Annotated in this window: 54 protein-coding genes (2 of these 54 running past the window's edge); 1 reads left to right on the top strand and 53 read right to left on the bottom strand. The window is 42.4% G+C overall.

Annotated features, from left to right (window positions below):
* The 3 genes from ACSQ8O_RS18710 to ACSQ8O_RS18700 form a co-directional block, all read right to left on the bottom strand.
* A protein-coding gene (locus ACSQ8O_RS18710) for a thiamine pyrophosphate-dependent enzyme (RefSeq protein ID WP_056625163.1) crosses the window boundary here: on the bottom strand, nucleotides 1-2,183 show its 5' portion. It extends 121 nt beyond the left edge of the window; only the first 2,183 of its 2,304 coding nucleotides appear in the window; it begins with the start codon at nucleotides 2,181-2,183; its stop codon lies off the left edge, out of view.
* Nucleotides 2,184-2,217: 34 nt separating this feature from the next.
* On the bottom strand, nucleotides 2,218-3,228 hold the full coding sequence (locus ACSQ8O_RS18705) for a 2-oxoacid:acceptor oxidoreductase family protein (protein WP_436242838.1): 1,011 nt from the start codon (nucleotides 3,226-3,228) through the stop codon (nucleotides 2,218-2,220).
* 113 nt (nucleotides 3,229-3,341) lie between these two features.
* Nucleotides 3,342-3,509: a hypothetical protein gene (locus tag ACSQ8O_RS18700; protein ID WP_436242837.1), complete on the bottom strand. Its 168-nt coding sequence runs from the start codon at nucleotides 3,507-3,509 to the stop codon at nucleotides 3,342-3,344.
* Between the two features lie 554 nt (nucleotides 3,510-4,063).
* Here ACSQ8O_RS18700 and ACSQ8O_RS18695 point away from each other — a divergent pair.
* Nucleotides 4,064-4,969, top strand: a complete 906-nt coding sequence (locus ACSQ8O_RS18695; protein ID WP_436242836.1) for an ATP-binding protein — start codon at nucleotides 4,064-4,066, stop codon at nucleotides 4,967-4,969.
* Between the two features lie 71 nt (nucleotides 4,970-5,040).
* On the opposite strand, the gene ACSQ8O_RS18690 is transcribed toward ACSQ8O_RS18695, so the two are convergent.
* From ACSQ8O_RS18690 to ACSQ8O_RS18445, 50 genes are all read right to left on the bottom strand, one after another.
* Nucleotides 5,041-5,529 carry a low molecular weight protein-tyrosine-phosphatase gene (locus ACSQ8O_RS18690; protein WP_436242835.1) on the bottom strand — a complete coding sequence of 163 codons (489 nt, stop codon included), beginning with the start codon at nucleotides 5,527-5,529 and terminating at the stop codon, nucleotides 5,041-5,043.
* A complete protein-coding gene (locus tag ACSQ8O_RS18685; RefSeq protein WP_056625152.1) occupies nucleotides 5,526-6,260 on the bottom strand; it encodes a phosphonate ABC transporter ATP-binding protein in 735 nt (244 codons plus the stop codon). The genes ACSQ8O_RS18690 and ACSQ8O_RS18685 overlap by 4 nt, the downstream gene beginning before the upstream one ends.
* 117 nt (nucleotides 6,261-6,377) lie before the next feature.
* Nucleotides 6,378-6,842, bottom strand: a complete 465-nt coding sequence (locus ACSQ8O_RS18680) for a RicAFT regulatory complex protein RicA family protein (protein ID WP_056625149.1) — start codon at nucleotides 6,840-6,842, stop codon at nucleotides 6,378-6,380.
* 35 nt (nucleotides 6,843-6,877) lie between these two features.
* Nucleotides 6,878-8,464, bottom strand: coding sequence for a tRNA (N6-isopentenyl adenosine(37)-C2)-methylthiotransferase MiaB (gene miaB, locus ACSQ8O_RS18675; protein ID WP_436242834.1), 1,587 nt, complete (start codon nucleotides 8,462-8,464; stop codon nucleotides 6,878-6,880).
* A gap of 154 nt (nucleotides 8,465-8,618) precedes the next feature.
* A complete protein-coding gene (locus tag ACSQ8O_RS18670) occupies nucleotides 8,619-11,051 on the bottom strand; it encodes an EAL domain-containing protein (protein ID WP_436242833.1) in 2,433 nt (810 codons plus the stop codon).
* Between the two features lie 287 nt (nucleotides 11,052-11,338).
* Nucleotides 11,339-11,908 (bottom strand): phosphate propanoyltransferase, encoded by a 570-nt coding sequence (locus ACSQ8O_RS18665; protein ID WP_436242832.1) that lies wholly within the window; start codon nucleotides 11,906-11,908, stop codon nucleotides 11,339-11,341.
* A 98-nt stretch (nucleotides 11,909-12,006) separates the two neighbouring features.
* A complete protein-coding gene (locus tag ACSQ8O_RS18660; RefSeq protein WP_056625142.1) occupies nucleotides 12,007-12,873 on the bottom strand; it encodes a 2-oxoacid:ferredoxin oxidoreductase subunit beta in 867 nt (288 codons plus the stop codon).
* Entirely contained in the window at nucleotides 12,861-14,609 is a 1,749-nt protein-coding gene (locus ACSQ8O_RS18655) for a 2-oxoacid:acceptor oxidoreductase subunit alpha (RefSeq protein WP_056625139.1), read from the bottom strand. The genes ACSQ8O_RS18660 and ACSQ8O_RS18655 overlap by 13 nt, the downstream gene beginning before the upstream one ends.
* A 209-nt stretch (nucleotides 14,610-14,818) precedes the next feature.
* The gene (locus ACSQ8O_RS18650) at nucleotides 14,819-15,760 is read right to left on the bottom strand and encodes a dipeptidase (RefSeq protein ID WP_436242831.1); all 942 of its coding nucleotides are present in this window, start codon (nucleotides 15,758-15,760) and stop codon (nucleotides 14,819-14,821) included.
* A gap of 142 nt (nucleotides 15,761-15,902) precedes the next feature.
* On the bottom strand, nucleotides 15,903-16,163 hold the full coding sequence (locus tag ACSQ8O_RS18645; protein WP_028558349.1) for a stage V sporulation protein S: 261 nt from the start codon (nucleotides 16,161-16,163) through the stop codon (nucleotides 15,903-15,905).
* 113 nt (nucleotides 16,164-16,276) lie between these two features.
* The gene (locus ACSQ8O_RS18640; RefSeq protein ID WP_436242830.1) at nucleotides 16,277-17,071 is read right to left on the bottom strand and encodes a TIGR00282 family metallophosphoesterase; all 795 of its coding nucleotides are present in this window, start codon (nucleotides 17,069-17,071) and stop codon (nucleotides 16,277-16,279) included.
* A 92-nt stretch (nucleotides 17,072-17,163) separates the two neighbouring features.
* Nucleotides 17,164-18,705 (bottom strand): ribonuclease Y, encoded by a 1,542-nt coding sequence (rny, locus tag ACSQ8O_RS18635; RefSeq protein ID WP_056625130.1) that lies wholly within the window; start codon nucleotides 18,703-18,705, stop codon nucleotides 17,164-17,166.
* Nucleotides 18,706-19,085: 380 nt separating this feature from the next.
* Nucleotides 19,086-19,778, bottom strand: coding sequence for a regulatory protein RecX (locus tag ACSQ8O_RS18630; RefSeq protein WP_436242829.1), 693 nt, complete (start codon nucleotides 19,776-19,778; stop codon nucleotides 19,086-19,088).
* A gap of 75 nt (nucleotides 19,779-19,853) precedes the next feature.
* Complete coding sequence (gene recA / locus ACSQ8O_RS18625; protein ID WP_436236116.1) at nucleotides 19,854-20,897, bottom strand: recombinase RecA; 1,044 nt, start codon at nucleotides 20,895-20,897, stop codon at nucleotides 19,854-19,856.
* A 170-nt stretch (nucleotides 20,898-21,067) separates the two neighbouring features.
* The gene (locus ACSQ8O_RS18620; protein ID WP_436242828.1) at nucleotides 21,068-22,318 is read right to left on the bottom strand and encodes a competence/damage-inducible protein A; all 1,251 of its coding nucleotides are present in this window, start codon (nucleotides 22,316-22,318) and stop codon (nucleotides 21,068-21,070) included.
* An 84-nt stretch (nucleotides 22,319-22,402) separates the two neighbouring features.
* The gene (gene pgsA / locus ACSQ8O_RS18615) at nucleotides 22,403-22,987 is read right to left on the bottom strand and encodes a CDP-diacylglycerol--glycerol-3-phosphate 3-phosphatidyltransferase (protein WP_056625118.1); all 585 of its coding nucleotides are present in this window, start codon (nucleotides 22,985-22,987) and stop codon (nucleotides 22,403-22,405) included.
* Entirely contained in the window at nucleotides 22,984-24,312 is a 1,329-nt protein-coding gene (gene rimO / locus ACSQ8O_RS18610) for a 30S ribosomal protein S12 methylthiotransferase RimO (RefSeq protein WP_056625115.1), read from the bottom strand. The genes pgsA and rimO overlap by 4 nt, the downstream gene beginning before the upstream one ends.
* A gap of 128 nt (nucleotides 24,313-24,440) precedes the next feature.
* Nucleotides 24,441-24,932, bottom strand: coding sequence for a YajQ family cyclic di-GMP-binding protein (locus ACSQ8O_RS18605; protein ID WP_056625112.1), 492 nt, complete (start codon nucleotides 24,930-24,932; stop codon nucleotides 24,441-24,443).
* A 145-nt stretch (nucleotides 24,933-25,077) separates the two neighbouring features.
* Entirely contained in the window at nucleotides 25,078-25,953 is an 876-nt protein-coding gene (locus ACSQ8O_RS18600) for a RodZ domain-containing protein (RefSeq protein ID WP_436242827.1), read from the bottom strand.
* A 51-nt stretch (nucleotides 25,954-26,004) separates the two neighbouring features.
* Nucleotides 26,005-26,802: a DUF3388 domain-containing protein gene (locus tag ACSQ8O_RS18595; protein ID WP_420851876.1), complete on the bottom strand. Its 798-nt coding sequence runs from the start codon at nucleotides 26,800-26,802 to the stop codon at nucleotides 26,005-26,007.
* A gap of 90 nt (nucleotides 26,803-26,892) precedes the next feature.
* Nucleotides 26,893-27,777 (bottom strand): hypothetical protein, encoded by an 885-nt coding sequence (locus ACSQ8O_RS18590; protein WP_436242826.1) that lies wholly within the window; start codon nucleotides 27,775-27,777, stop codon nucleotides 26,893-26,895.
* Nucleotides 27,778-27,837: 60 nt separating this feature from the next.
* Nucleotides 27,838-28,089: a DUF3243 domain-containing protein gene (locus ACSQ8O_RS18585; RefSeq protein WP_028558337.1), complete on the bottom strand. Its 252-nt coding sequence runs from the start codon at nucleotides 28,087-28,089 to the stop codon at nucleotides 27,838-27,840.
* 104 nt (nucleotides 28,090-28,193) lie between these two features.
* Nucleotides 28,194-28,949 carry an elongation factor P 5-aminopentanone reductase gene (ymfI, locus tag ACSQ8O_RS18580; protein WP_436242825.1) on the bottom strand — a complete coding sequence of 252 codons (756 nt, stop codon included), beginning with the start codon at nucleotides 28,947-28,949 and terminating at the stop codon, nucleotides 28,194-28,196.
* Complete coding sequence (gene yfmH, locus ACSQ8O_RS18575; RefSeq protein WP_436242824.1) at nucleotides 28,946-30,235, bottom strand: EF-P 5-aminopentanol modification-associated protein YfmH; 1,290 nt, start codon at nucleotides 30,233-30,235, stop codon at nucleotides 28,946-28,948. Before yfmH ends, ymfI begins: the two co-directional genes overlap by 4 nt.
* A gap of 3 nt (nucleotides 30,236-30,238) precedes the next feature.
* Entirely contained in the window at nucleotides 30,239-31,519 is a 1,281-nt protein-coding gene (gene yfmF / locus ACSQ8O_RS18570; protein ID WP_436242823.1) for an EF-P 5-aminopentanol modification-associated protein YfmF, read from the bottom strand.
* A gap of 95 nt (nucleotides 31,520-31,614) precedes the next feature.
* On the bottom strand, nucleotides 31,615-32,406 hold the full coding sequence (gene sleB, locus ACSQ8O_RS18565) for a spore cortex-lytic enzyme (RefSeq protein ID WP_436242822.1): 792 nt from the start codon (nucleotides 32,404-32,406) through the stop codon (nucleotides 31,615-31,617).
* A 116-nt stretch (nucleotides 32,407-32,522) separates the two neighbouring features.
* On the bottom strand, nucleotides 32,523-35,075 hold the full coding sequence (locus ACSQ8O_RS18560; RefSeq protein WP_436242821.1) for a DNA translocase FtsK: 2,553 nt from the start codon (nucleotides 35,073-35,075) through the stop codon (nucleotides 32,523-32,525).
* Nucleotides 35,076-35,138: 63 nt separating this feature from the next.
* The gene (locus ACSQ8O_RS18555; RefSeq protein WP_436242819.1) at nucleotides 35,139-35,378 is read right to left on the bottom strand and encodes a YlzJ-like family protein; all 240 of its coding nucleotides are present in this window, start codon (nucleotides 35,376-35,378) and stop codon (nucleotides 35,139-35,141) included.
* The gene (locus tag ACSQ8O_RS18550) at nucleotides 35,375-36,115 is read right to left on the bottom strand and encodes a ClpP family protease (RefSeq protein ID WP_436242817.1); all 741 of its coding nucleotides are present in this window, start codon (nucleotides 36,113-36,115) and stop codon (nucleotides 35,375-35,377) included. Before ACSQ8O_RS18550 ends, ACSQ8O_RS18555 begins: the two co-directional genes overlap by 4 nt.
* 173 nt (nucleotides 36,116-36,288) lie before the next feature.
* Entirely contained in the window at nucleotides 36,289-37,965 is a 1,677-nt protein-coding gene (locus tag ACSQ8O_RS18545; protein ID WP_056625086.1) for a ribonuclease J, read from the bottom strand.
* A 171-nt stretch (nucleotides 37,966-38,136) separates the two neighbouring features.
* Nucleotides 38,137-39,000, bottom strand: coding sequence for a 4-hydroxy-tetrahydrodipicolinate synthase (gene dapA, locus ACSQ8O_RS18540; RefSeq protein ID WP_436242816.1), 864 nt, complete (start codon nucleotides 38,998-39,000; stop codon nucleotides 38,137-38,139).
* A 26-nt stretch (nucleotides 39,001-39,026) separates the two neighbouring features.
* The gene (dapG, locus tag ACSQ8O_RS18535) at nucleotides 39,027-40,244 is read right to left on the bottom strand and encodes an aspartate kinase (RefSeq protein WP_436242815.1); all 1,218 of its coding nucleotides are present in this window, start codon (nucleotides 40,242-40,244) and stop codon (nucleotides 39,027-39,029) included.
* A 41-nt stretch (nucleotides 40,245-40,285) separates the two neighbouring features.
* Nucleotides 40,286-41,326, bottom strand: coding sequence for an aspartate-semialdehyde dehydrogenase (locus tag ACSQ8O_RS18530; protein ID WP_436242814.1), 1,041 nt, complete (start codon nucleotides 41,324-41,326; stop codon nucleotides 40,286-40,288).
* A 36-nt stretch (nucleotides 41,327-41,362) separates the two neighbouring features.
* Nucleotides 41,363-41,956 carry a dipicolinate synthase subunit B gene (locus ACSQ8O_RS18525; RefSeq protein WP_056625070.1) on the bottom strand — a complete coding sequence of 198 codons (594 nt, stop codon included), beginning with the start codon at nucleotides 41,954-41,956 and terminating at the stop codon, nucleotides 41,363-41,365.
* The gene (dpsA, locus tag ACSQ8O_RS18520; protein WP_056625067.1) at nucleotides 41,953-42,852 is read right to left on the bottom strand and encodes a dipicolinate synthase subunit DpsA; all 900 of its coding nucleotides are present in this window, start codon (nucleotides 42,850-42,852) and stop codon (nucleotides 41,953-41,955) included. Before dpsA ends, ACSQ8O_RS18525 begins: the two co-directional genes overlap by 4 nt.
* A gap of 153 nt (nucleotides 42,853-43,005) precedes the next feature.
* Entirely contained in the window at nucleotides 43,006-43,434 is a 429-nt protein-coding gene (gene dut, locus ACSQ8O_RS18515; protein ID WP_436242813.1) for a dUTP diphosphatase, read from the bottom strand.
* Between the two features lie 13 nt (nucleotides 43,435-43,447).
* On the bottom strand, nucleotides 43,448-44,704 hold the full coding sequence (locus tag ACSQ8O_RS18510; RefSeq protein ID WP_436242812.1) for a M16 family metallopeptidase: 1,257 nt from the start codon (nucleotides 44,702-44,704) through the stop codon (nucleotides 43,448-43,450).
* A gap of 108 nt (nucleotides 44,705-44,812) precedes the next feature.
* Nucleotides 44,813-45,832 (bottom strand): polysaccharide deacetylase family protein, encoded by a 1,020-nt coding sequence (locus ACSQ8O_RS18505; RefSeq protein WP_436242811.1) that lies wholly within the window; start codon nucleotides 45,830-45,832, stop codon nucleotides 44,813-44,815.
* Nucleotides 45,833-45,989: 157 nt separating this feature from the next.
* On the bottom strand, nucleotides 45,990-48,092 hold the full coding sequence (pnp, locus tag ACSQ8O_RS18500) for a polyribonucleotide nucleotidyltransferase (protein ID WP_056625055.1): 2,103 nt from the start codon (nucleotides 48,090-48,092) through the stop codon (nucleotides 45,990-45,992).
* Nucleotides 48,093-48,359: 267 nt separating this feature from the next.
* Nucleotides 48,360-48,629 carry a 30S ribosomal protein S15 gene (gene rpsO, locus ACSQ8O_RS18495; protein WP_028558319.1) on the bottom strand — a complete coding sequence of 90 codons (270 nt, stop codon included), beginning with the start codon at nucleotides 48,627-48,629 and terminating at the stop codon, nucleotides 48,360-48,362.
* A 154-nt stretch (nucleotides 48,630-48,783) separates the two neighbouring features.
* A complete protein-coding gene (locus tag ACSQ8O_RS18490) occupies nucleotides 48,784-49,731 on the bottom strand; it encodes a bifunctional riboflavin kinase/FAD synthetase (RefSeq protein ID WP_436242810.1) in 948 nt (315 codons plus the stop codon).
* Between the two features lie 47 nt (nucleotides 49,732-49,778).
* Entirely contained in the window at nucleotides 49,779-50,693 is a 915-nt protein-coding gene (gene truB, locus ACSQ8O_RS18485; protein ID WP_436242809.1) for a tRNA pseudouridine(55) synthase TruB, read from the bottom strand.
* On the bottom strand, nucleotides 50,690-51,691 hold the full coding sequence (locus ACSQ8O_RS18480) for a DHH family phosphoesterase (RefSeq protein ID WP_436242808.1): 1,002 nt from the start codon (nucleotides 51,689-51,691) through the stop codon (nucleotides 50,690-50,692). Before ACSQ8O_RS18480 ends, truB begins: the two co-directional genes overlap by 4 nt.
* Nucleotides 51,688-52,047, bottom strand: coding sequence for a 30S ribosome-binding factor RbfA (gene rbfA, locus ACSQ8O_RS18475; protein WP_056625044.1), 360 nt, complete (start codon nucleotides 52,045-52,047; stop codon nucleotides 51,688-51,690). The genes ACSQ8O_RS18480 and rbfA overlap by 4 nt, the downstream gene beginning before the upstream one ends.
* A 6-nt stretch (nucleotides 52,048-52,053) precedes the next feature.
* Entirely contained in the window at nucleotides 52,054-54,978 is a 2,925-nt protein-coding gene (gene infB, locus ACSQ8O_RS18470) for a translation initiation factor IF-2 (protein ID WP_436242807.1), read from the bottom strand.
* Nucleotides 54,968-55,297, bottom strand: coding sequence for a L7Ae/L30e/S12e/Gadd45 family ribosomal protein (locus ACSQ8O_RS18465; RefSeq protein WP_235550652.1), 330 nt, complete (start codon nucleotides 55,295-55,297; stop codon nucleotides 54,968-54,970). The genes infB and ACSQ8O_RS18465 overlap by 11 nt, the downstream gene beginning before the upstream one ends.
* The gene (gene rnpM / locus ACSQ8O_RS18460; protein WP_056625035.1) at nucleotides 55,287-55,604 is read right to left on the bottom strand and encodes an RNase P modulator RnpM; all 318 of its coding nucleotides are present in this window, start codon (nucleotides 55,602-55,604) and stop codon (nucleotides 55,287-55,289) included. Before rnpM ends, ACSQ8O_RS18465 begins: the two co-directional genes overlap by 11 nt.
* Nucleotides 55,605-55,633: 29 nt before the next feature.
* Nucleotides 55,634-56,731, bottom strand: coding sequence for a transcription termination factor NusA (nusA, locus tag ACSQ8O_RS18455; protein WP_028558311.1), 1,098 nt, complete (start codon nucleotides 56,729-56,731; stop codon nucleotides 55,634-55,636).
* Nucleotides 56,732-56,767: 36 nt separating this feature from the next.
* Nucleotides 56,768-57,232, bottom strand: a complete 465-nt coding sequence (gene rimP / locus ACSQ8O_RS18450; RefSeq protein ID WP_268796259.1) for a ribosome maturation factor RimP — start codon at nucleotides 57,230-57,232, stop codon at nucleotides 56,768-56,770.
* Nucleotides 57,233-57,426: 194 nt separating this feature from the next.
* Nucleotides 57,427-57,671, bottom strand: partial view of a PolC-type DNA polymerase III gene (locus tag ACSQ8O_RS18445; protein WP_436242806.1) — the final stretch only. 4,066 nt of this gene lie beyond the right edge of the window; 245 of the gene's 4,311 nt are visible here — the last part of the coding sequence; its start codon lies beyond the right edge, outside the window — the gene reads right to left on this strand; its stop codon occupies nucleotides 57,427-57,429.

The following is a 57,671-nucleotide window of genomic DNA, read 5'->3' as shown; positions in this document are numbered from 1 at the left end:
GTTTTCAACCAATCGGATAACGGAATCTTCTTACTCTTATCCTCCGGATTGTAAGTGATCGAAGTCACTCCATGTTCCACCTCATAAAGTGGGAAGAAACAGGAATCCACCGCAGCACCAACGATATTGGAGCCCTCTTGGTCATCCGACAGCCAGTTCAATGGGCAAGCAATGAGAATTTTGCCATATACCAACCCCTCGTGCTGCGCATACCATTGCGCCTTCGCCGCTTTCTTGACCAGATCTTGCGGATACGCTTCGGAACCGGTAAATACATATGGAATATGAGTTGCAGCCATAATTTGCGCCGTATCCTTATGATGGAAAACCTTACCACCTTGATGCTTTCCGACATTGGAAGTCGAAGTCCGATGACCCATCGGCGTTGAATACGATAACTGTGCACCTGTGTTCATGTATCCTTCATTATCGTACTCAAGAATAATCATTTTATGATTCCGTAAAGCTGCCCCAATAGCAGGCCCCATTCCGATATCCATACCGCCATCGCCCGTAATCATGACGAAAGTGAAATCGTCCTTTAACCCTAGATGATCAAGTTCTCCGCGACGCTTCCGCTCCCAGAACATCTCTACAACACCTGACAGCGTTGCTGCGCCATTCTGGAACAGATTGTGGATATAAGTAGCTTTATGCGCCGAGTAGGGATAACCGGTGGTTACAACCATTGCACATCCTGTATGGAAAATGGAGACAATATCGCCTTCTATTCCTTTGAAGAACAGTTCGAGTCCTGAGAAAATACCGCAGCCCGGACAAGCGCCATGACCTGGTGCAATCCGCTTTGGCTTTTTGGTCAAGGAACGAAGAGGCGGAATGCGTACATTCAGTTTCCCCGTATTCTCATCTGGAGAAACGGTGATGAGACCCGTCTTCAGATCTTCATACTTCATTGGCGTCAATACTCGCTTCGGTGCTTTCGAAGGATCCCCCGGCGTATGGCCGTAGTAATCGAAAGGCACATCTACCTTGCCGCTTTCCATCGCATCAATGGCGAATTGGAACAGATTATGCCCATCCTCGGCATAAAAGTCTTTGCCACCTAAGCCATAGATTCGGCTTATGACAAGCGTGTCTCTGTTCCCATTGGTGAACAGCGCCGCCTTAATTTCATTGACCATGTTGCCGCCATGTCCGCCATAGGAATCCGCGCGATCGCCTACGGTGATCGCTTTCACATTCGCAAGCGCCTCGGCGATCTGCTTCGCTGGGAAAGGTCGGATCAGGTTCGGAGCGATCGAACCTGCTTTAATGCCCTTCTCGCGGAGCTGGTCGACGACATCCTTGATGATTTCGGAAGCCGAATTCATCAGGAATACCGCGACTTCCGCGTCCTCCATCCGATATAGCTCTAGAATCGGATAGTCACGACCCGTTAATTCGGCATACTCCTGCCGAATGCGGTCATATACACCTTCGGCATTATACATCGCCATCGACTGTTGATAACAATTATTAATGTAATCCGGCTCATTCATATAAGGTCCGACGGTGATCGGATTATTACGATCTAAGGTATCTGGGAAGCCCTGTGGCTTCTCACCTACGAATGCCTGCACATCAGCCCGATGTGCGAAGGTTTGCACTCTGCGCTTTTGGTGAGAGGTGAAATAACCATCGGACGCGACCATAACCGGCAAACGCACCTCAGGATCCTCTGCTAATTTCAGCGCCATAATATTCATATCATACACGGCTTGCGGATCTCGACACATGACAATCGGCCAACCCGTATTCAAAGCATAGTAAAGATCAGAATGATCCCCATGAATATTCAGTGGTCCCGAAACAGATCGGCAAACCAAGTTCATAACCATCGGAAACCGGGTTCCGGATTGTACCGGCATTTGTTCCAACATGTACAAATAACCGTTGGCGCTTGTCGCGTTAAATACGCGGCCGCCAGCAGTTGATGCGCCATAACATATACCTGCTGAACCATGTTCACCGTCGGCAGGAATTAATACAATGTCATGCTGTCCATTGGACTTCATGAGATCTAGAAACTGAGCTACTTCCGTGGATGGTGAAATCGGAAAGTATCCCATGACATGATAATTAATTTGATGTGCGGCATAGGCAGCCATCTCATTCCCTGATTCATACACGATGCGCTGTTCAACTTTGGCTACCCCAAATTCCTGCTTGATATCAATGGCCATGCGTGTAGTTCCACCCTTCTCCCATAAATACTCTCTAAGAGTTTATAGCTAGATTGAATCGATGCGGCATGCGATTTAGATCAGCATAACCATCTTCTTCACGCTCACTAGAGAGCGCATCGGTTGGACAAGCTTGTACACATTTAAGGCAACCTTTACAATATTGATAGTCTATGCCTTGCAGGAACATTTGGGGACGCCCTTTTTTGTCAGGGAGCTCATCCCATACAAAACAAAAGTCAGGACACACATTATCGCATGAAGCGCAGTGAATACAGGAATCTTCATGAAAATGCGGCATCATCCCAGCACGGGAAATACTTAAATCTTTGAGTATACTATTACCTGGGTTCGTAACGACTCCCCCGATAGGCTGTGTAGCAAAGCCTAGAACTGGTGTATCATACCGTACAAAATCTGGCATGGATTCCCCATCTGGAAGCGCATATGTTTGGAAAACGACCTCGTTGTATCCACGATCGAATGTACGTAATGCTGGTGCAACTGCAAGTGGGTATTTCTTTTCTAATGACTTTCTAATAACACCTCGCATGACATCTGGATCCAGAAAATCACACAATCGGAACATGGCACCCAACATGGCCATATTTACACGATTCTTTTCCTCAAGCGAAATACCAATTGCGTCAATGACAGCAATCGTGCCTCCCCTGAGCTTCATCTTCTCTTTTAATTCATCAGGCGTTTTCGTTGAATTTACTAATACGGTACTATCCTCATAGATGCCACTGATAACGTTTACAGTTTTAGAAAGTGACTCATGAAAAACACCTACAACATGCGGTCGTTCAACGGGCGATGTATCCCGAATCTTCGTATCCATGTCACAAAATCGAATATGTGCTTTTACTGCTGATCCTTTCTTCTCAGACCCATAGGATGAGAAACTGACACCGTTCAAACCAACGCCAACGACTCCTGCTTCAGCCAGCATTTTACCTGCCAGATTCGCTCCTAGACCGCCGATGGATTCCAGTCTTATCTCGAAAAATCCGAGATCGTTCAATTTAGGTAAAGTTACCATGCTTGGTCTCCTTTCAAAAATGAACTGCATATAGAGTGAATAGTGTGAATAATAAATCTACTATTATTGTAACAAGAAATGGCTGGTAATCAACCTTTTTTTAAACCAGCCATTTAGAGCAGATAATCTATGATCAAACCGCACTTTCCCAAATAAAAACTTAACGATTCCCGGTCCACTTCGATGTCATTCTCCCATGCCTCGCAATCTTCACAAACGTCTACATAATCGTCTTCAATCGGATTAAACACAACACCGCACACCTGTGAGCACAACCGCATTCACATCTCTCCTCGGCTTCAAATCCCTCAAAATTGTAAACGTTTGCAATCTATGTTTTCTTTATTATACAGCGGTTTATACAGCATTGACTATAAGTCTTTATGAAATCTTTAGCATTCCAAATAGAGTATTTCTCTTGATTCAAACCGCATTTATGAGATAATGTAGAAATAATTCCCAGATTGTCGAAATATGGAAAGGATGCATAGGATTGCTTCATTTCATTATTGCCAATGAATTACAAAACCTTTTCTACATCATGAGCGCTGCTCTGCTCCACCTTATTCTCGCTCCTCTTTTCATACATAAAGAAAAGCATTTGAATCTCTTATTCTCTTTAATTCTAGGAAGCTTCATCCTTCTTTATTGGAACTTTGCGGATATTGACCCCTTAATCTACTCCTTACAATTAGTTCCTGTCTGCTTGCTTTTTGTGACATTAGGCGTTGGCATAGCTCCTTCAATTATGACATGGATCATATTTAATATCGGTTGTATGTTCGTCTTAAACTATTATTGGGAGCCAGCGCTACTAAGCAGTACATTCTTACTGATGCTTGGAATTTTAGTCCGAAATCGCGTAGCTAATGCCGATTTGATAGTGAAACTCATGTATGCAACCGGAATCCTCATCATATATGAACTACTATATGCACCACTTGCTCCTTATGTCTTAGCTCCATTTTCCTTATACACTGGCTTTGTTTTAGCCCTCGCATTTATCTCACTATGGATTATGATTTCATTACTTTTTTATATTAACAAATATGAAATACAGAGAAGGCATATCACTCATCTTGAAAAAAATCGCATGCTTGCCGAGTTATCGGCTACAGTTTCACATGAAATCAGAAATCCTCTAACATCAACACGTGGATTTCTGCAATTATTAGCACGATCGGATATTACTCCTCTGGATCGTAGGCGTTATGTTGACCATGCTTTATCAGGAGTAGACCAAGCCATCACTTTATTGACAGATTTCCTTAACTATGCGAAGCCCTCCGTTGACATGAAAGAACAGCTTGATATTAAAGAAGAACTGGAACATACCATACGATTTATTACCCCCTATGCGCTTGATTTTCAAATTACAATTGATATTTCACATGAATGTGAAACACCTCTTTATATTCTTGGAGAGTCTCAAAAGCTTCGCCAATGTTTACTTAATCTTATTAAGAATGCCATTGAATCCATGCCAAATGGCGGAAAGCTGTCGTTACGTACTTGCAAACATCCTAGTGCTGTTCAGATCACGATCACAGACACGGGTGTTGGTATGTCCAGCAAGCAGTTGAACTCCTTGGGCAAGCCTTTCTACACGACCAAACAACACGGTACTGGACTTGGGCTTGTCGTAGTCATGAGTCTAATCAAGAAAATGAATGGCAAAATTTCATTCACTAGCAGCCTCAATTGCGGAACACAATGTTCTATTATTTTTCAACAATACTGAACAAAACCAAAAAGCAAGCTAGACAAGAGGCTCACTCTTATCTAGCTTGCTTTTATTGTGTTGTATGGTACTTACTTAATCAATCCATGTTGAGCCACGATATGTGCAAGCAACCGACTACAACTTTCCTCAACCATTTCGTATACTTCTTGAAATTTCCCCGTATAGTAGGGATCAGGCACTTCAGTAATTGTTTGATTACTTGCGAAGTCCAATAATTTATGTATGGAGGCACGCTTCTCATCCCCCGCATATTCTGGAGCAAATGCAGCTAAGTTCACGACATTACTGTCATCCATAGCGATAATATACGTAAATTGATAGAAATCATCTGGGCGGACCTGCCTAGCTTTTAAGCCCTCATATGCAATCTGATACTGGTCAAGAATATCACGTGTTCCTTGATGTGGAGGATGACCGATATGCCAATCCCCAGTACCAGCTGAATCAATTGAAATGACATCCTCAAGGCCAGCTTGCTTCACTTGGTGACGAAACACCGCTTCCGCCATAGGTGATCGGCAAATATTGCCCAAACAAACGAATAGGACCTTAATCATATTTGACCAAAAACAAGCATTTTTTCATTCAACGTGAGTGGTCTAGCTGGAATGTCCAAAACGATCCGACCTTCCGATACTCCCCAAATACGTGTGGCGAACCGCTCGGCGAGTTCGACCTTATGAAGCGTGGCGATCACGCTCATGTTCCGTTCTTTGCATAACGATTTCAAATCCTGTAGGATGTATTCCGTTGATTTAGGATCAAGACCAGATACAGGTTCATCGGCTACAAGAACTTTAGGCCCAAGAATCAAGGCTTTCGCAATGGCGACACGTTGCTGCTCTCCACCGCTAAGCTGACCAACTTTCTTTTCTCCTTTATCCAGCAGACCAACTTTCTCCAAGAAGTCCATGCTATCGATTTTCTCATTTCTCGACGATAAGCCTGTAACCATCCGAAGTGGAGCCTGATATACCCTACCCATCAACACATTTTTGACAGCGCTTTTATTCCGATTTAGAAAAGGCTTCTCCTCCAAGTAAGCGAAATCCTTACCCAATTTGAATCGATCCCACGGACCTGGCTTCGTTATATCAATTGAGTTATATATGAGCTGACCGCTTGTCCATTTCTCTTGATGACTTATACAACGAAGCAGCGTTGTTTTCCCACTACCACTGCTGCCGATTACCGCGATAAACTCTCCGGCATCGACTTGAAAGCTAATTTGCGATAGGACTTGATTATCCGGAGGGAATACTTTACTCAAATTTCGAACTGTCAGCATGACAACTCTCCTTCACGTAAGCCTAGTAGTCATTGATAAGAAATAATAAATCGCCACTCAACTCAGGCCATTGAACTGCTCGTTGAGGGCGATTCCTTTCTCATTTACATGTCAAAATTAATCACATGAAGTCGGTGCTTCTGCCGCGCCTGCTTCAACATTAATTTTATCCGAAATCGTGTCTCTAACTACGGACATAACAAGTTGAAGCAAATAGTTGATATCTTCTTGTGTTTGCTTGAACTCATTAACGATAGGAATGCCATCTAATTCATCTTGCAGAACTTCGATTTCATTCTCGATTTTTTCCACCATTTTCTTATTTTGGAACGTTTCAAAAGCAACAATCTCTTTTTGCTTCTTCTTAATCGCACTAATCAAACCTTGAATATCAGGATTCGTTGCAATTTGCTTTTCAGCTTTTTGATAGAACTGAACTTCATTGGAAGTAGTAAGCAACGCAGCTAGTTCCTTCGCTTTCGCCAGAATATCTTCGCGGACGATCATTTCTGTATTCGTAAATTCCTCTACTTGAAATGCATGAGGCTGGTTATCATCATGTGCATGATCACATTGGGACATTTCTTAACACGCTCCTATTTATCCTGTTCGTAATTTTATACAGACATCTGAAGAGACTTATGTACAATTTCGCCCTTCAAAATCCAAGTTTGTGCATGAGTAACTTTGACATGAACCATTTGACCGATCAAGGATGGGTTTCCTGTGAAGTGGATTAGTTTATTTGTCCGCGTGCGGCCAGCGAGCACATCTGTATTGTTCTTGCTCTCGCCTTCTACTAAGACTTCGACAGTTTGATCTAGCAAACGTTCATTGCTGTCTTTACTCAACTTATTCACTAGCTCATTCAGCCTATATAAACGCTGTTTCTTCACTTCCATTGGAACATTATCTTCCATCTCAGCTGCAGGCGTACCTACTCTCGGTGAATAGATGAACGTAAATGCAAAATCAAAGCCTACTTCCTCGTACAGCGTCATCGTATCCTCGAATTGCTCATCCGTCTCGCCGGGAAAACCAACGATGATATCTGTCGTTAATACGACATCAGGCATGGTAGCCTTGATTTTACCTGCAAGCTGCAAATAATGATCTCTCGAGTACTTTCGACTCATTCGTTTTAGGACATCTGTATTACCAGCTTGCACAGGTAAGTGGATGTGCTCAACGAGATTGCCACGCTTCCCTAATACCTCAATCAAACGATCATCGAAATCTCGCGGATGTGAGGTTGTAAAACGAATACGAGGAACATCAATCTTACGAATATCGTCCATCAGATCAGCGAAAGTGTACGTTATATCTTCAAAGTCTTTGCCATAGGCATTGACATTCTGTCCAAGTAGCGTAATTTCCTGAAAGCCTTGACGAGCCAAATCTCTGACTTCTGCCAGGACATCCTGCGGTCTACGGCTTCGTTCTTTACCACGTGTATATGGAACAATACAATAAGTACAGAACTTATCACAGCCGTACATAATATTAACCCAAGCACGGATACCTTCCCGTTTTTTGGGGAGATTTTCTACGATATCGCCTTCCTTTGACCATACCTCCACAACCATTTCTTTGTTGAAAAAGGCATCTTTCAATAGGCTTGGCAAGCGATGAATATTATGTGTGCCGAAAATCATATCGACAAAGGCATGTTTCTGCATAATGCGATGAACCACGGACTCCTCTTGCGACATACAACCACATACTCCAAGAATAAGCCCTGGCTTCTGCGCTTTCAACGTCTTCAAATGACCAAGTTCACCGAACACTTTGTCTTCAGCATTCTCACGAATCGCACACGTATTTAAGAGAATTACATCTGCGATCTGCTTGTCATCCGTAGCTGTATAACCCATCTGCTCGAAAAGACCTCTCATGACTTCGGTATCATGTTCATTCATCTGACATCCATAGGTCGTGATTAAATAATATTTGTCCTTACCAAACTCCTGCATATCTTCTGGAATCGCAAAATCGTAGTGAACCTGAATGTCTTCTTTACCACGTTGCTTCTCATCCTTGTAGTTCGGCGCAGAATTAATTTGGATGTTTCTACCTTTAATTCGATACGTCGTTTTGCCCTCTTCTTGGCTTAACACTTTCGCATCCGAGAAGTCAAAGTATTTGGAGTAGTCCTTAACCTTGTCGGATTTTAAGTCCGATGTATTTTGGTTCTCCTTTGACATGGTGAATTCACTTCCCTTTATCTATAAATATAGCTCTAACTTGTATTAACCCAATATCAAATTATAGCACAAAAGATACCTGTATATCCATATTGGCTTCCGTTTCAGATTCATGAGAAAAACCTTCTCCAAAGAGAAGGCACTTAAATCACATTTAACCAAATGTATATTGCTGCTTAATGATACCAGTCATCTCCTGAGCAGGTAATGGGCGGCTAAATAAGTACCCTTGCGCTTCATTGCATTCTTTTAGTAGTAAAAATTGAAGCTGTTCCTTCGTTTCTACCCCTTCTGCGATTACCTTTAGATCCAAATTATGTGCCATTGAAATGATCGTATGTACGAGTGCAGCATCTTTCGCATCCTCAAACATATTTCGAGTAAACGATTGGTCAATCTTCAAACTATCAATAGGGAACAACTTTAAATAATTCAAAGATGAATATCCCGTTCCAAAATCGTCAATCGATAAAAAGATACCCATAGCCTTTAATTTATGCATAGTCTCAATGGCGTACTTGGAATCTTGGATAATACTTTCCGTTAGCTCCAGTTCTAGATACTGGTGATCTAGTCCGGACTCATCTAAAGCCTTACTTACCATATCGATTAGATTACTTTGTTTAAATTGCCTAGAAGATATATTTACAGCTATACGAAATGGTGCATAGCCTTGCATCTGCCATTCTTTATTTTGGCGACAAGCCTCATTTAGCACCCATTCGCCAATTGGAATGATTAATCCGGTTTCTTCTGCTAGTGGTATGAAATCCGCAGGTGATATCGGCCCCCAATCCGGGTGGTGCCAACGAATCAATGCCTCTGCACCAGTAATTTTCCCCGTATTCACATCAATCTGCGGTTGATAAAAAACCTTAAATTCATTTCGCTCTAAGGCTTTGCGCAGCCCAATTTCCATTTGCATTTTTTTGGTGACCGCTTCATTCATCTCTGGTGTATAAAATTGAAAATTATTTTTACCTTGTTCTTTCACACGATACATCGCGGTATCTGCATTTTTAATTAACGTCTCAATATCCCCTCCATCAGATGGATAGAGACTAATACCAATGGAAGGTGTAACGAATAACTCGTGTTCAAGGATGGTAAAGGATTGTGAGAAAATACGAACAATTTTATTCGCATTTTTGATCATCTCATCAGCAGTTGTATGTGCCCAAAGAATAATAAATTCATCGCCACCTTGCCGAGAAACCGTATCTCCTTTACCGATGCAAGCTTCGAATCGCTTCGCAACCTCAATCAATAATTTATCTCCCATTGCATGGCCAAGTGTGTCATTAATAAATTTAAATCGATCCAAATCAATAAACATGATCCCCATGCTTTGTTGATTTTCATACGCTTGGTCTAAAGCTAGATCGAGACGATCATTTAATAAAAGCCGATTCGGCAGACCCGTTAAAGGATCACGATACACCATCTGATTAATCTTTTCTTCTGCTCTTTTTCTTTCAGAGATATCTCGAATTATGCAGCTAAAGTATGTATTGCCTTCTTCTTTCCACACTGCAAGTGAAAGTTCAATTGGAAACTCCGTTTGATCTTTTCGTAACCCTATTAATTCGTAAGTCAATCCAAGCTCATCCACTTCACCAGTGGCAGTCGCAAGGAATCTCTCCAATCGCTCTTTATGCGATGCAAAGAACCGTTCTGGGAAAATACGATGTAACCTTTCTCCAATAAGCTCTTGTTCTTCATAGCCAAAAATGAGCTGTGCACCCTTATTCCAAGAGATAATTGTCCGATTATGATCAGCCAAGATAATCGCATCATGGGCTGATTCTACAACGGAACGGAATCTTTTCTCCGACATCATAATCTGTGATTCAAATCGTCTATCGATGAATGTACTGATGAACGCTAGTCCTAGAATGAATAAAATGCCAAAACCTATTAAATAAGCCAGCAATTTCGTATCGAACGTAAGGTCTGAAGCGATGTGTGAATGATCATGCTTGAAGGTTGCTGCTGCCATTCCTGTATAGTGCATACCACTAATTGCTATGCCCATGACCAACGAACTAACTAACTTTCGCAACATAATACGTGGTGAGCTCGCATTCTGTTTTACAGAGAATAACAACAGAAGTGCTACTAATGAGACAACATAAGCAATGATAGCAGAAAGAGCCCATAAAAAGGGATTATATTCAATCGTTGCTCCCATCACCATGGCTTCCATGCCAATGTAGTGCATGGATACGACTCCTGTCGCAATAAAAGTAGCACCAATAAACACATGTGGTTTACGCATCACGGGTCTACTGATGATATATAAGGCTAACCATGATGCAAGCAACGCTGGAACGATTGAATAAATCACAGTAGATAATTGGTATGTGACAGATATAGATAAATGGAAAGCTAGCATCGCAACGAAATGCATCGACCAAATACCCATTCCCATTGCAAAAGCACCGCCTGCCAACCAGGCTTGCCTCGCTGAACTTTTGGCCTTATGAATTCGAATTCCCAGGTCCAATGCAGCAAATGATGCAATGATCGCAATGAGAATTGAAAAAATGACAAAGGGGATGTGATACGTACTTGAGATAGTTTCCAATGTGATGTCTCCTAACTTAAGGCAATGATAATGATATCTACAGGAGCCATTGAATCAAATCGATACGGCTAAGCAAATATATGTACTATGAATCTATTAAAAACCATTTTACCATGATTTACTTAGTGCCTCTATACGTTTACGTCGAAAATACTCAGAAAATGTAAAACTTACATCTCAACGTAATTTTCATGCAAAAAAAGCGCAAAAAGCATCCCTTACACGTCTTAGAAAGGATGCTTTTTGAATTTATTAACCTCATTAAGGATTAATGCTATTAATCATTATTATAATAAGAGCTCTGCTTTGTCACCCGTTTTCACGCCTGCTGCATTTCCTTCGTCTGTATCAATATGCATATCCAACGCAAATTGGTCTGACACTCGGGCAATCACATCTTCCAATATTAATGGCCTTTCTCCCCGCAGATGAACGCGTAGAAGTTGTTTATCTTGAATTCCCCATTGAGTGGCATCAGAAGTATGGAAGTGAATATGTCTTGCCGCTACAATGACGCCCTGCTCCAATGTAACTTCTCCTTTAGGGCCTATGACACGCACTCCAGGTGTTCCTTCAATATGTCCTGATTCGCGTACTGGCGGATGGATGCCAAGTGTGAAAGCATCTGTACGTGATACCTCGATTTGCGTTTGTGGTCGAATTGGACCGAGAATTCGGACTTTATCGAATTGTCCTTTCGGCCCTATTATAGCAACCGTTTCTTGTGCTGCGAATTGGCCTGGCTGCGATAAATCCTTGAAACTCGACAACTCATATCCCTCTCCGAAAAGTGCAACTAAATCGGTTTGTGAAAGATGTATATGTCTTGCTGAAACACCAATTGGAATCATGGGCATGGTAGGTACTCATCCTCTCTTTTGGATCATAATTGTCAGTATTACCGCTCAGCAAAAAAGGCATACGGAATATCACCGTATGCCTTCTTAGGAAATTGTTATTTAAACTCTGTAAGCAATTTGCTGAAGTCAGCCTCGGAAAGCTTAAGATCTTGTTTAGCAAGACCTTCTTTAGCAAAGCTTGGAATGGAATCTTCATAGCTCTTTTTATCTTTGTTTTGGTAGATGATACCTGTCAACATGGAGTTTGTTTCCATGATTTTGGTCATCGCCATCACACGGTTTGTGTAATCATAGTCTGGGATCTCATCCAAATCAACGATATTCTCTTTGAACCAGTCATATGTGTTTACTTTATTGAAAGTAACACAAGGGCTGAATACGTTGATCAAGGAGAAACCTTTGTGATTCAAACCAGCTTCAATAACAGCTGTTAACTGTTTCAAGTTGCTGGAGAATGACTGTGCTACGAAAGAAGCACCTGCAGCCATTGCAATTTCAAGTGGTGAAATTGCGGACTCAATTGTACCGGATGGTACACTTTTCGTTTTGAAACCTTCCGCACTACGTGGTGAAGCTTGACCTTTTGTCAAACCGTAGATTTGGTTGTCCATTACGATGTAAGTAACATCAATGTTACGACGAATAGCATGAACAGTGTGCCCCATACCAATTGCAAAGCCGTCTCCATCTCCACCAGAAGCAATAACTGTCAAATCACGGTTAGCCATTTTCACACCTTGTGCGATAGGCAGGGATCTTCCGTGAATACCGTGGAATCCGTATGCATTGATGTAACCCGAAATACGTCCGGAACATCCGATACCTGAAACGATTGCTAAGTTTTCTGGCTCCAAACCAACGTTAGCTGAAGCACGCTGAATAGCCGCTTGTACGGAGAAATCTCCGCATCCAGGACACCAGTTAGGCTTTACATTGTTACGAAAGTCTTTTAATGTTGCCATGCTAAAGTCAACTCCTTACATTTTTGTTCGATTTCTGCTGGCAAGAACGGGTTACCGTTGTATTTAAGTACGTTTTTGATTTTATCTGCATGGCCAACATGCAATTTAATTTGATCAGCTAATTGACCTGTAGCGTTGTTTTCAACAACGATAACTTGTTTCGCTTTTTCAACAAGCGGGCGAAGTTGGTCAGCTGGGAACGGATGAATCAAACGTACTGTTGCGTGGTTAGTTTTGATACCTTCCAATTCAACACGACTTCTTGCTTCATCAATTGTTCCACCAGTGGAACCCATTCCGATAATAAGAAGGTCTGGATTCTCGTGAGGAGCATCAAATTTGATAGCATCTGTCACTTGAATATGTTTCAACTTCTCAAGACGCTTATCCATCATACGTTGACGATTTTCTGTGCTTTCGGAAGGACGACCTGTTTGGTCATGCTCTACTCCTGTAACATGGTGAATACCATGCTTCACACCAGGGATTACACGAGGAGAAACACCTTTCTCCGTGAACTCATAACGTTTGAACAACTGATTAGGCTCTTGTTCAGGTGCTTCAGTTACTAGTGCGCCGCGGTCAATAACAATGCGGTTGTAATCAAGCATTTCTGCGGATTGTTTACCTAAGGAAAGTTGAAGATCCGTCATAAGAATAACAGGCACTTGATACTGCTCGGCAAGGTTGAAAGCTTCAATTGTATCGTAGAAGCACTCTTCAATCGTACTTGGAGAAAGAACGATTTTTGGAATTTCACCGTGCGTTCCGTAAACCATTGCGTTTAAATCAGATTGCTCTTGTTTAGTAGGAAGTCCTGTACTTGGACCACCACGTTGCGTATCAACGATTACTACTGGAGTTTCTGTCATACCTGCAAGACCAATTGCTTCCATCATTAGGGACAAACCAGGACCTGCTGAAGCTGTAAGCGCACGAGCACCTGCGTAGTTAGCGCCGATAGCCATTGTACATGCTGCAATTTCATCTTCCGTTTGAATAACTGTCCCACCTAATTTAGGTAGTACTTTTTGCAAATACTCCATAACTTCGGATGCTGGCGTAATTGGATAAGCCGGCATGAAGCGGCAACCTGCAGCAACTGCTCCAAGAGCGATTGCATCATTACCGATCATGAACAATTTTTGTTGTCCGTCAGCAGGCTCAAGTTGGAAGTCAGCGATAGGTCCGCCAGCTAGTTCAAGTACAGATTCTGCACCTTTGCGAACAGCTTCAATATTCTTCTCAACGACAGCCGCACCTTTACGGCCAAATTCTTCTTCAACAGCTTTATTAAACACGTCAATCGGCAAGCCAAGTAGAGCCCATGAAGCGCCTGACGCGGCCATGTTCTTAAATAGGGAAGTTCCTAATTCCTCTGCAATTGCAGTAATCGGTACTGGGAACAATCTAGCTTTAATTCCTTCAGGTAAAACAGGGTTAAATTTAGCGTCCGCAACGATTACTCCATTGTCACGAAGTTCGTGTGCGTTGAAATCGATACTTTCTTGGTCGAAAGCAACAAGAATATCCAAATCGTCTGAAATTGCGCGAATCGGTTTGGTGCTGATGCGAATCTTGTTATTTGTATGTCCCCCCTTAATCCGTGAAGAGAAATGACGATACCCATACAAATAGTAACCGAGACGGTTCAATGCAGTAGAGAAAATGCGGTCTGTACTTTCGACCCCTTCACCCTGCTGACCTCCGATTTTCCAAGATAACTGACTAATCACCGTACGTCCACTCCTTTTGATTGTAGCTGCGTGAAGAAAATTTGATAAGCTGATTGTTTAGTAATTTAAGATGGTGCAATAAAAAATTTCTTTCACTTGTCATCCAAATTCTATGCCTTTACAGAGTAAATTGCAAGAGGTTTCACCGTTTCTAACAGATAGAGTTTTTAGATTGTATCCATATCAATATTAGATTGATTTCCACTTATTCATTGCGGAAGGTTCCGCAACATGAAATTTCGCCAGTTCCCGTACAAAAACGCCTCCACTTGCGACTCCGTATAGTTTTTACACAAAGCTTCTATAATATTTCCGTAATGACCAACATGTCTTAAATCTTTTACCCATTGTTCAATCCCATCAAAATCCGAACCAAAACCTATTTGGGACTCTCCGCCTAATGCACAGATATGATCAATATGTTTCAGAATCGCTGAAATCTCTACTGGCGTTTTCAAGTTCTCCAGAAAGTAAGGAACAAAGGTAATCCCCATTATACCTTTACATTGTATGATAGCTTTAATTTGATCGTCTGATAAATTTCTTGGATGAGGACATAACTGATAAGCGTTTGAGTGTGAGGCGATAAACGGTTTTTGGTAAACCTCCACAAGCTCCCAGAAGCCCGCAACGGAAAGATGGGACACATCGACTATTATACCCATAGTTTCTATTTCTTTTAACATGAGCTTCCCTTTTTTTGTAAATCCGCCTTTTCTCTGTTCCATGACGCCATCCGCCGCCCAATTTGCGTAATTCCACGTGAGTCCTGCACAACGAACACCTAAGTAATCGAGAATTCGCAAGTTGATTAGATTACCAGCAAGCGCATCCATACCTTCTAATGTCAAAATAGCACCAATCTCCTGTGTTTGCTCCACGTCTAACCAATCCGAAGCAGTACGAATAAATTTCATTTGCGGATGGCTAATAATCTTTCGATGAAAAATATCAACCATTTGCAAAACATACTCAAAGCTAGGGTTAGGGATGGATTCCGGAAGATAGATCGCAAAACATTGTACTTTAACACCTGCCTGCTGCAGCTTTGGAATGCTTACATCCAATTCTAATACATCTTGGTTAAATTCCAGTTTACCGTTCTGATATAGCTTCGTTAATGCGTCACAATGTCCATCTACAATTTTCATTATAACCCGCCTCCTGACATCGCACTTTATGCCCAAACAGCACAAAAACCTCTATACAGAGGTTTCATAGGTACTGTGATAACATTTCGATTTAACTGGCTGTCAGTCATGAAAGTCAACACTTATGCAGTTGCCTTACCGTCTACCGAGGCTCGACAATCAATTTAATAGCTGTCCGGTCCTCCCCATCAATAACGATATCCGTGAAGGCTGGTACACATATTAAGTCGACTCCACTAGGCGCCACAAACCCTCTTGCGATAGCTACTGCTTTGATGGCTTGGTTCAATGCGCCTGCACCTATCGCTTGAAGCTCAGCGGCTCCACGCTCACGCAATACGCCTGCCAATGCACCTGCTACGGAGTTTGGATTGGATTTTGCTGAAACTTTTAACACATCCATGAATAGTACCTCCTCGGAAATGATGGATAGCTTCCAATACCCATCATATTCACGAGGTACACGAAACATGCTACCTCATCCCATTTATACGGTTACCACTAATATTTTCACTACTAATCCATAAATACTTGATCTTCATCATATCTAATCAAGTTAATCCCTTTAGATAAACCTGTTTGATCGTTTAATTCAATAACAACGGCATGGAAATGCCATTTACCTTCATCTGTAATGAAACGAACGGGAAGCTGCGTCTTAAACTTCTGAAGCACTGCGTTACGTTCTACCCCTAGAATGCCATCACGAGGCCCTACCATCCCTACATCCGTCACATATGCGGTACCTTGAGGCAATACTCGATTATCATTTGTTTGAACGTGTGTATGGGTTCCTACGACCGCAGACACCTTACCGTCCAAATGCCAACCCATTGCAATTTTCTCCGAAGTCGCTTCCGCGTGGAAATCGACAAAAACAAATTTGTGCTTTTTATTATCGGTTTCCAATATTTCATCCACTTTACGGAATGGACAATCAATTGGTGGCAAGAATGTTCGTCCTTGTAGATTAATAATAAGAAGTTCTTGGTCCTTTACTTTGATGACTGTATGACCTTTACCAGGTGTACCTGGCGGGAAGTTTGCCGGACGAACCATTTTATCGTCACGATCAATAAAGTCAAAGATTTCTTTCTGATCCCACGTGTGGTTTCCCATTGTAATGGCTTGAATACCCATTTCATATATTTCTTTGGCAATTGCTTGCGTAATTCCTTTACCCGCGGCCGCATTCTCTCCGTTGGCAATGAAGACTGCATGTGGATGCAATTGTTTAAGTCTTGGCATGATATTTTTCAATGCTTTTCTTCCTACAGAACCTACGATGTCACCAATAAACACAATTTTCATAACGTAAAACGAGCTCCTTTATATGACCCAATTCCATTCGGCCTTGAAAATAAGGAAAAGTGGCTATAATAGCCACTTTTCGCATTTGATTCTTATTTAGCGTATTCAACTGCTCTAGTTTCACGAATGACCGTAACCTTAATATGTCCTGGATAATCGAGTTCACCCTCGATTTTCTTCGTAATATCACGGGCTAAACGGAACGCTTCAGTGTCATCCACTTTCTCTGGCTGCACCATGACACGTACTTCACGACCCGCTTGAATGGCGTATGATTTCTCAACACCTTCAAATGATTCTGAAATCTCTTCCAGCTTCTCAAGACGTTTAATATACGTTTCTAGCGTTTCTCTTCGAGCACCTGGTCTCGCCGCTGACAATGCGTCCGCAGCACCGACTAACATGGCAATTACTGAAGTTGCTTCCACATCACCGTGATGTGAAGCAATACTATTAATTACAATTGGATGCTCTTTGTATTTCTTGCCTATCTCAACACCGATTTCGACGTGAGACCCTTCCACTTCATGGTCTAACGCTTTACCAATGTCATGAAGCAGCCCGGCACGTTTCGCCAAAGTTACGTCTACCCCGAGCTCTCCGGCCATTAAACCAGCCAGATACGCTACTTCCATGGAATGTTTCAACACGTTTTGTCCGTAACTTGTTCTGAACTTTAGGCGCCCCAAAATTTTGATCAAGTCAGGATGCAAACCATGTACCCCAACTTCAAACGTCGCTTGCTCCCCATATTCGCGGATACGTTCGTCCACTTCTTTGCGAGACTTCTCAACCATCTCTTCGATACGTGCGGGATGAATACGTCCATCCGCCACAAGTTTCTCAAGTGATGTGCGAGCAATTTCACGACGGATTGGGTCAAAACCAGATAAGATTACTGCTTCAGGCGTATCATCAATAATAAGGTCAATTCCGGTCAAAGTTTCCAAAGCTCGGATATTTCTACCTTCACGACCGATAATGCGACCCTTCATTTCTTCATTAGGCAACGAGACAACGGATACCGTGGTTTCCGCTACGTGATCTGCCGCACAACGCTGAATAGCAAGTGTGATGATCTCACGTGCTTTCTTATCGCCTTCTTCTTTGGCTTGTTGTTCAATCTCTTTGATTAGCTGAGCAGTTTCATGGCGAACTTCTTGCTCTACATTAGTAAGAATGATGCTCTTAGCTTCTTCCATTGTAAGACCAGAAATTCGTTCCAATTCGGAAACTTGGCTTTTATAGAGCTGATCAATTTGTGTTTGTGTATCCTCGATTCGCTTCTCTTTGTTGGCAACTAGCTCTTCTTTACGCTCGAGAGACTCTAATTTTTTATCCAGCGATTCCTCTTTTTGCAACAGTCGTCTTTCTTGTCGTTGAATTTCATTCCGACGTTCACGAATGTCTTTTTCAGCTTCGGATCGTAGTTTGTGAACTTCGTCCTTTGCTTCCAGAACCGTTTCTTTTTTCAGTGCTTCTGCTTCCTTTTTGGCAGATTCTTTTATCTGCTCAGCGGCTGTTTCAGCACTGGAAATTTTCGCTTCTGCAAGAGATTTACGGATAAAATAACCAATCCCTAAGCATGCAGCTCCAACAACGAGAATGATCGCGATCCAGATGGCAGTCATCATCTTGTTCACCTCCTCGTTGGTTTCTCCAAGGTGTTAGCCTGGGGTACCTTCGGTTTTTTAATCCGATTCAATTGTTTGACTAGTCATACATACCCTTAAAATGTAAGAGTATGGCTTTTAAATGAATGCGCACAGTGCGTTAGGGCACTATAGTGCTAATAATCCATAATCAACAGTGTAAAAATTGGCGGTTTTTACATCTGTCTTCTCAAAATCAATGAAATTAGTATGATTTTGAATACATTATGAAAATATACACTGTTATTTTATCTTTTGTCGAAGAAGCTTGTCAAGCGAATGTCCAAGAGTTGATTATTTAGACCCAAAACTCAAATGCAAATAGTTAATGCCATTAAGTTTATTGCAATTAATTAATGTAGTTAATTATCTTCGAATCCATCCTCCATAAATTCCAATTCTTCCTCATCCGTTTCATTGCTTATGAGCCCCAATACCTTAGTAACAATAGCACCCGTGTAACCTCTTCGCATTAGAAATGCCGCAGTTTTACGCTTTCTATCCATTAGTTTTCCTGAGGTTTGCTTCCATTTCGTTCTCGCTATTTTCAGTGCCCCGACGTACTCATCTTCTGGATTAATTGACTCCATGGTACTTTTAACCACATCTTGATGAATCCCTTTTTGTTGGAGTTCTTGTCGAATCAGATTACGTCCCTTGCGTTGAGAAATCACCCGGTTGTCCGTCCACATTTTAGCGAATTCTTCATCATTGATGTATTTATTTTCAATAAGCTTGTCACTCGCCCAATCAATAATAGGCGCTTCAAAACCTTTTTCTTTCAATTTACGCTTCACCTCTGAGAGCGAATGCGGACGTCTTCCTACCATATGGAGCGCCTTTACATAGGCCATATTTCGCTCTTCATCTAAAATGATAGCTTCAATCGCTTGCTGATAAAGGGATTCTCCTTTGTTTAAACGGTGCTTGATCAGAATATCTTCATGCACAGAAAAAGCGTATTCCTCATTCAGATAAATGTTATAGCGATGTCTTCCTTGTTTTTGTTTTTCCACTTTGGTTATTACTTGTAATTCTTCCTCTTCGTGATTCATCTCAATAATCCCCCAAATGAAGAAAAAACACCCCAACACAAGGTTAAGGTGCTTCATCCATCCTATTTTTCAAACCTATTCAAAAGCTGTTTCCAGCTCGTCTTCTTCTTCATCCGTGTTCGGACCAACAACTTTAATCAAGTTACTATTCTCTCTAATTCTTAGCTCAATCGTTTCTGAGATCGCTTTATTATCTTTCAAGAATTGCTTCGCATTCTCACGTCCTTGGCCAAGACGCTCACCTTCATACGAATACCACGCACCGCTTTTATTCACGATATCCAGCTCAGTTCCGATATCAATAATGCTACCTTCGCGTGAGATACCTTCACCGTACATAATATCGACTTCAGCTTGTTTAAATGGAGGTGCTACTTTGTTCTTAACGACCTTAATTCTCGTACGGTTACCAACCATGTCATTGCCTTGCTTGATAGTTTCAATACGACGAACATCCAATCGAACGGAAGAGTAGAACTTCAGTGCACGTCCACCCGGAGTTGTCTCTGGATTTCCGAACATAACGCCAACCTTTTCACGCAATTGGTTGATAAAGATAGCGATGACTTTAGATTTATTGATTGCACCAGACAGCTTACGAAGCGCTTGTGACATCAATCGCGCTTGAAGACCTACGTGAGAATCTCCCATATCGCCTTCAATTTCTGCTTTCGGTACTAGTGCTGCAACGGAGTCGATAACAATAATATCTACCGCACCACTACGAACAAGTGCTTCCGCGATCTCAAGTGCTTGCTCACCTGTATCTGGTTGGGAAAGCAATAGCTCATCTATATTAATACCAAGCTTGCTTGCATAGGAAGGATCTAACGCATGCTCCGCATCGATAAAGGCAGCTTGTCCACCTACTCTTTGAACTTCAGCAATCGCATGTAAAGCTACAGTTGTTTTACCTGATGACTCTGGTCCGTAAACTTCAATAATTCTTCCGCGTGGGAATCCACCTATTCCAAGTGCGATATCCAGAGCAAGTGCGCCCGAAGAAATCGTTTCAACTTGCATATGCGTAGATTCTCCAAGTTTCATAATGGAGCCTTTTCCGAACTGTTTCTCAATTTGACGTAATGCATTATCTAGCGCGGCACGACGATCTGACAAAACGACCACTTCCTTCTATCATTATAGGTATATGATAACTTGTTTTGGCATGTTTGCCAAGCATTTTTTCGAACATACATTCGTTTTTTTTGCGAACAAACAAAAAACCGTAACAAAGTTATCGCTTTGCTACGGTTCTTCCGTTAACTAACTCTGATTATAGAGGATTTCTAGTTTTCTTTCAACTGTTTCCACAATTGATAGATTGCACGCTTAGCAGCCCTTAATTTAATTGACTCCCTGTTGCCAGATAGTTGGAGAGTAAATACTTCCGTCTTCTCATTCTTTTGTGCTAATCCCACATAGACAAGCCCTACAGGCTTCCCTTCAGACGGACTTGGACCTGCCACACCGGTCACGGAGATGCCAAAGTCACTACCAGTCCTAACTAGCAACTGTTCGGCTAAAATGAGAGCTGTTTCGCTGCTAACAGCACCAGGAGCACCTTCCCCCTCCAAAATATCCATTGGCACATCGAGCAGCTTATTTTTTAACTTGTTTGAGTAAACGATAATACCACCTAAGAAAGATTCTGAGCTACCTGGCACTGTCGTTATTAAATCACTAAGTAAACCTCCTGTGCAGCTCTCAGCGACTGATAGCGTCTTCTTGCTAGCCGCCAGCAATTGCAAGACAATCGCTTCAATAGGGACGTCCTGATCCGCATAAAGATACTCACCAAGTCGCTTCTTAATTTCAGCTTCCGTAGCTTTCAGCTTTAACTCGCCTTCTACTTCCGCATGGGCACGCGTTGTCAATCGTATTGTTACTTCACCTTCTTTGGCGTAAGGGGCAATTGTCGGGTCGGTCTGTGATTGAATCAAATCCAACAACAGATACTCCAAATTGGACTCTCCTATGCCTGCAAACTTTAGCATCTTCGAATACAGCGGAACTTCAACTGTCATTCGTGACTGAAGCCACGGCACTGCATATTTTGTAAACATCGGCTTCATTTCTTTAGGAGGTCCTGGTAAAAGCACGAAATGTGTCCCCTCGAAAGTGAGCGCATTTCCCACAGCCAATCCAGTCTCGTTATGTAAGGGATCGCTTCCTTCTAGCATAAGGGCTTGACGACGATTGCTTTCCACCATATGAATCCCTCTAGAAACAAACATCTCAGAAATAGCCTCCATAGAAGGCTCGTGAAGCACCAGATTACGTCCCGTCAGTGTAGCTAACACATCCTTAGTCAGATCATCCTGTGTTGGCCCTAATCCTCCTGTACAAATCACGACATCAGCTCGAGATGCAGCTAAACGAAAACTGTCCAACAAGCGCTGTTCATTATCCCCAACAACCGTTTGAAAGTACATATCAATCCCTAGTGCTGCACATTCTCTAGAAATAAACTGCGCATTGGTATTCACGATTTGACCAAGCAGCAATTCTGTTCCTATCGCAATGATTTCTGCTTTCATGTACGAAACCTCCTTAAAATGAGAAAACCTCTAACGTGATCGCTCGTTATTGATCGACCGCGTTTAGAGGTAAGTTTAATGGAACTATGACTTTTCCGAAAAGTCTATGACGTGTTTATTTTTAACGAAATATTCCACACCTGAATAAACGGTAATAATTGCTGCAGCCCAACTAGCTATAACATCAAAGGGAAAATCTAGAAACGTAAATGGAAAATTATTAATCAGCAGTGCAATGATGGCTGTAATTTGAGCCGCGGTCTTCGCTTTACCCCATTTACTGGCCGCCATGACCGTACCCTCTAAGAGGGCAATTTGACGAAGTCCAGTCACAGCCCATTCTCTGCTAATAATGACAATAACGATCCAAGCATCAACTTTATCCATTTCTACTAGTGAAACAAGTACAGCGGTAACAAGCAGCTTGTCTGCCAATGGATCCAATAGCTTGCCCAGATTCGTAACAAGATTACGTTTCCTAGCAATGTAACCATCTAAGCTATCTGTACTCGCAGCAATAATAAAAATTAAAGCAGCAATAATTTGATTATACGTTATGCTAAACTCCTCTATCCGTATTTGAGGAAATTTTACCTTAATCAACAAAAAGAACATGATGATGGGTACTAATAAAATTCTCGCTACGGTGATGCGGTTAGCTAAGTTCATGCAATTACCTCCCCGGATAAGTCAAACTCATAGGAGTGGGTAACACGAACTTTCGCAAGTTCTCCAATGTTCAATTTCGCATTCGAAACGAATACTTCACCATCAATTTCAGGTGCATCGAACTGGGAGCGTCCAATATAAACGTCGCTTCTGCCATCGTATCTTTCAATAAGCACGTCGATTTCTTGCCCAATACGTCGACCACCGCGAATATTCGAAATTTCACGTTGAATTTCCATAATAGCGTTAGCCCGGTATTCTTTTACATCATCAGGCACTTGATCCGGCAGTCTTGCTGCTGGCGTATCATCTTCTTTGGAGTAGGCAAACACACCAAGACGATCGAACTGAACATCCCGCACGAATTGTTTCAAGTTCTCAAAATCTTGTTCAGTCTCACCTGGGAAACCAACAATAAGCGACGTACGCAAGGCAACATCAGGAATGGATTCGCGAATTTTACGAACGAGTTCACGTGTATCCTTTTGGCGGCCTGGTCTACGCATACGCTTAAGAATAGAATCTTCACTATGCTGTAAAGGCATATCAATGTACTTGCATACTTTAGGATTCGTTGCCATCACTTCAATCAGTTCATCACTGAAGAAGCCCGGGTATGCATAGTGCAGACGTACCCATTCAATTCCTTCAACTTCACTTACTTTGTTCAGCAAGGTAGGAAGCATGAAGCTATCATAGATATCTGTTCCATAGTTTGTGGAATCTTGAGCAATTAAGCTAATTTCCTTCACGCCTTGAGCCGCAAGGTTAGCAACTTCTGCAACGATTGATTCCATACTTCTGCTCTTAAAAGCACCGCGCATAATTGGAATGGAGCAGAATGTACAAGCGTTATCGCAACCTTCTGCAATTTTCACATAAGCTGTGTAACGAGGAGTCGTCATCAGTCTAGGCAGGTCAGCGTCATAGTTAAATACCGGATTCCCTACTAGAACCGGTTTCTTCCCTCTAAGCGCTTCGTCCACAATGTGATTAATTTTATCAAAATCCCCCGTACCTACAATGCCATCGATCTCAGGCATCTCTTCCATTAACTGCTTTTTGTATCGTTGTGTTAAACAGCCTGAAACGATTAGCGCCTTGAGATTCGCTGTTTGCTTCAGTTCTGCCATATCCAAAATTGTATTTACGGATTCTTCTTTAGCTGCATCAATGAACCCGCAAGTGTTCACGATAATGACTGTAGCATCTTCCTTGTTGTCTACAAGTTGGAAACCACGGCCATGAATTAAACCTGACATAATCTCGGAATCAACTAAATTCTTCTCGCATCCGAGAGTAACTACTTTAACCTTTTCTGTCATGAAAGAAACAACCTCCAATAGTCCTAAAAAACACTCCCTACCAGTATAATACAAGCCAATAGGGGTGTCAAAATGTAAAAACCCCCTGCATCCAGGGGGTTTTCCTTCAAGCAACCATAAATTCCTGATTATTTCATATTAACAAACTGCAAATCCAATGGAATATCTGCTTTCCGAAGCAAAGCGATAACAGCCTGTAAATCGTCACGGCTCTTCCCGGTTACACGGATTTGATCCCCTTGAATTTGAGTTTTCACTTTCAATTTTGAATCACGAATCAGTATATTAATTTTCTTGGAGTTGTCTTGATCGACACCTTGTTTCATGCTGATTTTTTGTCTAACTGTGGAACCAGCGGCTGGCTCTACCTTGGAATATTCGAGATTTTTAATCGAGATTCCACGTTTGGTCATTTTGGCATGCATAATATCAAGAACGTTCTGAAGCTTAAACTCATCATCCGAAGTGACAACAAGCTGATCTTTATCTAATTTAATGCTACTTTTACTTCCTTTAAAATCAAAACGGGTCAACATCTCTTTCTCCGCTTGTTGAATCGCATTATTTAGTTCTTGCATATCCACTTTGGATACAATATCAAACGAACTCTCTGAACTCATCTACATCCCAACATCCCTTCCATCAAATTACATTAGCATTATAGCAAGAACACGTAAAAAAGGAAATATCCTACCGCCAATGGCTTCGAATATTTCCCATAAAACTATTTTCATTACCCGGGAAAGCGCAGGAACTGGCAAATTGCTAGCTTTTCTGCAAATTCAGTTGAACCCGCTTCGGATTCGGCGTATCGCCAACAGGTACGAGAGTGCCATTGACCATGAGCTGCAATGCACTAGCTGCTCCAACATTCAAAAAAGCTGAACTTGCTAAATCAAATGTATCCGTTTCACCGGAATTATACAGTTTCTGTCTTAGCAATGCTCCCTTCTCACCCTCAGGGGTAAGTGCATTAACAGCGATCCAGCAAGAACCAGTAATTTTGAATTGAATATTCAAATTTGCAGTACCTGTAATGATGTAATTATCTACACCCTTTTCAGTAGCGCTAAATTTCACCTGTACAGCAGGCGGTGTAGGGGTCGGAGCTGGGGTTGGCGTTGGCGTTGAAAGCCCCGTTGCTTTACCATCCCCAGTAGCATTAACAGACGTGCTCGGCGAAGGGTTCGTCGAGTCTGTAATGCGCGGCGATTGCGTTTGCGTTGGCTTCTCATCCGCTGGCGTTCCCTTATAATTCTTATATGTATAATAGTATACGATCCCGAATATGAGCAAAATAAAACAGACAAACATCAGGCTCGAAGCCCAGCGGCTCATCTTTTCTGTATTGCGAACACTTGATCTATTCTTGCGAATCGCTTCCACTACAGGCTTCTCAATCGTTGGGGCAGGAAGCGTTGATTGATACATATTCAGAACTTCATTCGGATCAAGCCCTAATGCTTCCGCATAACTTTTAATAAAAGCCCTCACATAGAAACTTCCTGGCAGCACCTTGTAGTTTCCTTCTTCAATGGCTTCTAGATAGCGCTTGCGGATCTTAGTAACTTCCTGGAGATCATCCAGTGAAATCTTTTTTTCCAGTCGAGTTTTGCGCAAAATGTAGCCTAAGTCAGACATATGGTCACCTCCCCGAAGGAATTATTCATCCTGTTATTGACGTTTGAAACACTAAAAAGGTTCGGACGTATACGTAAACGAATCGTAGTTAATTTCTTCATCCGGGCTGTTCCGGAGCTCAATGATATAATCGAAGTGATTATAGGTGTATTCCGATTCGCGAATAAAAATGTCTGGATGCTCGATAACCTTTGTTGAAGGGAGACCCATAATATCTTGCAAAAGACTGTAGTGCTTCTCATTGGAACGAATTGTCGAAACAATACCGTCAATGATATAGACATTGTTTGGGGCCATCTCATCCTCAGAAAGCTGACTGCGAACGGTTTGTCTTAATAAGGTGGAAGAAACAAATGTCCACCGCTTGTTCGCACAAACACTGCCTGCAATAATAGATTCCGTTTTACCAACTCGCGGCATACCACGAAGTCCAACAACTTGATTGCCTTCACGTTTGAATATTTCACCTAGGAAATCAACTAACAAGCCTAGCTCGTCTCGCGTAAAGCGAAATGTTTTGCGATCGTCGGAGTCGCGCTCTATATACCTACCGTGGCGAACAGCCAAAATATCCACTAATTTAGGTGGTCGTAAAGCAGTAATAGTAATATTATCTACTTTTCTCAACATTTTACCCATTAAATCAATTTTTTCTTCATCATTTGTTTGTAGAAGCATTCCACGTGTACGATCTTCAACCCCATTAATCGTCACGATGTTAATATCCAGCATCCCCATTAATGAAGCTATATCTCCTAATAAACCGGGACGGTTCTTGTGAATTTTGTATTCCATATACCATTCTTTAACGTCCAATTCTTCCACCTCATCATCATCTCTGTCACTCATATCTGTTAATGAACCAGACTGTTTATGGCCATTTAATTAATTTCTACAAATTCCGCCATAATCCTTCTTAAAAACCAAATTACCCTGATATTATTTCATTTTTAGTTCCTTTAGCTCTTGCGGATTGTAGTTTTGGATTCCTTTTTGCCAAGTATGAGTTTTCATCATGGCGAGTCGGTTATCAAAAATTTGTGTCCAATTAAGATCGGCTGTTAATGCCCCGGCAAAGTCCATGACTGATACCCCCAAAGATTTTGCTTTCTGCAACTGATCTTCACTCACCGGGCTGTAAAAAATAACCCATGCTGCGTGATGTTGATGTACTTGAAAAGTCAACTGCTGAAACCATTGGTTGTTATTGTTTAGCAAAACAATGTGATCGGATTCCTCGGAAGGTGCCCATGCGGATGGAATTGGACGCTCGCTTTGCGTCACCCATTCGATAACCACATTTTGAAACAGAAGATCTTGAATCGCCTTATTCTTCATGGTTTCCATCTGTTGCAAGTCCACTTGGAGCAAAGATGCCTGCTCATTCACGGTAATTGCGCTGCCCTCTGCAAATGGATGACTTTGTAAAAAAGTCCATTTACTTGTAGTAAGACCTAATGCCATCTTCTCATTGGCTGAAGGGAATAGCTCATTTCCAACAACGTATATGTAATCATATGTTTTCGATTTTAGTTTCGAATCCACATTATCATCCAGCGCATTTATATCTTTAACCCACTCATAAGCAATCGAATTTCCGTCTCGCCAATTCTTTAGCGTTTGACCTAGCACGTCTTTTGCTGATGCCGATAACCCGCTACTTGAGAGCATTAAAACAGACATTTTCTGATCGAGTAGTTCTTGCTTAATAACTGGAATTCCACGATTCCCGCAACCAGCAAGTAGTGATATTAATAAAGTTAAAATAAGTAATAATCGCGTCTTATGCATACATTGATAATTCCTTTCCAGCTTATAAAGCATGCAAAAGCCTCCGAAAGAGGAGGCTTTCACATCATACCCTATTGAATTGTAAAACGGTTATTAACCTTTGTCTACTAATTTTACCATGAGGCGAGCAAGAGTATGCTTTTCCTGTTCATCCCCAGCATCCCACAACTCTTTGAGAACTCGTTCTTGCTCATTTTGAGGATCCACCTTGTCTGCCAAAAACTCCCCAATTTGAAAAGCCAGCTTGGAGATGGTTTCATCACTCATCCCTGCATGTCCAGCCTGACTCACGCGTTCAGCCAAAAATTCTTTCCATTTGTCGAACACCTTAAGTACAGTAGCCATTGTAAGAAGCCTCCTTTGAGTTATGAGAAATGGTCATTACATACGTAATATGCGCTTCTCAAAACAGAATTATGCGTGGACTTCTCTGCAATAGATTCATGTGATTAAGTAAGCCAGCCCCCGTTGGGTGAGATGATTTGACCTGTAATATAACCGGATTCAGGCAAGGCCAAGAAATAGACAAGCGATGCTACCTCATGTGGAGATGCGAGCCGCCCAGCAGGAATTTCGTTGGTAATGGCATCGATTTCGTCAGCTTGAAAGCCGGCCATCATATCCGTCTGAACAGCCCCAGGTGCTACGGCATTCACCGTAACACCTGATGGAGCAAGTTCTTTGGCTAACGCTTTCGTAAACGCATTAAGGCCACCCTTGGCCGTTGAATAGAGTACCTCGCACGAAGCACCAGAGATGCCCCATATCGAGGATACGTTAATGATTCGACCATACTTTTGTTTAACCATGGCGGACATAAAAGCTTGAGTACAAAGGAAGGAACCCTTGAGATTGATATTCATAACACGATCCCAATCTTCTTCCGTCACATCAGCTAGCATCCCATAGTGAGAAATACCTGCATTATTAACGATGATGTCTGGTACCATGTTCATCTGTTCAAGCTTATCTCTCATTTTGAGAATCTGCTCATGCGATTGAATATCCGCGGTTACTGTTAATACCGTTGCCCCTTGCTTCATACAAGAACGAGCAATTTCATTGGCTGCTTCATGTGAATCCCGATAATGAATAACAATCTGCATGCCTACCGCGGCGAAACGTTGGGCTATTGCAGCACCAATCCCCCTGCTAGCTCCCGTAATCAGCACGGTCTGTTCACTAAACGGTTTTACAACACTCACGATGGCTCACGACTCTGTACAATGGATACTGCGAGCTTACTCCAATCAAAATGCTCACGGAAGCGACGATTCACATCTTCAAGTGATAGCTGTTCGTATACCGGCAAGATATCGAAGAGATCGATCCCTTTGAATCGATATTTGGTATATTCATTCGCAATTGATTCAGGTGAGTTCATCATTCGCAGGAAACTGCCAATCTTCTTCTTACGACTGCGTTCGAAAGTGACACTATCGAGTCCAGCTTCTTTCCTTTTTTCAACCTCGTCACGAATCCTTGTAATAAGCTGTTCCGGATCCTTGGTATCCCCCCCAACAATGGAGAATGCATACCCATCACTACAGTTATACTCATGACCGAAATTATCAGAAATTAACTGATCATCATAGAGTGTCTGATAAATATCAGAGCTGGAGCTAAATAAGATATCCAACATTAATTTGGTCGTTAATTCTCTTACCAACAAAGGCTTGCCTGTGACCGCTGGTGCGGCTTCCTTGAAGCCCATTAAACATTTCGGCAACGAGACGGGAAGTATGATATGTCTGCGGGATTCCTTGACCTCTACTGGCTCTTCAGGAAAGAACCTTTGGATCTCACCTTGTGGCGGAAAAGTTTTAGCAGCTTGATTATCTTTCACTAACGTAATAACCTCTTGTGGATCTACCCCTCCTACAACGAATAAACTCATGTTGCTCGGGTGATAGAACGTGTTATAGCACTCATATAAGGTCTCTTTGGTAATTTCTGCAATTGACGCAACAGTTCCGGCAATATCAATATGAATCGGATGCTTCGCATACAAGGATTCAATTAAGCCGTAATAACTTCTCCAGTCCGCATTATCCTCGTACATCTTAATCTCTTGCCCGATAATCCCTTTTTCTTTTTCAACATTCTCGTCCGTAAAGTAAGGGTTTTGCACGAAATTAATTAATGTCGTTAAATTTTCTAAATAGCGATCTGTTGATGAAAATAAATAGGCAGTCCGGTCAAAGCTTGTAAAAGCATTGGCCGATGCACCGTTCGTAGCAAACGTTGCAAAAATGTCTCCTTCCGGTTCCTCGAACATTTTGTGCTCTAAGAAGTGCGCAATACCGTCTGGTACTCGCACGACATCTTTACCTTGAACTTGAAAATGATTATCAATAGACCCATATTGGGTTGTAAAAGTTGCATACGTTTTCTGGAAACCTGGTTTGGGTAACACGAACACATGCAGCCCATTATCAAGCTTTTCATGATAAATGGTTTCATCAAGATGTGGATATGGTATACTCTGCATGGTTTACTCCCCCTTCTGATCCCGTAAAAAGTATATCGTGTCCAACTGAACTCGTTTCGCAACCTCTGCTATAGTCGGTATATCCACTTGCTCGACTGCAGAAATTAAACCCGCTACCGTACGCTCTTTCCCTGACAAAATGGCATTAAAATCAAACGAGATCAGCTCAAACGCTGAATCTTGTATTTCACGCAATTGATTGGAAATCATAGCTCTTGTTTGACTCCATTCAATGTCGGTGATTTCTCCTTGTTCCAAGGCTTTCAGTTGTTTACGTATGATATCTACGGCTTTCTCATAGTTAGCCATCTCAATACCGGACTGAATTGTCAAAATGCCTTTATGTCCATCAAAACGAGAAGAAGCATAATAGGCTAGACTCGCTTTCTCGCGAACATTTGTAAATAATTTGGAATGCGGATATCCGCCTAGAACCCCATTATACATAAGTGCAGCCGGGTACTGATCGTCGCTGTATGAAATGTTCGTACGAAGACCCATATTCAGCTTACCTTGGTTAACATCCAATCGTTCTACGATCGTTTTCACTTCACCTGTTACGGCACGCGGCGCAGATGTGACATAGCTAGCATCAGCATTCCGCTCAATCGCAAACGATTGCTTCACAATTTCTTCAACTTCACTTAGCGTTGTGTTGCCAACAACATAAATGTCCATCGGTGAAGTTTGGAGCCATTCTTTATATTGTTCGTAAAGCTGCTCCGCATTCATACCGTCGATATCTTCTATTTTACCTAATGGATGAAGTCGATATGGTTCATCACTGCACATTTCTTCCATACAACGTTCGGCAGCATAACGAATTTTATCATTTATGACCGATTCGATTCGTTTACGAAGTGTCTGCTTTTCTGCGTCTACATATTTCGCGCGAAAATGTTGATCCTCTAATGCTGGACGAGTTAACGTTTCACCCACAAAATCAAGTCCTTGTTTCAGCAAAGAATCCGCTGATTTCACGAATCGATCATTGATAATGTCCATGCGTAACTGAACGATTTGGTAGTCGCCTCGCTTATAAATATCAAAGCCAAACCCTGCACCGTACAAATCATCTAAATACTCCCGAAATTGCTTCGTTTCAGGACGAAGCTCTGTACCTCTGCGAAGGATAAAAGGTGTTATTGCGGTACTTGTGACCGTCTCATCATCTAATTGACGTCCTATGTATACGGAAATGGCAAATGTTTTGAAACGATCTGTCGGTAGAACGTGTATTCGGATATGCTTCCAGCTGCTGCGCTCAAATTGAATAGGCTTCAAAGGTCAGTCTCCCTTCTATGTCCGTGTAATAAATCCATTATATTCCTATACGAAGAGGAGAAGCAACCACATGTGGTTCCTTCTCCTTGTCCAATTTATACGCAGAAAATGTGTTTACCAATTTTTTTAATTTGTTTTCTTGTCCAAATCCATTTGGACGTAGCCGTCTCTGGGTTGAAGTAATAGATACAACCTCCTGTTGGATCCAGTCCATTCAAAGCATCCCTCACAGCTTTTTTGGATGATTCGTTCGGTGTTAACCATATTTGACCATCAGCAACAGCTGTGAAAGCACCTGGTTGAAATATAACACCAGAAACTGTGTTCGGAAAACTTGCCGATTTCACTCGATTTAAAATAACGGCCGCTACGGCAACTTGACCTATGAATGGTTCCCCACGCGCTTCACCATTGACAGCATTGGCCATTAAGTTAATATCCTGTTCCGAGTAACCAAGATTATTGGAGGGAGTTAAATTAGCCGGAGTATCCGTTCCCGTTCCCGTTCCAGTACCTGAATTACTGGCACCCTGATTACTATTCGCAGTTTCTCCTGCTGAAGGTTTCCAGCTTTTCGTTGCTTCCCAGAGCTTCAGTTTGGTCTTCGGTCCAACGATACCGTCTACCTTCATGCCAAACTCACCTTGGAATCGCTTTACTGCAGTTAATGTCTTGTACCCATAGTCGCCGTCAACACCACCGTTATAAAACCCAATGAATTTCAACCTTCCTTGAAGTTCATAAACATCAGATCCTGTGGCGCCATAGCGTACTTCATTCTTACTAAATGTTTCTTCCGTCGGCGGATTGAATTTGCCCTTCAATTGAAAAGAAACTACCAAAACAAATACAATACAAAATGTAATGACAATTAGTCGTTTATTCATTCCCCTTCTCAACCTCACTTTTCAAATTACAACCTTTTCTTGCTTATTATGAGAAAGTGAGTCCATGATTATACAAATAAAACACTCCCCAGAGGAGAGTGTTTGTCCGATACAGATTAAGAACTAATCCGGTTATGATGATATTGTTCAAGTGAGATCAGTACTTCACGCGGTTTACTGCCTTCATATGGGCCAACAACCCCTTTAGCTTCCATGGCATCGACAAGCCTAGCAGCACGTGTGTAACCGACTCTCATTCGACGTTGAAGTAAGGATACGGATGCTTGCTTCGCTTCCAAAACAATTTGAACGGCTTGATCGTACAGCTCGTCCTCAAATTCATTCTGCTGCTCTGGCATTTCTTCAACCTGTGGAACGAGTTCCTCCCGATAATTGGCTTGCTCCTGGGTTCGTACGAACCCAACAACTTGCTCTACTTCGCCATCGGAGAGGAATGCCCCTTGGATACGTACAGGCTTGGATGCGCCTACTGGCAAGTAAAGCATATCTCCACGACCTAGTAATTTCTCCGCTCCTACCATATCCAAAATTGTTCGCGAATCCACTTGCGAAGAAACACCAAAAGCGATACGGGATGGAATGTTAGCCTTGATAACACCGGTAATAACATCCACCGAAGGACGTTGTGTCGCAATAATTAAGTGAATTCCTGCAGCCCGCGCCATTTGAGCAAGACGACAGATGGAATCCTCGACATCATTAGCTGCTACCATCATAAGATCTGCTAACTCATCCACGATAATCACATAGTAAGGCAGAGGTGCTGCAGTGCCACTCTCTGTCAACATCGCGTTATAGCCTTCAATATTTCGTGTCCCACTCTTAGAGAATAGCTCATAGCGTTTCTCCATCTCGACAACGATTTTCTTGAGCGCTAGAGATGCTCGCCGCGGATCCGTAACAACAGGTGCTAATAGATGCGGAATGCCATTATACACATTCAATTCAACCATCTTCGGATCGATCATTAAGAACTTCACTTCATTTGGCTTTGCCTTATATAAAATACTAGTGATGATCCCATTGATACAAACCGATTTACCAGATCCGGTAGCACCCGCAACTAGTAAATGGGGCATTCTTGCCAGATTCCCAACAATCGGTTGACCCGAAATATCTCGTCCAAGAACTACAGATAGTCGTGAGCTAGACTCCTGAAAAGCAGTCGTTTCCATGACTTCTCGCATCGTAACAATGGAAACTTCTAAGTTTGGTACTTCGATACCTATCGCAGATTTTCCTGGTATAGGTGCTTCCATCCGAATATCCTTTGCTGCAAGTGCTAGTGCAATATCATCGGTTAAAGAAACAATTCTGCTAACCTTCACACCCACATCAGGTTGGATTTCATATCGCGTTACCGCAGGGCCTCTTACTACCTCAAGAACCTTAGCTCGAACTCCGAAGCTCTCTAATGTTGCTTCAAGTTTTCTTGCATTGGCCTTGTAATCCGCCATTTCGCTTCCTTTGCCAAGAGCTGGCCTTGCTAATAAATCAAGCGAAGGTATTTCGTATGGACGAGTCACGATGACTGGAGCATCTTGAAACTCAATTGTTACTGGCTCATTCTCATCTCCATCCACACTAGTTGGAACTGTTGTCGCATTATTGGATACAGAAGGAGTTGCAGGTCTAACAACTTGTTGTGCTTCTTGAATAACCTGTTCTTGAAAATCGCGAATAATCGGTGCTCCAGTAAGTTCATCTGTATTATGTACCGGTTCAGCTGTTGGATGTACAGGGTTCGAGTATACAACTTCCTCCCCGACCACATCAGCTTCGCCATCTGACAAATTATCCTCGATGTTATCACTTTCTCTTGCTGCAGATTTCTTCCGGTTCTCCTTAATTGGTCGAAGGAGTTCCATGAATAATGGCGTTTTCTTCGCACGCTTGACTGGTTGAAAGACTTCCTCATCAAATTCATCATCAACAGGTACATAGGCTGGCTTCTTCACCTTAGTAGGCGCACTTCCCGCTGACTCTGATTGTGCCTGCGGTTGACGTCCTTCTCGGTCTTGCAGCCATTCCTTCATCCGGTCTTTAAAATTTTGACCTACATTACTGAAACGACCCTTCACGATATTACCTAGATCCACATAAGAAACACCTGTTGCTAGAATAAAACCCATAACAAAAAGCATATATTGGATTAATCTGGCTCCAAGGTAATCGAATAAGAAATAGAGGATGCTGTATAAAAAAGCGCCTACCATTCCTCCACCAATACCATGTTCTAAGGCTGCTCTTCCAGCTTCAGTAGGGTGCAATCCCTCAAGCATGGCAGACCATGTCGAAGAAATGACTTTCCCCGATGTAAAATCGTTGTTAGGATACAACTGAGCAAATAAATCAATATGATTCTTGATTAATAAACCAAGAATGAACAACAATATTCCCGCTTTCTTGGGAGTAACCATTTGTGGCCAAGCTCGTTTAATCATTGCGTATAAGGCCACGTAAATGAAAATAAGTGGTATAAGTGAATACCAAGTCCCCACAAAAAAACGAAACAAGTAAATCAAAGAATTTCCGACATGACCTTGATGTGCAAGGGCAATGACCGAGAAAATCAAGATGAGGATTCCATACAGCTCGAATAATAAGCTGGTTTTTACAGCCTTCGTCTTTTTCCTGCGTTTCGCCAAGATTGTCACCCCCAAGTCCACATTATACCATATTTGACTCGAGGGATGATACGGGAACAAGACCTAACGAGCTGAATTGACCGCCAGCTGAGGTTGGTAGGAAATGATGCTACCAGGCGTATAGTGTTCATTTAAATAATCTTGTGGATTACAGCTATACAACCTTACAATACGTGCTTGATAGCCACTTAACGGCTCAATTTGCATCATGAAACCTTCTACTTCTATATCTAAGTATTGTGGGCTAAATGCATCGAATCCTTCAAATATAACCTCCATCGGAATCACGGAATAATGGATCACTGAACAAGCCCCCCAGAGTTCGCCACTTTCTTCGCTTCGATTCGGCTGTTCAGTTCACGAATGGCATCACCGATACCACCTACTTGATTGATTAATCCATATTTAACGGCATCAATACCAATTACTGTTGTGCCGATATCTCTCGTAAGTTCACCCGTCTTAAACATCAACTCTTTAAACTTCTCTTCCGTTACGTTAGAATGTTTCGTTACGAACCTTACAACACGCTCTTGCATCTTATCTAAATATTCAAAGGTTTGCGGCACTCCGATCACCAAACCATTCATTCGAATCGGATGAATCGTCATGGTCGCTGTTTCTGCGATGATCGAATAGTCAGCAGATACGGCGATTGGAACGCCTATACTATGTCCTCCACCCAAGACTAATGCAATCGTTGGTTTCGATAACGTCGCGACCATTTCAGCAATTGCTAAACCAGCCTCCACATCGCCGCCTACAGTGTTTAATATGATCATGACACCTTCAATTTTGGAATTCTGCTCAGCGGCTACAAGTTGAGGAATCAGATGTTCATACTTGGTCGTTTTATTCTGAGGTGGGAGCACAATATGTCCCTCTATCTGTCCTATTATCGTTAGACAAAAAATATTGGATTCACCAGAAACCGTGTTCGTTTGTCCTAATTGTTGGATATTTTCGAGAACAGCATTTTTCTTGACTTCCTCTGTTACCGGTTCTTGTTCCTGTTCTTTCGAGCCTGGTGCTGATGCCACTTCATAATCCCCTTTCAAATTAAGCTACAAAGATAAGTCGTTCAAGATCTCCCATAGTATGAATAAACTTGTATACTTTCATGCATACTTCACTTTGCAGGAACAAGAAAAAGCTCCCTCCAATTGGAGAGAGCTTTACTATTTGCATAGGCTCAAGTGACTTGTTCGAGTACCTAAACTTCCATAATGATAGGAAGAATCATTGGTCTTCTTCTGGTTTGTTCATATAAAAAGCGTCCGAGAACATCTTTCACATTTGTTTTTAAAGATGCCCATTCATTTACATTTTCATTCATAAGTTTAGTTAACGTATTTGTTACGATTCGATTGGCTTCTTCAAGAAGTCCTTCGGATTCACGAACATAAACAAATCCGCGTGAAATAATATCTGGGCCAGACAAAATTTTGCCATCTTGCTTACTAAGTGTAACCACGACAACAAGAATTCCATCTTGCGACAGTAATTTACGGTCACGCAATACGATATTGCCTACATCCCCTACACCTAGTCCATCAATTAGGATGTTGCCGCTTTGAACTTTCGATCCTTTGCGTGCAGCCCCATTTTGAATTTCTACCGTATCACCAATATCGCACATGAAAATGTCTTCTTTAGGAATGCCGACAGTTTCGGCAAGGATAGCGTGTTGACGCAGCATGCGATATTCGCCATGAATTGGAATAAAGTATTTAGGCTTCATCAGGTTAAGCATTAACTTTAATTCTTCCTGACTACCGTGACCTGAAACGTGAACACCAGTTACAGATCCCGGTCCATAAATCACGTGGGCACCGATGCGCATAAGCTCATCAACCGTTCTGCCAACGTAACGCTCATTTCCTGGAATCGGAGTTGCCGCAATAATAACCGTATCCCCTGGTAAAATATCAATTTTACGATGGGTTGAACGTGCCATTCTTGTCAGAGCAGACATCGGTTCGCCTTGGCTACCCGTCGAAAGGATAACTACACGATCAGCTGCAAGCTTATTAACTTCCTCTGGCTCAATCAACATGCCATCTGGAATATGCAAGTAGCCTAATTCGCTAGCGATCGAAACCACGTTGACCATACTACGACCAATTACTGTCACTTTGCGATTCGTTGCTGCAGCTGCATCAAACACCTGTTGAACACGGTGAATATTTGATGCAAATGTCGCAATGACAACTCTTTGCTTCGCTTTACGAAACACCTCTTCAATCTCAATCCCTACGCCGCGCTCAGAGCCCGTGTAACCAGGACGTTCTGCATTCGTACTGTCGGAAAGCAAGGCAAGAACGCCTTTCTTTCCGATCTCAGCCATACGATGCAAATCTGCATATTGCTCATTAACTGGAGTCTGATCAAACTTAAAATCTCCCGTATGAACAACAACACCTTCTGGCGTATCAAGTGCGACACCCACAGAATCCGGAATACTATGATTGGTTTTGAAGAAAGTTGCCGTAAGAACGCCTAGGGGAAGAACAGATTCCGAATTGATTAGAATTCGATTCGTCGTTCCGAGCAAGTTTGCTTCCTTCAGCTTAGCTTCAATAAGTCCCATCGTTAACTTCGTAGCATAGAGGGGAACATTAAGATGTTTAAGCACGTAAGGTAAGCCACCAATGTGATCCTCATGGCCGTGAGTGATGATGATGCCGCGTACTTTATCCCGATTCTCTGTTAAGTACCCGATATCTGGGATGACAATGTCGATTCCGAGCATGTCCTCCTCAGGAAATTTCAAACCACTGTCAATGACAATAATATCGTTCGCATACTGAACGCAATACATATTTTTTCCGATTTCGCCCACGCCGCCAAGAGCGAAGATCAAAAGTTTATCAATATTTTTTTTGGACAAGAATATACCTCCTTCATAGATTGGACGACGAATTTTAAATGAAAAAACCGAACTAGTCACTTGCAACCATTATACATGAAAAAAAACAGCAAATACAAGTTAATACTGAATACGTTTAGATTTCCCAAAAAAAGAAAACCGATGCCGGAAGCACCGATTCATTAGGCATGATCATACAAAAAGTGATTGAATGAATTGACCTTCTTGCTCGGATACACGAACTAACGGAAGTCGAACGCCGCCTGTTTCAATCCCCTTAAGTGCCAAAGCATGCTTAATTGGCGCAGGGCTCGGTGCACAAAAGATGCCAGTGAATACAGGATGAAGCTTACGATGAAGCTCAGCAGCTTGCTGAATATTGCCTTCTAGATAATACTTTATCATAGTTTGCATTTCTTTTCCAATCACATGACTCGCTACGCTGATAATCCCTTCACAGCCAATAGCTAAAGAAGGCAAAGTATTACTATCATCTCCGCTATATACGAGGAAATTAGGGGCAGCATGTGTAAGTATACGTGTCATTTGATCCGTATTCGAGCAATCTTTGGTCGCCACGATATTCGGTATTTGGGAAAGACGAATCGTTGTATCCGCATCCAGGTTCACACCTGTACGGCCAGGCACATTATAAAGCACGACAGGTGTATTAACAGCTTCTGCTATCGCTTTGAAATGTTGATACAACCCCTCCTGTGAAGGACGGTTGTAATAAGGAGCAACAAGAAGTAAAGCATCCACGCCAATCTTTTCTACTTTACGCGAAAAAGCAATTGTATGATTAGTGTCGTTGCTTCCAGTACCTGCAATGATTTTGCAACGCCCAGCCGCTACACGAACGGAAAGTTCTATAAGTCGCAACTTTTCATCTTCTGATAAAGTTGGCGACTCCCCTGTCGTCCCACAAATCACAAGGCTATCCGAATGTTGTTCTTCAATTAAATAATTAATTAATGGCTCTACTTGATCCCAGTTCACTTGCAACTGATCATCAAATGGAGTAACCATTGCTGTGACTACTCTTCCAAAACTCACTTGGTACGCCTCCTGACTTTCTTGATTTATTTAAATAAATTGAATTTTCGATGAAGTGCACGCACCGACTTGATCATGTCAACACCTTGGACAAGCACCCAAATGGTCGTGTTCGAATCTGCTGATTGCAGAATTCGGATATCTTCCACGGTTAATGCTTCAACAATATGCGCCATAATACCAGGTACACCATTCATTCCGCCACCAATCACGGACACCTTCGCGCAGCCGCTCGTAAACTTGGGCTCGTAACCCTGTGCCTTAAGTAATTGAACTGCACGTTCAGCTTCATGATCAAAGACCGTATATACAACGCCTGAAGGGTTCACATTAATAAAATCAACACTAATCTGATGCTGAGCCATCGTTTTGAATACACGAAGTTGAAGATCAAATTCGCCATCAACGGCAGCGACCTGGATCTGTGTAATATTCGTGAAATGTGCAATCCCCGTAACAAATCGATCTTTAACATGGTTAATATCTGTCGAGGTGTTGTCAGAAGCTGTAACTAGCGTTCCTTCTTCCTTGGTGAAGGTTGATCTCACACGAATCGGAATATTCGCTTGCATAGCAACTTCTACAGCTCGTGGATGAATCACTTTGGCACCATTGTGTGCCATATTACAAATCTCACTGAAGCTCACGCGTTGTAACGGTTTAGCATCTTCAACGATTCTTGGATCCGCTGTCAAAATACCATTAACATCTGTGAAGATATCCACAATTTCTGCTTTGAGTGCGGCACCAAGTGCAGTAGCTGATGTGTCACTGCCCCCGCGGCCTAACGTAGTCAACTCATCATTGCTTGTTTTCCCTTGAAACCCAGTGACAATGACAACCTGGTCTTGCTCTAACAATTCAAGAATCCGATTAGGCTTCATCGCTATGATCTGAGCATTACCATGATTCTCATTCGTGATCAGACCAGCTTGCCCACCCGTCAAAACCGTGGATCGAATTCCTGTTTTGTTCAATATACTACACAATAGTACTGCAGATATTAATTCTCCGCATCCCATTAACATATCGAGTTCCCTTGCGGGCAGCCCCTCTCCATTCTTTTGAACGAGGTCTAGGAGCGTATCAGTCGCATAGGGGTCCCCTTTTCTTCCCATCGCAGAAACAACAACAACTAGTTTATAATGTTGAATTAGTGCGTCTTGAATATGTCCAATAACGTGTTCTCTAGCTTGTGCGGTAGAAAGTGAAGTACCTCCGAATTTCTGGACAAGAATTCGCATGAGTTTCCCCCATTTTCACTGCTCAAATAAGCAGTTGCTGATTATTGTTGCTCTATAGCAATATATTCAGCAATTTGCACTGCATTCCAAGCAGCACCTTTTAACAAATTATCTGAAACAATCCACATGTTAAGCGCTTTAGGGTTACTTAAATCACGGCGCACACGCCCTACGAAAGTTTCAAGTTTACCTGCAGCATCAGTAGCAAGTGGATATTGTTGTTCTGCCGGATTGTCAATGAGTACTAAGCCAGGAGCATTTGCAAGTAGTGTTCTCACGTCTTCCATGTCGAAATCTTCTTTCAATTCTACATACACGGATTCAGAATGCCCGTAAACTACTGGAATACGCACGCATGTAGCAGTGACTTCAATGGACTCATCGCCCATAATTTTCTTTGTTTCAAGAATCATTTTCATTTCTTCATTTGTAAATCCATTATCTAGAAATTTATCAATTTGAGGAATAGCGTTAAAAGCAATCTGATGCTTTACTGGTAAGGAGCCAACTGGTAAAATATCTGGTTTTGCCTCATTACCTGCTAGTACTTCTTTGGACTGTCTAAGCATTTCATTAATGGCTTTAGCACCTGCACCTGAAACAGCTTGGTACGTGGAAACAATAATACGTGAAATTCCATAACGGTCATATAGCGGCTTAAGCGCTGCAACCATTTGGATTGTAGAACAATTCGGGTTTGCAATAATCCCTTTATGTTCATTGATTTTCTCAACATTCACTTCAGGAACAACAAGTGGTGTGTCTGGATCCATACGGTACGCACTTGTATTGTCAATACAAATCGCACCCGCTTCTACTGCATGCGGAGCTAATGCTTTCGTGACATCGCCTCCTGCACTAAAGAGCGCAAGATCAACACCTTGAAAGCTATCTGGAGTTGCTTCTTGCACAACTACTTCTTGGCCTTTAAATGCAATCTTTACACCTGCAGAACGAGCTGAAGAGAGTAATTTCAATTCCTTGATGGGGAAATTCCGTGCTTCTAGTAGACGGATAATTTGCTCGCCGACAGCGCCTGTAGCGCCTACAACTGCAACATTGAAAAGCTTCTGGTTGGACATATGCTGGTTTCTCCCCCTCAAGTTGACATCTATCCGTTAGTATTGAAATCTCTCAATAATCATGGGCTGTAATTGTTTACCTTCCAGCGCAGCTTCACAAGCTTCCATAATCAAGTCCATTCGGGCCACCAACGAATTTGGTTTGGCTCCTGGTGCATCTTGACCGTAAGGCACGAAGTAAATATTCTTGGTAATCAAAAGTTTTGCAATATTCATTGCATTTAAACCCAAACCATCATTCGTTGAAATCGCTAATACAAGCGGTCTCAAGTTTCTCATTTGTGCTTTAGCTGCCATAAGAACGGGGCTTTCTGTCATCGCATTTGCTAGTTTACTAGTTGTATTACCCGTACAAGGAGCAATCACCATCACATCCAATAACTTGGATGGACCTAGTGGTTCTGCATCAACAATGGTCGAAATAATTTCATTACCCGTTATATCTTTCAGCATTTGCTGCCAGTCAGCAGACTTACCAAAACGTGTGTCAGTCGTCATAATTGTATTCGATACAATCGGAATGACACGAGCACCCGCATCTACAAATCTCTTAATTTGAGGCATGACCTCTTCAAGTGTACAGTGAGAACCGGTTAATGCATAACCGACTGTTTTCCCTTGCCAATTCATTCCACATCGCTCCTGTCTTTGAAGTCTTCCTCGATCAGCTGACTTAAGGTGTTAGCCATAATACGGCCAGCTGTTTTGGGGGCGACGATTCCAGGTAAACCGGGCGCTAGCATCGCTTTAATGCCTCTCTTCTCGGCAAATCGAAAGTCCGTTCCGCCGGGTTTTGAAGCTAAATCGATAATAAGCGCGCGATGTGGGATATTGGTAATAACTTGCGCTGTGACTATCATAGTCGGAATTGTGTTAAAAAGCAAGTCAATATTCCCCACTTCCGGGTACAGATCCTTTGTATAAAAAGGCTGAAAACCCATCTCCCACGCCCTTGCATAATGCTCCGGTTTCCTGACGCCTACCTTGACGGTTGCCCCTAATCCTTGCAAAGTTTTGGCCATTGTGAACCCTGTTCGACCAAAACCCAAAACCATACAAACGGATCCATGAATTGTAATATCGGTGTTCTGGATGGCCATCATAAGCGCACCCTCTGCAGTTGGAATCGAGTTATAAATGGCTATGTCATCACGATCTAATAACTCTACAAGCTCAATGTCATGTGTCGAGACGAGCTTCTTCAAATAACTCTTCGCCATACCTGTATATACCTTCGCATGTTTCGGCAATGAAGATATATGCTCATCTGTCAAAATCATCTCTTCACTTGAGAAAATAGATTCCACTTGTCCTGTCTCATCCGTACCTACAACTGGCAATATAAGTGCATCCACATGCCCAAACAATTCTGGATCTAACTTCACATTCGTGACACCGTGAAATTGCCTCCCGAGATTGTCAAATCCGAGTAATATAACGGTAGCGTCTAGCTCAGTAAATTTCTGAATTACTTCAAGTTGCCGGGCGTCTCCCCCCATAATAGCAACCGAAATCCCAGTAAGCATTCTTGCTTACACCCCTTCCTCGGTCCGTTTCGATACGTTATAGTATGCGTTCGCCTATAGATGGGTGACTTCCGACTTTGCATCCTCTGAAACAAGAAAGAACCCCTTCCTAAGAAGAGGTTCTTTCTTGTTCGTATTATGTAACCGGCTGTATTAGCGCCCAGTATGGCCGAAGCCACCTGAACCACGTACCGTTTCTGACAACTCATTCACAACGGTCAATTGAATTTGTGGTACACGTTGGAATACCATCTGAGCGATGCGCTCGTTCCGCTGAATAACGAATGGCTCCTGGCCATGATTAATCAGCAATACTTTAACCTCACCGCGGTAATCCGCATCAATGGTTCCCGGTGAATTAAGCGTTGTAATACCGTGTTTATAAGCAAGACCGCTTCTTGGGCGAATCTGTGCTTCTAGCTCAGGTGGCATACTTAGCGCGAAACCAGTTGGAATCAATTGACGCTCTCCAGGTGCGAGTACAATTGGCTCTTTAACTGCAGCATGCAAATCATAGCCGCTAGCTGCTTCAGACATTTTCTGAGGTAAGAGAATATCTTCTTGACCTTCGATTCTTTTCATTTGTACTTCAAAATCAAAGAGAGACAAGCTGATCCCTCCTGAAGCCGCTAATGACATCATCCGCATTTCCGACCATGGACAGAGCAAAGGGGGTTGCAAATAAATTTTTCGTCAGTCGGCGAATATGATCCATGTTCACACTTTCAATACGTTCAATCATTTCATCCAAACTATAATGCTTACCTGTCATCAATTCATTTTTACCAAAACGGTTCATCCTGCTGCTAGTGCTTTCTAAACTCAGAATAAGGCTGCCTTTCAGCTGCTCTTTACCCTTCTTAAGTTCATTATCTGTCATTCCGTTTACAGCAATATCATGAAGCAGCTCCATCGTAACTTTCAATACTTCTTCCGTTTGCTTAGGCGCCGTCCCTGTATAAATTGTAAACATCCCGCTATCAATATGAGAAGAGTGATAGGAATATACGGAATAAGCTAAGCCACGTTTCTCACGAATTTCTTGGAACAGTCTTGAGCTCATACCACCACCAATGGCATTATTCAATAAAACCATCGGATACAAATTCTCCTCTTGTAACGACAATCCAGGTAATGACAGACAAATATGATTTTGTTCCGTTTTCTTCGCATGGAAAATCAATTCGCTAAGGAAATCTGGTGCATCATAGCTTGTTTCAACACCTGATTGTGAGAAGTCACCGAAATGCTTTTCAATTAATTCCTTTACACTATCATCAATATTCCCAGCAATACTCAGCACGGTATTTTCTGTATTGTAATTTTGTTTGAGATAAGAACGAAGATCGTCTGACTTCATTTTGGACAAATTGTCTTGCGTGCCTAGAATCGTATAACCCAAAGCATGCGTGCCATATGAAGCTTTCGCTAACAAATCATGAACGAGATCATCGGGTGTATCTTCATACATAGAGATTTCTTCGTAAATGACGTTCTTTTCTTTTTCTAGTTCACCTTCATCAAAGGTTGAATGAAAAAACATATCCGACAGTACATCCATCGCTAAGGGTAAATGTTCATCCAATACTTTGGCATAATAGCACGTGTATTCTTTGGAAGTGAAGGCATTTACATTCCCGCCGATGCCATCAAAGATTTCTGCGATATCTTTCGCCGAATGACGTTCCGTACCTTTGAACAACATGTGCTCGATAAAATGTGAAATACCATTGTTCGTTTGCGATTCATTGCGTGAGCCTGTTTTTACCCAGATCCCGAATGTTACTGATCGAAATGTGGGGATTTGTTCCATAACCACTCTCAAGCCATTATGTAAGCGATATTTGATCACCAAGGTTCCTCCTCGAAATGGTACACCTAAAAGTCCAATTCTCCTATTATACTTCCTCAGTCTAACAAAAATGTGCCTAGGACTCAAATTAGCAGCAGTAAATCATGACTATTTCGAGATTTGCCCCTGTCCGGTGATCCTTTTAGAGGATAAAAGATCTGATACAGTACCTAATACCAACCCTTTTTTCTTAATCAAACTGATCATTCCTGGCAATGCATCACGTGACGAAACGGTTGGGTGCATCAAGATAAGTGTCCCAGGTTCAACATTGGTGGATAAACGCTCAAGAATGCGACCTGCTCCTGGATTTTTCCAATCTATCGTATCAAAGGTCCACAACACCGTTTGCAACTTAAATTCGGAAGCAACTTGAATCGTTTCTTGATTGAAGTATCCTGATGGAGGAGCAAATAGTGAGTTTTTAACACCGAGCTGTTTCAGCAAATCTTCTGTTTTCGAGATTTCTTCTACTGCTTTACTTCGCGAAATCGTACGCATGTCTTTATGTGAATAGGCATGGTTCGATACCTCGTGTCCTTCGCTTAGAATGCGTTTAGCCATTTCAGTATTTTTCTTTAACCAAGAACCATCAAAAAAGAATGTCGCGTGGACATTTTCCTTACGTAACGTTTCTAACATACTAGGCAAAAATTCATTGCCCCATGCGACATTGATCATAAATGAAACCATTGGCTTCTTCGAATTACCTTTATATACTGGATTGGGAGCAAGGTCGTCTAACTGGATTTTTGGCTCTATTTCCTTCATCACATAATTAATTTGATTTGGTGTCAATTGATGCTCCGCTAACTTCAGAGTCTCCTCAATATCCACTTCAAGACCATTATAACCAGGGATAGCTTTCCATACAGAATCTACTTTTGCATTTATTGGAGCTACCTTACGGTTCTCTGCTTCTTTGGTTATCGTTTCTAATAAAGTAGATTTGTTGGCAGAAGCAAAAACTGGACGTATGTCAACCCTCGTTTCAACATGTTCACGATCATCATGAAGTTGATTATTTTTTACACTTTGAATATAGGTTTCAACACTTGGGATCGCATTTACACTAAATAGAACCATAGCAAAAAAACTCCCAAGCAAAATCCATTTTTTGTGGAGCATACACAGGTCCCCTTTCTTCATCTCCTGATTGTATGAAGGTTGGGACAAGAGTAGAACCCGTGCATGTCCTCGAAAGTGTGAAAAGCAAAAAAGAGACAGATAGATCTGACTCTTTATCCTGAACTATGAATGAAACGCACTCACGAATTACGATTCTCTAGCTTTGTGTAGAGACCTGTGAAGTTAACGTTGCTTTGCGGGAAAGATTTACTCTTCCTTGTTGATCGATCTCAGTAACTTTAACCGTAATCTGATCTCCAACGTTCACAACGTCTTCTACTTTTGCTACACGCTCAGTAGAAATTTGTGAAATGTGTACGAGACCTTCTTTACCAGGTAGAATTTCAACGAATGCGCCGAATTTCTCTACGCGCTTCACTGTACCAAGGTAAGTTTCGCCAACGATAACTTCACGCACGATACCTTCAATAATGGAACGCGCTTTCTCGTTCATTTCTTGATTGGACGATGCAATGAATACGCGGCCGTCTTGCTCGATGTCGATCTTCACGCCAGTTTCCTCAATGATTTTATTGATGATTTTACCACCTGCACCAATAACATCACGGATTTTGTCGGGATTGATGTTCATTGTAAGAATTTTAGGCGCATATTGAGAAAGATTTTTGTTTGGTGTAGAAATACGGGATACCATTTTGCCCAAAATGTGCAAACGGCCTTCTTTGGCTTGTTGCAACGATTGTTGCAAGATGTTGCGGTCGATGCCATCAATTTTGATATCCATTTGAAGTGCTGTGATACCTTCAGCAGTACCAGCTACTTTAAAGTCCATATCTCCCAGGTGATCTTCCATACCTTGAATATCAGAAAGAATGGAGAAATGATCGCCGTCTTTGATAAGACCCATCGCAATACCTGCAACTGGAGCTTTAATTGGCACACCAGCATCCATAAGGGCAAGTACACTTGCACAAATACTCGCTTGGGAAGTTGAACCATTCGATTCCAATACTTCAGATACGAGACGAATTGTGTAAGGGAACTCCACTTCGTTCGGGATGATCGGCTCAATAGCTCGCTCACCTAACGCACCATGTCCAATTTCACGACGGCCTGGAGGACGCAAAGGTCTTGCTTCCCCAACGCTGAATGGCGGGAAGTTATAATGATGCATGAAACGTTTCGTTTCTGTCAGATCTAAACCATCCAAGATTTGAACATCGCCAAGCGCACCTAATGTACAAATGCTAAGAGCTTGTGTTTGTCCACGTGTGAATAAGCCAGAACCGTGCGTGCGCGGCAACAAGTTGACATCGCACTCGATTGGACGAATTTCTTCTGGTTTACGTCCATCGGGTCTTACTTTATCATGCGTGATTAAGCGGCGTACTTCCTCTTTCACGATATCATAAAGCGTTTCTTTCACATCACCTAGAAGACCAGGTGTTTCTACATATAAAGCTGTGAAATGCTCAACAGCATCTGCATTGACAACATCAATTGCTTCTTGACGAGCATGTTTCTCAGGAATTTTAATCGCATCCACTAATCTTGCTTGAGCGAATTCACGCACCGCGCTATTCACTTCAGCATCGACAGCATGGAGTTTAACTTCCATTTTCGGCTTACCTACTTGTTCAACCAATTCCTCGATGATTGCAACAATCTTGCGAATTTCATCATGACCGAACATGATCGCTTCAAGGACAACTTCCTCTGAAACTTCTTTTGCTCCAGCTTCAACCATCATAATCGCATCTTTGGTACCAGCAACAGTTAAGTGAAGATCACTCTTCTCTGCTACATCACCTGTAGGGTTGATAACGAATTGTCCATCAACACGACCAACAATCACGCCACCAACAGGTCCATTAAAAGGAACATCAGAGATCGCAAGTGCAGCGGAAGTACCGATCATTGCAGCCATTTCAGGTGGGCACTCTTGATCCACACTCATGACGATCGACACGATTTGAACATCATTACGGAAGCCTTCTGGGAAAAGCGGACGAATAGGACGATCCGTCAAACGGCTCGCAAGAATCGCTTTCTCACTAGGACGCCCTTCACGCTTAATAAAACCACCAGGAATTTTACCTACAGCGTATAATCTTTCTTCATAGTTCACTGTTAACGGAAAGAAATCTAAATCTTTCGGTCCGCTGGAAGCCGTTACAGTGCTAAGCACAACCGTATCGCCATAACGAACAGTTACTGCTGCATTGGCTTGTTTGGCTAGTCGGCCTGTTTCTAGTATGAACGGCTTACCGCCAAGTTCCATTTGTACCCTTGTCTCCATAAAATCCTCCTAAGGCATGGTTTGAATTTCAAAATATGTGTTTGATAAACATGTACAGAAATCATGAGATCCAGAGACCAATCCGAATTTACTCCGTATGTATGCAAAATAGACAAGCTATGGAGTTATCCTCTATTTCTGCGTTATGTCTAGTATTTCCTTCTTTTCCCGTTTTAAAAATACAAGAAAAAGCAACCTTTTGCTGCTCTCTGCCAGAGCTTTATCAAGCCTAGCAAAGGAGCAACAGGTTGCTTCTCATTGTCGGTTTTATCGACGCAAACCAAGCTTTGCAATCAAAGCACTATAGCGGCTTACATCTTTGTTTTTAACATATGCTAGCAACTTACGACGTTGTCCAACCATTTTAAGCAAACCACGACGGGAGTGGTGATCTTTCTTGTGCGTACGAAGGTGGTCTGTAAGGTTAACAATGTTTTCTGTAAGGATTGCTACTTGTACCTCAGGTGAACCTGTGTCGGTATCGTGTACCTTGTGAGTTTGAATCAGTTGTGTTTTGCGCTCTTGCGTAATTGCCATAATCGTTCATCTCCTAAATTCTATTAGTATCCCCACTAGCCTAGAAAGCGCCGATGAAAACGTCAATCCAAGCTAAGGTTCATGCCAAACGAACAAGTCCATTTGACAACGTTAATCAGTATATCACAATTGACTAGTAGAAGTAAATGTATGATTACGTCTCTAACGTCAATTTCTCTCTTGCTTCTGCTGCATCAAGTTTTATTTGAGCAACTAAATCTTCTAGTGAAGTGAATTTACGTTCTGGTCTAAGAAAAGCAATTAGCTCAACCATGACGGTTTCTCCATAAATTTGCTCGGAAAATTCGAATAAATGCGCTTCAAATGATGGTTTTAGTTCTCCAGTCTCAAATGTTGGTTTCACACCAATATTCATGACACCTTGATAAACTTCCCCGCGGACGGTTGCTCTTATTGCGTAAACACCGTTCGTTGGACTGACATACGGTTCTTCCAATTGGAGGTTAGCTGTAGGGAAACCTAGCGTTCTCCCTCTCTTCGCGCCATCAACAACCTTACCGCTTATGCTATATGGGCGTCCCAATAGCCTTGTTACGGTGTCCATTTCACCTTGCTGCAAAGCTTCACGAATACGTGTACTGCTTACTTTTTCACCATTCATATGAAAAGGTCTCACCACTTCAACAGAGAATTTACCGTGACTCAACTCGCAGAGTGAATCCGGAGTACCTTTACCTTGGAAACCAAAGGTAAAATCAAAACCACAAATGACGCTATCCACACCAAGCCGGTCTAGGACTTGATCCACGAATTGTTCTGGAGTTAAACGCATGAGAGATGCATCAAACGTTACAATGTAAGCGTGATTGATGCCCATGCTTTCAAAGATCTCCATCTTCTTCTTCGTGGGAGTCAACGACTCCACATATTTATCTTGCCCCATTACCGCTCTAGGATGAGGATAGAAGGTCATGATGGCAGAGTTAAGTCCAAGGGTCTTAGCCGTAAGCATAGCCCGTCCTATTACCTCTTGGTGTCCTAAATGCACACCATCAAAGTCACCTATAGCCACCACTTGTTTGCCAACAATCTGGGCCAACCGATCCGAATCCATCGGATATGATATTGGTATTATTTGCATATAAGTTCGTTCACCTACCCATTTCAACCCGTCCCGCGACGATATGATTAAAGAAAAACTTTGGCCGGGACCAAGACGTGGCTAGTGCTTTTCCATTCAAACAGACCCAGAAATCGTTCATCTGGTGAATAGGCCCGAAATATGGTTTGAGATGCATCTGCATGAGCCACTCGATTCGCAGCTAGAGCTATTTTCTTTCCTTGTAATGAATGAACTGTTTCTTGATCAGTGAGAGCAATAGATGGAATATGTGAGATGGCGATGTCCATAGGAATCATATGTTGCTGCAATGAGCCTTCTTCTTTCATTTGAACAATTTGCTCAAATGTTAAACACTGCTCTTTGCGGATGTTTCCTGTTGACGTACGTATCAAACTTTCCATAACGGCAGGGTATCCAAGTACTTTGCCAATATCTACACACAATGTTCTGATGTAGGTACCTTTGGAGCACACGGCACGGAAACGAATTTCAGGGTGCTTCTGATCCAAGTTGAGCTCGAGAATCTCAAGTTCATGGATTGTCGCTTTCCTAGCTTTTCGTTCAACTTCCTTACCTTCTCTCGCCAATTCGTAGAGTCGTTTGCCATCTACTTTAACAGCAGAGAACATAGGAGGGATTTGCTCGATGTCTCCTACGAAAGATTCCAGCACTTTACGTACTTGAGCTTCGTCAAGTGACACAAGTGGCACTTCTTCCAAGACAGTCCCCGTCATATCTTCGGTATCTGTAGACAAGCCAATACGTAAAACAGCTTCATATTCCTTCGGCAACTCTTGAATATATTCAACCATCCGTGTAGCACGACCAATGCAAAGTGGCAGTACCCCTGTCACTTGTGGGTCAAGCGTACCCGTATGACCAATTCTTTTAATACTTAGAATCCTTCTAACTTTGGCGACAACATCATGTGATGTAAAGCCCGCTGGTTTCCAAACAGGCAGTATGCCTTCTAGCGTCATTTCAGCTTGTCCCCTACTTCCTCAACCATTCTAGCAATTGCTTCATCTAGCGTACCATGGATTGTACATCCCGACGCTCGAACATGTCCTCCACCGCCAAGTGACTGTGCTACTGCAGCAACATCGACTAGCCCAGAGGAGCGCAGACTTACTTTAATGACACCAGGCGCCTTCTCTTTAATCAACATACCCACTTCAACTCCCTCAACATTGCGAGGATAATTAACTAAACCGTCCAAATCATCGCTCGACGCGCCTGTTAACTCTAAATCTGCGAGCGACACAGCAAGCCAAGCTAACTTTCGATCATAGGCAAAGGATAGTGTGGACAGCGCTTTTTGGAGAAGTACAATCTGGGCATATGTCATTCGTTCAAGTACAAGTTCAGCGATTTCAGCACCCTTGACCCCTAACTCCAACATAGAGGCTCCAATTTTCATAACCTCTGAAGAGGTATTTGAGTAACGGAATCCACCTGTATCTGTAAGCAAGCCCGTATAAATGCATTCACCGAAAGAAATATCAGGTTGCAGTTTCATATGTAACGCCAAATCATACAAAATTTGAACGGTTGCCGCGGCATCATGCTTGATTAAATGACAGGAACCAAATTGGTCATTCGTTGGATGATGGTCAATATTGAGCAGGTTTACCTGCTCATCAAAAAGAGTGCTGATCCTACCCATTCTGGAGAAATCAGCACAATCAACACTTATGATGGTTTGATAAAGTCGATTCGGTGCCTGTTCACTATAATCAATTGTAAATTTACTACCTGCTAAGTAGGAAAATTTAGAGGGCATAGCGCCCTCATTGATCATTGTGAATGACTTCCCAAGCTGACTTAAAATCCAACCTGTTGCATACGTTGAACTGGCTGCATCTCCATCCGGCTGGATGTGAGATACAACCAAGAAATCATCATGCTGCTCGATAAATGCAGCCGCTGCTGCCAGCTGCTGACAGTATTCGGTGGCATGGTTCATTCCGATATTCATACGTTTGTATTTCCTTCCTGATTGAGCTTATACAACAATTGGTCAATGTGACTACCATAGTCGATAGAAGCATCAAATTTAAACTGAAGCTCTGGAATCTTACGTAAACGAATTCGCTTGCCTAACTCAGAGCGAATATACCCTGAAGCAACAGAAAGTGCCTTAAGGGTGGCAGCTTTCTCTTCTTCAGTTCCCATTACGCTTAAATAAACACGAGCGAGGGACAAATCATTCGTCACTTCAACCCCTGTAACGGTCATGAAACCAATACGAGGATCTTTCAGTTCAGCTTGAATGATTTGACTAAGCTCTTTCTTAATCTGTTCGCCAACTCGACCTACACGAACTCTAGCCATTTATAATCACCTCTCAACGGACTCCATGATAAAGGCTTCGATGATGTCGCCCTCTTTAATATCATGATAACGCTCAAGAGATATACCACACTCATAGCCTTGTGCAACTTCTTTTTGATCATCCTTGAATCGTTTCAAGGAATCAATTTTGCCTTCATGAACAACAATTCCGCTACGAACTAAGCGTGTTTGTGCATTACGAGCAATTTTACCTGAAGTTACATAACAACCTGCAATTGTTCCTGAACCTGTAATTTTGAATACATTACGTACTTCAGCTTGACCAAGTACAACTTCTTTGAAGATTGGATCCAGCATGCCTTTCATCGCTTGCTCGATTTCTTCGATTACGTTGTAAATGATGTTATGCAGACGGATATCAACTTTCTCTTGATCAGCCGTTGCTTTCGCAGCAGGCTCAGGACGAACGTTAAATCCAATAATAATCGCATTGGAAGCAGACGCCAGAATAATATCTGATTCTGTTACTGCGCCAACACCATTGTGAAGAATCTTAACGCGAACACCTTCAACTTCAATCTTCTCAAGAGAGCTTTTCAGTGCTTCTACAGAGCCTTGAACGTCACCTTTGATGATCACATTCAGATCTTTCACTTCACCATCTTTAATATGCTTAAAGAGGTCTTCCAAAGTAACACGTGAATTAGCTGTCATCTCGGATTGACGAAGTGCAATCGCACGACGATCTGCAATGTCTCTTGCTTTACGCTCATCTTCATAAGCCAAGAACGGATCCCCAGCTTGTGGGACTTCTGTCAGACCCGTGATTTCAACCGGAGTTGAAGGACCCGCTTCTTTCAAACGTTTACCTTTATCATTTACGATCGCACGAACACGACCGAAGCATACACCGGCAACGAAGCTATCTCCAACTTTTAACGTACCGTGTTGAACTAGGATTCTAGCTACTGGGCCTCTTCCTTTATCCAATTCAGCCTCAATAACAGTTGCTCTAGCACGCTTGTTCGGGTTAGCCTTGTACTCTTGAACTTCAGCTACTAGCAAAATCATTTCAAGCAAGTTTTCAAGACCAATACGTTGTTTTGCGGAAATTTCGCAGAAAATCGTATCGCCGCCCCACTCTTCCGGAACTAACTCATAAGCCGTTAGAGCTTGTTTAATTTGATCAGGATTAGCGCCTTCTTTATCAATCTTGTTCACAGCTACAATGATCGGTACACCAGCGGCTTTAGCATGACTAATTGCTTCTACGGTTTGTGGCATGACACCGTCATCTGCTGCAACCACGATAATTGTAATATCCGTAACTTGAGCACCGCGGGCACGCATTGTAGTAAACGCTTCGTGACCAGGCGTATCCAAGAAAGTAATTTTCTTATGATTAACTTCGACTTGATAAGCACCGATGTGCTGTGTGATTCCGCCTGCTTCGCCTTCCGTAACACTTGTTTTACGAATGGCATCAAGCAATGTTGTTTTACCGTGATCGACGTGACCCATGATAGTAACAACAGGTGGACGTTCAAGCAAATCAGCCTCGTCATCGATTTCTTCGAATGTTTCGAAGTTGTCTTCTTCGACTTTAATCTTAATTTCAACTTCAACACCAAACTCAGTAGCGATCAATTGGATCGTTTCCAAATCAAGCTCTTGGTTGATTGTAGCCATTGTGCCAAGGAATAGAAGTTTCTTAATAACTTCAGAAGCATCTTTGTGAAGCAATTTCGCTGTCTCACCAACAGTCATATTACCACGAACAATGATCTTCTTAGGTGTGTTATCCACTTTTTCTTTCTTAACCATATCTTGTTGGTAACGACCTCTGTTGTTTCCGCGTTGGTTGCCTCTGTTGTTGCCACCAGGACCACGGTTACCACCAGATCGATTATCGTCAAAACGTTTAGGTGTTGGTTTAGATTTCTTCGTTGTGATCACGCCAGCTTTTGCTGCTGCATCATCCAACTCAGCCGCTGTTGCGCCAACATGGAATTGCGGTTTGGCTTCTTGAACAACCGGTCTTCCACTTTGGTTATTGTTGCGGTTCTCGAAAGGCTTGGACTGACGATTAGGACCAGCACTGCGATTCGGACTAGATTGTGGACGTCCGCTGTTCGCGCTTTGACCACTGCTTGCGCCAGCGCCGCCTGCGCCTTGATTCGGACGTGAGCCTGCATAGTTACTATTCGTGCGAGGTGCTCCGCCTTGTCCTTGGCCGCCTTGGCTGTATCCTTGACTAGCTGGACGACTGCTGTTGTAGCCACCGCTACTTCCACCTGCAGGACGTTGTCCACCAGGATTAGAACCTTGGTAACCACCTGTACGTTGCCCACCTTGGCTAGAGCCTTGGCCTGCTGGACGTTGTCCACCAGGATTGGAACCTTGGTAACCTGTACGTTGTCCACCTTGGCTGGAACCTTGACCACTTGGACGGGCACCATTTGGATTAGAACCTTGATAGCCCGTACGTTGTCCGCCTTGGCTATTATTAGGGCGATTTCCTTGATAGTTGCTGCTTTGACCACTTGGACGTGATTGTGGAGGGCGACTAGTTGTGTTTTGTGTAGACTGACCTTGTTGTGGAGACGTGGCTCCAGTTGATGTAGTCGGTTGACTAGTGGATTGTTGCTCAGTAGTAACTGGCTTAGCGGCCGGGGTTACTGCACCTTTATTCTCTTGTGCTGGAGCCTGCGATGCAGGATTCTGATTCGTCGTAGATGAACTCACATTTCCTCCGTCCGTAGCTGCTCGTTTGGCAGCTGCATTAGCTTTGATATCTCTAAAAAACTTTTCCACACTGCTAACTGCGTCATTCTCCATAACACTCATATGGTTGTTAACAGGTATATTTAATCGTTTGAGAATGGTAATAATTTCTTTGCTGCTCATATTGAGCTGTTTCGCGTATTCGTACACGCGTGTCTTGTCTTTATTATCTTGTTTATTGGTCAATATGTTTCACCTCCGCAGGATTTTCTTGACTCTTCTGCAGCATCTGCGCGAAGCCTCCGTCCAATACACCTATGGTGACACGCATTTCTTTCCCAATGCTGCGGCCCAATTCATACTTCGTACCGACTTCCATGAGCTTAACCCCATAAAATAGGCATTTATCTTGAAATTTTTTGCGTGTATTAGCAGAAGCGTCTTCCGCCATAATAACTAGCTTGGCCTCACCCGAGCGAATGGCTTTGAATACACCTTCGTCACCCGTTACGAGTTTCCCGGCTCTCATCGCTAATCCTAATTGATTTAAAAATTTAGGATTCATCTTCTGATTCCTCCTCCTCTTTCGAAGAAAGGAATTCATCTTCTACACGAATGAAATCTTGTTCCAGTTGGTCATAAATGTCTGCGCCTACAGCATGCTTCAGAGCTCTATCCAGGGCTTTGCTTTTCTTTGCCAATTTAAAACAAGAAACTTTACCGCACAGGTAGGCACCGCGCCCAGACTTCTTTCCCTTAAGATCAATGAGAATGTCATCCTCAGGCGTTTTGACGACGCGGATCAATTCCCTCTTCGGCATCATTTCCTGACAGGCAACGCATTTTCTCAGAGGGATTTTTCTCTGCTTCATTCCGATCACCCCTTGTTCCAAACAAAAACTTAATCGATGCTAATCGAATCTTGGTGCATCTCTTCTGAGTAAGTTTTCACTCTGCCATATTCTTGTTCAGCTTGTGTTTCGCTCTTGATATCGATTTTCCAGCCAGTTAACTTAGCAGCTAAACGGGCGTTCTGTCCTTTAATCCCAATTGCCAGAGAAAGCTGATAATCAGGTACAATGACTCGTGCCATTTTTTCATTTTCATGAATCTGAACTTCAAGCACTTTAGAAGGGCTTAGCGCATTCGCTACGTACTCTTCTACACTCTCCATCCAGCGAACGATATCAATTTTCTCTCCGCGCAGTTCGGTTACAATCGTTTGTACGCGAAGCCCTTTAGGGCCAACGCATGATCCGACTGGATCAACCTCTGGGTTACGAGAATGAACAGCAATCTTCGAACGGAAGCCTGCTTCACGTGCAACGGAACGAATCTCTACTACGCCATCGAAAATTTCAGGTACTTCAAGCTCAAATAAACGCTTCAACAACCCTGGATGTGTTCTCGATAAAATAATTTGAGGTCCCTTTGTCGTGTTCTCAACTTTCGTTATATAAGCTTTAATACGGTCTCCCTGTTTGAACTTATCCGTAGGCATAAGCTCCGTAAGTGGGAGAACAGCTTCTACTTTACCAAGGTCAACATAAATATTACGTTGGTCTTGACGTTGCAGGATACCCGTTACGATATCTTCTTCTTTATCGATAAACGCATTATAAATTAAGCCACGCTCGGCTTCGCGGATTCTTTGCGTTACAACCTGTTTAGCGGTTTGTGCAGCAATACGTCCAAAATCACGAGGCGTTACTTCAATTTCAACAATATCTTCCAATTGGTAATTCGGATTAATTTCACGCGAAGCATGAACAGAAATTTCCAATCTTGGATCCAATACTTCCTCTGTTACGGTCTTCCGTGCATAAACCTTAATAAGACCCGTATGTCGATTGATATCTACACGTACGTTCTGTGCCGTGTTGAAATTACGTTTATAACTTGAAATCATCGCCGCTTCAATAGCATCAATGAGTAGCTCCTTGGAGATACCCTTCTCTCGTTCAATTTCCGACAGCGCTTCAATAAAATCCGTGTTCATTTGAACTGAGTCCCCCCCTTCAATAAGTAACGATTACTAAAATACGATAGCAAGACGTGCACTAGCTACTTTGGCAACCGGAATGCTGATTTTCTTTTTACCAATCTCAATCACGAGTACTTCCTCGTCATAAGACTGCAACAACCCTTCAAATTCCTTAGAACCGTCGATCGGTTCATATGAAGTAACAAATACGTGACTATTCACGGCTTTATAAAAATCTTGAGTTTTCTTAAGCGGACGTTCTGCTCCAGGAGAAGAAACTTCCAAGAAATAAGCATCAGTAATCGGATCTTTCTCATCCAATTGAACACTTAAGTATTCACTGATGCGGCCGCAATCATCTATATCAATTCCGCCTTCTTTGTCAGCATAGACGCGAAGGAACCAATTGCTGCCTTCTTTGACGTATTCAATATCCACGATTTCAAATCCATTTTGTTCAACAAAATCCTTCAGCATGTCCTCAATGATGGATTTGATTTGTTCTTGTGTAGCCACAGATATGTGTACCTCCTAAATTGACTTCTCCTTGTCGTATCCCGAAAAGTCCTATATCAAAATGTAAAGAGTGGGTTTCCCCACTCTTTAATCACAAGATGATATCCTCATTATTGCCAATAAAAATTATACCATAACCATTCTTTGCATTACAATAGCAAACTTGTTAATCATTTTCACTTGACAGCTGATTTTTAGAATAAAGAAAGCTGATTGGATTCAGGCATACCACGGAAGCACCCCATAGAAGTCAAAAGCTCTATGACGGTTTTAGAAGCCTTAGATTTATTCTGGAAATCCTCAATTGATAGGAAATCGCCTTCTTCTTTAGCAGCCGCAATATTCTTAGCAGCATTTTCACCAATTCCTGACATTGCAGCAAACGGTGGAATTAAGGAATTGCCATCGATGATAAACTTCGTTGCATCGGAACGATAGA

The organism is Paenibacillus sp. LjRoot56 (assembly GCF_964253335.1).
Classification (GTDB): domain Bacteria; phylum Bacillota; class Bacilli; order Paenibacillales; family NBRC-103111; genus Paenibacillus_E; species Paenibacillus_E allorhizoplanae.
Note: the sequence above shows the minus strand (reverse complement) of the source record. Positions and strands in the feature narration are given on the sequence as shown.

Excerpts from the sequence above, each read along its gene's own strand:
- ACSQ8O_RS18705 (WP_436242838.1), bottom strand. The coding sequence starts at position 3,228 with ATGGTAACTTTACCTAAATTGAACGATCTCGGATTTTTCGAGATAAGA.
- ACSQ8O_RS18700 (WP_436242837.1), bottom strand. The coding sequence starts at position 3,509 with ATGCGGTTGTGCTCACAGGTGTGCGGTGTTGTGTTTAATCCGATTGAA.
- ACSQ8O_RS18695 (WP_436242836.1), top strand. The coding sequence starts at position 4,064 with ATGCTTGGAATTTTAGTCCGAAATCGCGTAGCTAATGCCGATTTGATA.
- ACSQ8O_RS18690 (WP_436242835.1), bottom strand. The coding sequence starts at position 5,529 with ATGATTAAGGTCCTATTCGTTTGTTTGGGCAATATTTGCCGATCACCT.
- ACSQ8O_RS18685 (WP_056625152.1), bottom strand. The coding sequence starts at position 6,260 with ATGCTGACAGTTCGAAATTTGAGTAAAGTATTCCCTCCGGATAATCAA.
- ACSQ8O_RS18680 (WP_056625149.1), bottom strand. The coding sequence starts at position 6,842 with ATGTCCCAATGTGATCATGCACATGATGATAACCAGCCTCATGCATTT.
- miaB (WP_436242834.1), bottom strand. The coding sequence starts at position 8,464 with ATGTCAAAGGAGAACCAAAATACATCGGACTTAAAATCCGACAAGGTT.
- ACSQ8O_RS18665 (WP_436242832.1), bottom strand. The coding sequence starts at position 11,908 with ATGCCCATGATTCCAATTGGTGTTTCAGCAAGACATATACATCTTTCA.
- ACSQ8O_RS18660 (WP_056625142.1), bottom strand. The coding sequence starts at position 12,873 with ATGGCAACATTAAAAGACTTTCGTAACAATGTAAAGCCTAACTGGTGT.
- ACSQ8O_RS18650 (WP_436242831.1), bottom strand. The coding sequence starts at position 15,760 with ATGAAAATTGTAGATGGACATTGTGACGCATTAACGAAGCTATATCAG.
- ACSQ8O_RS18645 (WP_028558349.1), bottom strand. The coding sequence starts at position 16,163 with ATGGATGTGTTAAAAGTTTCAGCAAAATCCAATCCAAACTCCGTAGCA.
- ACSQ8O_RS18640 (WP_436242830.1), bottom strand. The coding sequence starts at position 17,071 with ATGAAAATTGTGTTTATTGGTGACATCGTAGGTTCTGTAGGAAGAAAA.
- rny (WP_056625130.1), bottom strand. The coding sequence starts at position 18,705 with ATGATGACTGCCATCTGGATCGCGATCATTCTCGTTGTTGGAGCTGCA.
- ACSQ8O_RS18630 (WP_436242829.1), bottom strand. The coding sequence starts at position 19,778 with ATGAATCACGAAGAGGAAGAATTACAAGTAATAACCAAAGTGGAAAAA.
- ACSQ8O_RS18620 (WP_436242828.1), bottom strand. The coding sequence starts at position 22,318 with ATGAAAGCAGAAATCATTGCGATAGGAACAGAATTGCTGCTTGGTCAA.
- pgsA (WP_056625118.1), bottom strand. The coding sequence starts at position 22,987 with ATGAACTTAGCTAACCGCATCACCGTAGCGAGAATTTTATTAGTACCC.
- rimO (WP_056625115.1), bottom strand. The coding sequence starts at position 24,312 with ATGACAGAAAAGGTTAAAGTAGTTACTCTCGGATGCGAGAAGAATTTA.
- ACSQ8O_RS18605 (WP_056625112.1), bottom strand. The coding sequence starts at position 24,932 with ATGAGTTCAGAGAGTTCGTTTGATATTGTATCCAAAGTGGATATGCAA.
- ACSQ8O_RS18600 (WP_436242827.1), bottom strand. The coding sequence starts at position 25,953 with ATGTCTGACTTAGGCTACATTTTGCGCAAAACTCGACTGGAAAAAAAG.
- ACSQ8O_RS18595 (WP_420851876.1), bottom strand. The coding sequence starts at position 26,802 with ATGAGTGACAGAGATGATGATGAGGTGGAAGAATTGGACGTTAAAGAA.
- ACSQ8O_RS18590 (WP_436242826.1), bottom strand. The coding sequence starts at position 27,777 with ATGCTTTATAAGCTGGAAAGGAATTATCAATGTATGCATAAGACGCGA.
- ACSQ8O_RS18585 (WP_028558337.1), bottom strand. The coding sequence starts at position 28,089 with ATGGCTACTGTACTTAAGGTGTTCGACAAATGGAAAGAATTTTTGGCT.
- yfmH (WP_436242824.1), bottom strand. The coding sequence starts at position 30,235 with ATGCAGAGTATACCATATCCACATCTTGATGAAACCATTTATCATGAA.
- sleB (WP_436242822.1), bottom strand. The coding sequence starts at position 32,406 with ATGAATAAACGACTAATTGTCATTACATTTTGTATTGTATTTGTTTTG.
- dapG (WP_436242815.1), bottom strand. The coding sequence starts at position 40,244 with ATGCGAATTCTTGTCCAGAAATTCGGAGGTACTTCACTTTCTACCGCA.
- ACSQ8O_RS18530 (WP_436242814.1), bottom strand. The coding sequence starts at position 41,326 with ATGTCCAACCAGAAGCTTTTCAATGTTGCAGTTGTAGGCGCTACAGGC.
- ACSQ8O_RS18525 (WP_056625070.1), bottom strand. The coding sequence starts at position 41,956 with ATGAATTGGCAAGGGAAAACAGTCGGTTATGCATTAACCGGTTCTCAC.
- dpsA (WP_056625067.1), bottom strand. The coding sequence starts at position 42,852 with ATGCTTACTGGGATTTCGGTTGCTATTATGGGGGGAGACGCCCGGCAA.
- dut (WP_436242813.1), bottom strand. The coding sequence starts at position 43,434 with ATGAAAAGAATCGAAGGTCAAGAAGATATTCTCTTACCTCAGAAAATG.
- ACSQ8O_RS18505 (WP_436242811.1), bottom strand. The coding sequence starts at position 45,832 with ATGCTCCACAAAAAATGGATTTTGCTTGGGAGTTTTTTTGCTATGGTT.
- pnp (WP_056625055.1), bottom strand. The coding sequence starts at position 48,092 with ATGGAGACAAGGGTACAAATGGAACTTGGCGGTAAGCCGTTCATACTA.
- rpsO (WP_028558319.1), bottom strand. The coding sequence starts at position 48,629 with ATGGCAATTACGCAAGAGCGCAAAACACAACTGATTCAAACTCACAAG.
- ACSQ8O_RS18490 (WP_436242810.1), bottom strand. The coding sequence starts at position 49,731 with ATGCAAATAATACCAATATCATATCCGATGGATTCGGATCGGTTGGCC.
- truB (WP_436242809.1), bottom strand. The coding sequence starts at position 50,693 with ATGACGCTAGAAGGCATACTGCCTGTTTGGAAACCAGCGGGCTTTACA.
- ACSQ8O_RS18480 (WP_436242808.1), bottom strand. The coding sequence starts at position 51,691 with ATGAATATCGGAATGAACCATGCCACCGAATACTGTCAGCAGCTGGCA.
- rbfA (WP_056625044.1), bottom strand. The coding sequence starts at position 52,047 with ATGGCTAGAGTTCGTGTAGGTCGAGTTGGCGAACAGATTAAGAAAGAG.
- ACSQ8O_RS18465 (WP_235550652.1), bottom strand. The coding sequence starts at position 55,297 with ATGAATCCTAAATTTTTAAATCAATTAGGATTAGCGATGAGAGCCGGG.
- rnpM (WP_056625035.1), bottom strand. The coding sequence starts at position 55,604 with ATGAAGCAGAGAAAAATCCCTCTGAGAAAATGCGTTGCCTGTCAGGAA.
- nusA (WP_028558311.1), bottom strand. The coding sequence starts at position 56,731 with ATGAACACGGATTTTATTGAAGCGCTGTCGGAAATTGAACGAGAGAAG.